The organism is Streptomyces sp. NPDC002825 (assembly GCF_040295385.1).
GTDB lineage: Bacteria > Actinomycetota > Actinomycetes > Streptomycetales > Streptomycetaceae > Streptomyces.
Genome location: NZ_JBEOVH010000014.1, coordinates 110,959 through 160,178 on the forward strand (window position 1 = coordinate 110,959; position 49,220 = coordinate 160,178).

General features: G+C 72.7%; 43 protein-coding genes (1 of these 43 running past the window's edge). 20 read left to right on the forward strand and 23 right to left on the reverse strand.

The features are described from left to right. Positions 1–1,387 carry the end of a bifunctional [glutamine synthetase] adenylyltransferase/[glutamine synthetase]-adenylyl-L-tyrosine phosphorylase gene (locus ABT041_RS19785; RefSeq protein ID WP_351186091.1) on the forward strand. Its footprint begins 1,601 nt before the window's first position, so only the last 1,387 of its 2,988 coding nucleotides appear in the window; its start codon lies off the left edge, out of view; its stop codon occupies positions 1,385–1,387. On the opposite strand, the gene ABT041_RS19790 is transcribed toward ABT041_RS19785, so the two are convergent. Then, positions 1,384–1,824, reverse strand: coding sequence for a MarR family winged helix-turn-helix transcriptional regulator (locus tag ABT041_RS19790; protein ID WP_351186093.1), 441 nt, complete (start codon positions 1,822–1,824; stop codon positions 1,384–1,386). The two genes, ABT041_RS19785 and ABT041_RS19790, sit on opposite strands and share 4 nt — an antisense overlap. Positions 1,825–1,887: 63 nt before the next feature. Between ABT041_RS19790 and ABT041_RS19795 the strand changes: the two genes are divergently transcribed. Then, complete coding sequence (locus ABT041_RS19795; protein ID WP_351186095.1) at positions 1,888–2,301, forward strand: VOC family protein; 414 nt, start codon at positions 1,888–1,890, stop codon at positions 2,299–2,301. Here the strand turns inward: ABT041_RS19795 and ABT041_RS19800 are convergent. After that, positions 2,292–2,906: a TetR/AcrR family transcriptional regulator gene (locus tag ABT041_RS19800; protein WP_351186097.1), complete on the reverse strand. Its 615-nt coding sequence runs from the start codon at positions 2,904–2,906 to the stop codon at positions 2,292–2,294. The genes ABT041_RS19795 and ABT041_RS19800 overlap by 10 nt on opposite strands. Before the next feature lie 116 nt (positions 2,907–3,022). On the opposite strand from ABT041_RS19800, the gene ABT041_RS19805 reads away from it, so the two are divergent. After that, complete coding sequence (locus ABT041_RS19805) at positions 3,023–4,561, forward strand: APC family permease (protein ID WP_351186099.1); 1,539 nt, start codon at positions 3,023–3,025, stop codon at positions 4,559–4,561. Next, on the forward strand, positions 4,471–6,039 hold the full coding sequence (locus ABT041_RS19810) for an amidohydrolase (RefSeq protein ID WP_351186101.1): 1,569 nt from the start codon (positions 4,471–4,473) through the stop codon (positions 6,037–6,039). Before ABT041_RS19805 ends, ABT041_RS19810 begins: the two co-directional genes overlap by 91 nt. A 71-nt stretch (positions 6,040–6,110) precedes the next feature. On the opposite strand, the gene ABT041_RS19815 is transcribed toward ABT041_RS19810, so the two are convergent. After that, positions 6,111–7,025 (reverse strand): phosphatase PAP2 family protein, encoded by a 915-nt coding sequence (locus tag ABT041_RS19815; RefSeq protein WP_351186103.1) that lies wholly within the window; start codon positions 7,023–7,025, stop codon positions 6,111–6,113. A 75-nt stretch (positions 7,026–7,100) separates the two neighbouring features. Further along, positions 7,101–8,135 carry a LacI family DNA-binding transcriptional regulator gene (locus ABT041_RS19820; RefSeq protein ID WP_351186106.1) on the reverse strand — a complete coding sequence of 345 codons (1,035 nt, stop codon included), beginning with the start codon at positions 8,133–8,135 and terminating at the stop codon, positions 7,101–7,103. Positions 8,136–8,471: 336 nt separating this feature from the next. On the opposite strand from ABT041_RS19820, the gene ABT041_RS19825 reads away from it, so the two are divergent. The 7 genes from ABT041_RS19825 to pulA all read left to right on the forward strand — a co-directional run bounded on the left by ABT041_RS19825 (position 8,472) and on the right by pulA (position 21,588). Next, positions 8,472–9,749 (forward strand): extracellular solute-binding protein, encoded by a 1,278-nt coding sequence (locus ABT041_RS19825; RefSeq protein ID WP_351186108.1) that lies wholly within the window; start codon positions 8,472–8,474, stop codon positions 9,747–9,749. Positions 9,750–9,769: 20 nt separating this feature from the next. After that, entirely contained in the window at positions 9,770–10,783 is a 1,014-nt protein-coding gene (locus ABT041_RS19830) for a carbohydrate ABC transporter permease (protein WP_351186110.1), read from the forward strand. Next, positions 10,777–11,649 (forward strand): sugar ABC transporter permease, encoded by an 873-nt coding sequence (locus tag ABT041_RS19835; protein WP_502976540.1) that lies wholly within the window; start codon positions 10,777–10,779, stop codon positions 11,647–11,649. Before ABT041_RS19830 ends, ABT041_RS19835 begins: the two co-directional genes overlap by 7 nt. A 34-nt stretch (positions 11,650–11,683) precedes the next feature. Continuing rightward, positions 11,684–13,351 (forward strand): glycoside hydrolase family 13 protein, encoded by a 1,668-nt coding sequence (locus ABT041_RS19840; protein ID WP_351186112.1) that lies wholly within the window; start codon positions 11,684–11,686, stop codon positions 13,349–13,351. Beyond that, entirely contained in the window at positions 13,339–14,418 is a 1,080-nt protein-coding gene (locus ABT041_RS19845; RefSeq protein ID WP_351186114.1) for a LacI family DNA-binding transcriptional regulator, read from the forward strand. Before ABT041_RS19840 ends, ABT041_RS19845 begins: the two co-directional genes overlap by 13 nt. A 122-nt stretch (positions 14,419–14,540) precedes the next feature. Further along, complete coding sequence (locus ABT041_RS19850; RefSeq protein WP_351186116.1) at positions 14,541–16,226, forward strand: carbohydrate-binding module family 20 domain-containing protein; 1,686 nt, start codon at positions 14,541–14,543, stop codon at positions 16,224–16,226. A gap of 70 nt (positions 16,227–16,296) precedes the next feature. Beyond that, positions 16,297–21,588 carry a pullulanase-type alpha-1,6-glucosidase gene (pulA, locus tag ABT041_RS19855; protein ID WP_351186118.1) on the forward strand — a complete coding sequence of 1,764 codons (5,292 nt, stop codon included), beginning with the start codon at positions 16,297–16,299 and terminating at the stop codon, positions 21,586–21,588. Between the two features lie 350 nt (positions 21,589–21,938). On the opposite strand, the gene ABT041_RS19860 is transcribed toward pulA, so the two are convergent. Then, complete coding sequence (locus ABT041_RS19860; protein ID WP_351186120.1) at positions 21,939–22,451, reverse strand: GNAT family N-acetyltransferase; 513 nt, start codon at positions 22,449–22,451, stop codon at positions 21,939–21,941. A gap of 52 nt (positions 22,452–22,503) precedes the next feature. Here ABT041_RS19860 and ABT041_RS19865 point away from each other — a divergent pair, with 52 nt between their 5' ends. Continuing rightward, the gene (locus tag ABT041_RS19865; RefSeq protein WP_351186122.1) at positions 22,504–22,836 is read left to right on the forward strand and encodes a 5-carboxymethyl-2-hydroxymuconate Delta-isomerase; all 333 of its coding nucleotides are present in this window, start codon (positions 22,504–22,506) and stop codon (positions 22,834–22,836) included. Here the strand turns inward: ABT041_RS19865 and ABT041_RS19870 are convergent. Beyond that, positions 22,821–23,534 (reverse strand): TetR/AcrR family transcriptional regulator, encoded by a 714-nt coding sequence (locus ABT041_RS19870; protein ID WP_351186124.1) that lies wholly within the window; start codon positions 23,532–23,534, stop codon positions 22,821–22,823. The two genes, ABT041_RS19865 and ABT041_RS19870, sit on opposite strands and share 16 nt — an antisense overlap. A gap of 37 nt (positions 23,535–23,571) precedes the next feature. On the opposite strand from ABT041_RS19870, the gene ABT041_RS19875 reads away from it, so the two are divergent. Beyond that, positions 23,572–24,090 (forward strand): hypothetical protein, encoded by a 519-nt coding sequence (locus ABT041_RS19875; RefSeq protein ID WP_351186126.1) that lies wholly within the window; start codon positions 23,572–23,574, stop codon positions 24,088–24,090. 6 nt (positions 24,091–24,096) lie between these two features. Here the strand turns inward: ABT041_RS19875 and ABT041_RS19880 are convergent, their stop codons facing one another. From ABT041_RS19880 to ABT041_RS19900, 5 genes are all read right to left on the reverse strand, one after another. Further along, complete coding sequence (locus ABT041_RS19880) at positions 24,097–25,146, reverse strand: PDR/VanB family oxidoreductase (RefSeq protein WP_351186128.1); 1,050 nt, start codon at positions 25,144–25,146, stop codon at positions 24,097–24,099. After that, positions 25,146–26,030: a metal-dependent hydrolase gene (locus ABT041_RS19885; protein WP_351186130.1), complete on the reverse strand. Its 885-nt coding sequence runs from the start codon at positions 26,028–26,030 to the stop codon at positions 25,146–25,148. Before ABT041_RS19885 ends, ABT041_RS19880 begins: the two co-directional genes overlap by 1 nt. 68 nt (positions 26,031–26,098) lie before the next feature. Then, positions 26,099–28,618, reverse strand: coding sequence for a hypothetical protein (locus ABT041_RS19890; RefSeq protein ID WP_351186132.1), 2,520 nt, complete (start codon positions 28,616–28,618; stop codon positions 26,099–26,101). A gap of 63 nt (positions 28,619–28,681) precedes the next feature. Further along, positions 28,682–29,482: a tyrosine-protein phosphatase gene (locus ABT041_RS19895; protein WP_351186134.1), complete on the reverse strand. Its 801-nt coding sequence runs from the start codon at positions 29,480–29,482 to the stop codon at positions 28,682–28,684. 575 nt (positions 29,483–30,057) lie between these two features. Next, complete coding sequence (locus tag ABT041_RS19900) at positions 30,058–31,056, reverse strand: NAD-dependent epimerase/dehydratase family protein (RefSeq protein ID WP_351186136.1); 999 nt, start codon at positions 31,054–31,056, stop codon at positions 30,058–30,060. A gap of 131 nt (positions 31,057–31,187) precedes the next feature. Between ABT041_RS19900 and ABT041_RS19905 the strand changes: the two genes are divergently transcribed. Beyond that, entirely contained in the window at positions 31,188–31,964 is a 777-nt protein-coding gene (locus tag ABT041_RS19905) for a hypothetical protein (protein ID WP_351186138.1), read from the forward strand. A gap of 50 nt (positions 31,965–32,014) precedes the next feature. Further along, positions 32,015–33,409 (forward strand): PepSY-associated TM helix domain-containing protein, encoded by a 1,395-nt coding sequence (locus ABT041_RS19910; protein ID WP_351186140.1) that lies wholly within the window; start codon positions 32,015–32,017, stop codon positions 33,407–33,409. Here the strand turns inward: ABT041_RS19910 and ABT041_RS19915 are convergent, their stop codons facing one another. The 4 genes from ABT041_RS19915 to ABT041_RS19930 form a co-directional block, all read right to left on the reverse strand. After that, positions 33,410–33,979, reverse strand: a complete 570-nt coding sequence (locus ABT041_RS19915; protein WP_351186142.1) for a winged helix-turn-helix domain-containing protein — start codon at positions 33,977–33,979, stop codon at positions 33,410–33,412. It abuts the gene before it with no gap. A gap of 352 nt (positions 33,980–34,331) precedes the next feature. Next, complete coding sequence (gene glnII / locus ABT041_RS19920) at positions 34,332–35,363, reverse strand: glutamine synthetase (RefSeq protein WP_351186144.1); 1,032 nt, start codon at positions 35,361–35,363, stop codon at positions 34,332–34,334. Between the two features lie 157 nt (positions 35,364–35,520). Continuing rightward, positions 35,521–36,672, reverse strand: coding sequence for an ARPP-2 domain-containing protein (locus ABT041_RS19925; RefSeq protein WP_351186146.1), 1,152 nt, complete (start codon positions 36,670–36,672; stop codon positions 35,521–35,523). Next, positions 36,669–38,144, reverse strand: coding sequence for a hypothetical protein (locus ABT041_RS19930; RefSeq protein ID WP_502976536.1), 1,476 nt, complete (start codon positions 38,142–38,144; stop codon positions 36,669–36,671). Before ABT041_RS19930 ends, ABT041_RS19925 begins: the two co-directional genes overlap by 4 nt. A 132-nt stretch (positions 38,145–38,276) precedes the next feature. On the opposite strand from ABT041_RS19930, the gene ABT041_RS19935 reads away from it, so the two are divergent. Further along, on the forward strand, positions 38,277–39,206 hold the full coding sequence (locus ABT041_RS19935; protein WP_351186148.1) for a Gfo/Idh/MocA family protein: 930 nt from the start codon (positions 38,277–38,279) through the stop codon (positions 39,204–39,206). Further along, positions 39,199–39,684 carry a GNAT family N-acetyltransferase gene (locus tag ABT041_RS19940; protein WP_351186150.1) on the forward strand — a complete coding sequence of 162 codons (486 nt, stop codon included), beginning with the start codon at positions 39,199–39,201 and terminating at the stop codon, positions 39,682–39,684. Before ABT041_RS19935 ends, ABT041_RS19940 begins: the two co-directional genes overlap by 8 nt. Here ABT041_RS19940 and pdxR read toward each other — a convergent pair. Both pdxR and ABT041_RS19950 read right to left on the reverse strand, forming a co-directional pair. Continuing rightward, positions 39,653–41,074: a MocR-like pyridoxine biosynthesis transcription factor PdxR gene (gene pdxR / locus ABT041_RS19945; protein WP_351186152.1), complete on the reverse strand. Its 1,422-nt coding sequence runs from the start codon at positions 41,072–41,074 to the stop codon at positions 39,653–39,655. The two genes, ABT041_RS19940 and pdxR, sit on opposite strands and share 32 nt — an antisense overlap. Beyond that, on the reverse strand, positions 41,071–41,505 hold the full coding sequence (locus ABT041_RS19950) for a MarR family transcriptional regulator (protein ID WP_351186243.1): 435 nt from the start codon (positions 41,503–41,505) through the stop codon (positions 41,071–41,073). Before ABT041_RS19950 ends, pdxR begins: the two co-directional genes overlap by 4 nt. A gap of 75 nt (positions 41,506–41,580) precedes the next feature. Between ABT041_RS19950 and ABT041_RS19955 the strand changes: the two genes are divergently transcribed. Continuing rightward, entirely contained in the window at positions 41,581–42,438 is an 858-nt protein-coding gene (locus ABT041_RS19955; RefSeq protein WP_351186154.1) for an alpha/beta fold hydrolase, read from the forward strand. A gap of 170 nt (positions 42,439–42,608) precedes the next feature. On the opposite strand, the gene ABT041_RS19960 is transcribed toward ABT041_RS19955, so the two are convergent. Next, a complete protein-coding gene (locus ABT041_RS19960) occupies positions 42,609–42,968 on the reverse strand; it encodes an arsenate reductase family protein (protein WP_351186156.1) in 360 nt (119 codons plus the stop codon). 159 nt (positions 42,969–43,127) lie between these two features. On the opposite strand from ABT041_RS19960, the gene ABT041_RS19965 reads away from it, so the two are divergent. After that, the gene (locus tag ABT041_RS19965; protein ID WP_351186158.1) at positions 43,128–43,403 is read left to right on the forward strand and encodes a hypothetical protein; all 276 of its coding nucleotides are present in this window, start codon (positions 43,128–43,130) and stop codon (positions 43,401–43,403) included. A gap of 57 nt (positions 43,404–43,460) precedes the next feature. On the opposite strand, the gene ABT041_RS19970 is transcribed toward ABT041_RS19965, so the two are convergent. The 3 genes from ABT041_RS19970 to glnA form a co-directional block, all read right to left on the reverse strand. Further along, positions 43,461–44,654 (reverse strand): cytochrome P450, encoded by a 1,194-nt coding sequence (locus ABT041_RS19970; RefSeq protein WP_351186160.1) that lies wholly within the window; start codon positions 44,652–44,654, stop codon positions 43,461–43,463. Further along, a complete protein-coding gene (locus ABT041_RS19975) occupies positions 44,651–45,388 on the reverse strand; it encodes a cyclodityrosine synthase (RefSeq protein WP_351186162.1) in 738 nt (245 codons plus the stop codon). The genes ABT041_RS19970 and ABT041_RS19975 overlap by 4 nt, the downstream gene beginning before the upstream one ends. Before the next feature lie 256 nt (positions 45,389–45,644). Then, entirely contained in the window at positions 45,645–47,069 is a 1,425-nt protein-coding gene (glnA, locus tag ABT041_RS19980; RefSeq protein WP_351186164.1) for a type I glutamate--ammonia ligase, read from the reverse strand. A 222-nt stretch (positions 47,070–47,291) separates the two neighbouring features. On the opposite strand from glnA, the gene ABT041_RS19985 reads away from it, so the two are divergent. Further along, on the forward strand, positions 47,292–47,759 hold the full coding sequence (locus ABT041_RS19985) for an RDD family protein (RefSeq protein WP_351186166.1): 468 nt from the start codon (positions 47,292–47,294) through the stop codon (positions 47,757–47,759). 62 nt (positions 47,760–47,821) lie between these two features. Here ABT041_RS19985 and ABT041_RS19990 read toward each other — a convergent pair whose 3' ends face one another. Together ABT041_RS19990 and ABT041_RS19995 are read right to left on the reverse strand one after the other, a co-directional pair. Then, complete coding sequence (locus ABT041_RS19990; RefSeq protein WP_351186168.1) at positions 47,822–48,526, reverse strand: DUF4191 domain-containing protein; 705 nt, start codon at positions 48,524–48,526, stop codon at positions 47,822–47,824. A gap of 10 nt (positions 48,527–48,536) precedes the next feature. Continuing rightward, the gene (locus ABT041_RS19995) at positions 48,537–48,752 is read right to left on the reverse strand and encodes an SCO2195 family GlnR-regulated protein (RefSeq protein ID WP_041128875.1); all 216 of its coding nucleotides are present in this window, start codon (positions 48,750–48,752) and stop codon (positions 48,537–48,539) included. Positions 48,753–49,220: the final 468 nt, after the last annotated feature.

A 49,220-nucleotide genomic window follows, 5' to 3' on the forward strand; every position in this document is an offset into this window, starting at 1 on the left:
CCTGCTCCCCGTGCTGCTCGGCTGGTTCGCCGACTCGGCCGACCCGGACTCCGGACTCCTCGGCTTCCGCAAGGTCTCCGACGCCCTCGGCAAGACCCCCTGGTACCTGCGCCTCCTGCGCGACGAGGGCGCCGCAGCCGAGAACCTCGCGCGGGTCCTCTCCGCCGGCCGCCTCGCCCCCGACCTGCTGCTCCGCGCCCCCGAGGCCGTCGCGATCCTCGGCGACCCGGAGGGTCTGAAGCCGCGCGGCCGGGACCATCTGGAGCAGGAGGTCCTGGCGGCGGTGGGCCGCGCGGACGACGCCGAGCAGGCCGTCGCCGCGGCCCGCGGGGTGCGCCGCCGGGAGCTGTTCCGTACCGCCGCGGCCGACCTCATCGGCTCGTACGGCACCGAGGACAACCCCCGCGAGCAGGACCCGGGCTCCCTCGTCGACCGGGTGGGCGAGGCCGTCACCGACCTCAACGCGGCGACGATCGCCGGCGCCCTGCGGGCCGCCGTGCGCGCCGAGTGGGGCGAGGAGCTGCCGACCCGGTTCGCGGTCATCGGCATGGGCCGCTTCGGCGGCCACGAACTCGGGTACGGCTCCGACGCCGACGTGCTGTTCGTGCACGAGCCGCGCGAGGGCGTCGACGAGCAGGTGGCGGCCAAGGCCGCGAACCGGGTGGTCGCCGAGATGCGACGGCTCCTCCAACTCCCCACCGCCGACCCGCCGTTGCTGATCGACGCGGATCTGCGCCCGGAGGGCAAGAGTGGCCCCCTGGTGCGCACCCTCAAGTCGTACGAGGCCTACTACCGCCGCTGGTCGCTGGTCTGGGAGAGCCAGGCGCTGCTGCGCGCCGAACCCATGGCCGGAGACCGGGACCTGGCCGACCGGTTCGTCGCACTCGTCGACCCGCTGCGGTACCCGGCCGAGGGGCTCGGTGAGGACGCGGTCCGCGAGATCCGCCGCCTCAAGGCCCGGATGGAGTCCGAACGGCTGCCGCGCGGCGCCGACCCGACCCTCCACGCCAAGCTCGGGCGCGGCGGCCTGAGCGACGTCGAGTGGACGGTCCAGCTGCTCCAGATGCGGCACGGCTGGGTCGAGCCGGGCCTGCGCACGACCCGTACCCGCGAGGCCCTGGCCGCCGCCCACGCGGCGGGCCTGATCCCGACGGAGGAGGCGCAGACCCTCGACGAGGCCTGGGTCCTCGCCACCCGGGTGCGCAACGCGGTGATGCTGGTCCGCGGCCGCCCCGGCGACACCTTCCCCTCCGACCCGCGCGAACTCGCTGCGGTGGGGCGGTACTTGGGGTACGAGTCGGGTCACGTCGGCGAGATGGTCGACGACTACCGCCGCATCACCCGCCGGGCCAGGGCCGTCGTGGAGGAGCTTTTCTACGGGGCCTAGAGCCCCTCGTGCACCCGGAGCAACAGGCCCTGGAGCACGGCCCGTTCCTCCGTGCTCAGAGGTGCGAGCAGTGCGTCCTGGACGGCCCGTGCCTCGGCGTCGAGCTCCGCGAGGAGGTCGCGGCCGGCGGGGGCGAGGGTGACGGAGACGCGCCTGCGGTCCTCGGGGTCGCGGGCCCGCTCGACGTATCCGCCGCCGGCCAGCTGCTCGACCACCTTGGCCATGTCGCTGGGGTCGACGCCGAGCCGGACGACGAGGTCGCGCTGGGCGTGCGGACCGAAGTCGGAGAGGGCGGCGAGGACCGCCATGTCCCAGAGGCGCAGGCCGCGTTCGGCCAGCCGGTCCGCCAGTCTGCCCCGGGCCGTCTTGCCGATCCGGGAGAGCAGATAGGTGCTGAGGCCGAGCAAGGCAGGCGGGGTGGATCGCGCGGAGGACATGACCTAATTCTAAGGTCCGCTCCTATAGTGGGTGCGGACCTACTATTTTTCGAGGAGCCCGCCGTGGACGTCCCGTACCCCCGCCTGCTCGTCAGCCGCTTCGCCGACTGCTTCCGGTTCTACGCGGCGGTCCTGCCGCCGCTGACCGGCGCCGGCCTCGACAAGGGCGCTCCGGACGGGCCGTACGCCAACTGGGAGGCCGAGGACGACCGGACCGTCCTGGTGCTGTTCGACCGCGGCGCGATGGCCTCCGTCCTCGGCACCGGGACCCTCCCGGCCGCGCCGGGCCCGGCCCAGGACGCCGCGATGCTCGTGCTGCGGGTGCCCGACGTGGACAAGGCCCTCGCCCTCTGCCTGGAGTCCGGCGGGGTCCTCGTGCTCGGCGCGACCGACCGCCCGGAGTGGGGGCCCGGCCTGCGGACCGCCCATCTCCGCGACCCCGAGGGGTACTTGATCGAGCTCCAGTCCTACAGCTGATCCGATTCCAGCAGCCCCCGGACATGGCTCAGATAGCCGGTGAGGGCCAGCTCGAAGGCCTGGTCGGTGCGGCCCTCCGTGGCCGCGCCGAGGGCGCGGGCCAGCCGGGGGGTGGCCGTCTCGTCGGCCAGCTCCCACATCGCCTCGGGGGCGGCCATGTCGAGGGCCGAGCCGAGCACGATGTTCTCCAGGGCGATGATCACCGGCATGACGTCCGGCAGGGCGAACCCCGCGTCGAGCAGGCGGCCGACGGCCTGCTCGTACTGGCCGAGGACCTTGGGCGCGCGCACCGGTGACGTGGTGAGCAGCGGGATCGCACGCGGGTGCGCGGCGAAGGCCGCCCGGTAGGAGCGGGCCCAGGCGGCCATGGCGGCGTCCCAGGGCTCCTCGTCGAGGGTCGCGCCGTCGATGGCGGCGGCCACCCGCTCGCGCAGCAGCTCGACGATGCCGTCCCTGCCGTCCACGTGGTGGTAGACCGAGGCCGTCTGCACCCCGAGCCGCTTGGCGATCTGCGGGACGCTGAACTCGCCCAGCTCGTCGACGATCTCGAGCGCCGTGGTGGTGATCCGCTCCCGGTCGAGGAGGGGTCTGCGCGGCCGGCCCATGAATCGTCACTCCCTGTTCGGTTGCCCGTCGGGTCTTCCCGAACGGTCGGGGCCGAGGCTACATTGCGCAAACCGAAAGCCTTTAGGTTTCCTGTCGCGGAAGGGCTTCCCCCGCCATGTCCTCACCCACCTCCGACGAGCCCCCAGGCCTGAGAACCGGCACCCTCACCACCGCCGACATCTCCTTCTTCGTCGTCTCCGCCGCCGCCCCGCTCACCGTCATGGCCGGCGTCGCCCCCGTCGCCATCCTGCTCGGCGGCATCGGCGCCCCCGTCGGCTACCTCCTCGCCGGCCTCACCCTCGCCGTCTTCGCCGTCGGCTTCAGCACCATGAGCCGCCACGTCCGCAGCGCCGGGGCCTTCTACGCGTACATCACCCGCGGCCTCGGCAAGCCGGTCGGCATCGCCGCCGCCCTCGTCGCCATGCTCGGCTACAACGGCATGGAGATCGGCGTCTACGGACTCCTCGGCTCCGCCACCTCCGACACCGCCGCCGCCCTCGGCCACCACATCCCCTGGCTGCCCGTCTCCCTCGCCGGGCTCCTGCTCATCTGGTACGGCGGCTACCGCTCGATCGACTTCGGCGCCAAGGTCCTCGGCGTCCTCCTCGTCGCCGAGACCGGCATCCTCGTCCTCCTCGCCGGCGGCGTCCTGCTCGACGGCGGCGCCGACGGCCTCTCCGTCGGCGGCCTCGCCCCCGCCCACGTCCTCACCGGCGGCACCGCCGCCGTCCTGGCCTTCGCCTTCGCCGCCTTCACCGGCTTCGAGTCCACCGTCATCTACCGGCGCGAGGCCAGGAACCCCGACCGCACCATCCCCCGCGCCACCTACATCGCGGTCGCCTTCCTCGGCCTCTTCTACGCCTTCATCGTCTGGACCGTGATCCAGGCCTTCGGCGAGGACAAGGTCGTCCAGGCCGCCGCCGACGACCCCGGCGGCCTCTTCTTCGCCGCCATCACCACCTACGTCGGAGCCTGGGCCGCCGACCTGATGCACCTGCTCATCCTCACCAGCGTCCTCGCCTCCCTCCTCGCCTTCCACAACGCCATCAACCGCTACACCCTCGCCCTCTCCGAAGAGGGCGTCCTCCCGAAGGCGCTCGGCCGGATCCACCCCCGCCACCGCTCCCCGTACCTGGCCGGAGCCGCCCAGACCGTGCTCGGCGCCGTCGTGGTCCTCGCCTTCGCGCTCGCCGGGGCCGACCCGTACCAGCAGCTGCTGCTCTGGGTGAACACCCCCGGCATGATCGGCCTGATGCTCCTCCAGCTGCTCGCCGCGCTGGCCGTGCCCTGCTTCTTCCGGCGGATCGACCACACCGAGGGCGTGCTCCGCACAGTCGTCGCCCCCATCGCCGCGTTCCTGCTGCTCGGCGGGGCGATCGGCCTGGTCACCGCCCACGTCGACCTCTTCACCGGGGCCTCGACCACCGTCAACACCGTGCTCGTCTCCCTCACCCCCGCCGTCTTCCTCCTCGGGCTCCTCCTCGCGTACCGGCTCCGCCGCACGCGCCCCGAGACCTACGCCCGCTTCGCCGCCGAACCCGCCACCGAAGGAGCAGACCCCTCGTGTCCGCACCCGACCTCGTCCTCGTCAACGCCCGCGTCCGCGACCCCGAGCTCACCGGGGCCACAGCCGTCGCCGTCCACGGCGGACTGATCACCGCCCTCGGCAGCGACGCCGAGGCCCGCACCTGGGCGGGACCCGGCACCGAGACGGTCGACCTCGGCGGCGCCACCCTCACCCCCGGCCTCACCGACGCCCACAGCCACCCCGTCTGGGGCCTGGAGATGTTCACCGGGACCGACCTGTCGGCCGTCACCGACCTCGAAGGACTCCGCGCCGCCCTCCGCGCCGCCGAACGCCGCGACGGCTGGATCATCGGCTTCGGTCTCGACCACAACGCCTTCGGCGGCCGCCCCGTCCACCGCGACCTGATCGAGGACGTCCTCGACGGAGCCCCCGCCTTCCTGCGCCTCTACGACGGACACTCCGCCCTCGCGAGCGCCACCGCCCTCAAGGCGGCCGGCATCGAAGGACCCCGCGCCTTCGCCCAGCACTCCGAGATCGTCTGCGAGGCCGGCGACCGCCCCACCGGACACCTCGTCGAGCACGCCGCCATGGACCTGATGACCCCGGTCCTGCCCGCCCTGCCGTACGCCGAGCGCCGCGACCGGCTCGTCGAGCTGCTCGGCTCCATGGCCGCCACCGGCCTCACCGGCGCCCACGTCATGGACCTCGGCGGACACGACGTCCCCGGGCTCCTCGCCGCCATCGAGGAGGACGGCGACCTGCCCGTCCGCCTCCGCCTCGCGCCCTGGTGCATGCCCGGCGCCACCGCCGAGGAGCTCGACGGATTCGTACGGCTCCAGGAGCGGGCCGGACGCCTGTGGGCGATCGGCGGCGTGAAGTTCTTCATGGACGGCACCGTCGAGGGCGGCACCGCCTGGCTGGAGCACGCCGACTGCCACGGCCAGGGCACCGACGCCTTCTGGCCCGACCCGGCCGCGTACACCGCCGCCGTACGCCGCCTCCACCGGGCCGGCGTCGGCACCGCCACCCACGCCATCGGCGACGCGGCGGTACGGCACGTCCTCGACACCGTCGCGTCCCTCGGCACGGATGGGCCCCGCCACCGGATCGAGCACATCGAGACCGTCCCCGACGACCAGCTCGGCCGCTTCGCCGCGCTCGGCGTCGTCGCCTCGATGCAGCCGCCGCACACCGCGTACACCCGCGCCGACCACACCGACGAGTGGTCCAAGCGGCTCGGCGAGGAGCGAGCCGCCCGCGCCTGGCGCTGCCGCGACCTGAGGGACGCCGGCGCGCACCTCGCGCTCGGCTCCGACTGGCCCATCGCCCACTACGACGCCCGGCAGGTCCTCGCCACCGCGCAGGCCCCGCGCGGCGCGGCCTCGGCCCACCGCGGCCTCACGGGTCCGATGGCCCTGGAGGGGATGACCACGCACGCGGCGGTCGCCGCGGGGGAGGAGACGGTCGCGGGCCGGATCGCCCCGGGCTTCCGCGCCGACCTCGCCGCCTTCGCCGTGGACCCGGCCCAGGCCCCGGCGGACGAGACGGCCGAGGCCCCGGTGCGGCTCACGGTGGCGGGAGGCCGGATCACGCACAGGAGCTGACGGGCGGCAGGGTCACCTGCCGGAGCGGACCGGTGGCAGGGTCACGTACCCGGCGCTGACGGGCGGCAGGGTCACCTGCCGGAGCGGACCTGCTCGTCCGCCTCTTCCCCGACGCGGTCCGTCCCCTTCACCGGGGGCGGGCCGCTGCGCTGCGGGGTCGACGCCGCCGGCTCCACCAGTTTGGGCAGCCGGTGCGGGCGGGAGCCGTACCAGAAGTACGAGACCGCGAAACCGAAGGACAGGCAGATGATGCCGCCGACCGCGTCCATCCAGAAGTGGTTGGCCGTGGCGACGATGACGACGAGCGTCGCCGTCGGGTACAGCAGCCCGAGGATCCTCGCCCAGGGCGCCCGGGCGAGCAGGAAGATGGTGAGTCCGCACCAGAGCGACCAGCCGATGTGCATCGACGGCATCGCCGCGTACTGGTTCGACACGTGCTTGAGGTTCCCCGAGGCCATCGAGCCCCAGGTGTGGTGGACGAGCACCGTGTCGACGAAGTTCTGGCCGTTCATCAGCCGCGGCGGCGCGAGCGGGTACAGGTAGTAACCGACCAGGGCCACACCGGTGGTGGCGAACAGAACGGTACGGAACGCCGCGTAACGGCCCGGATGCCAGCGGTACAGCCACACCAGCACACCGATGGTCACGACGAAGTGCAGCGTCGCGTAGTAGTAGTTCATCGAGACGATCAGCCATGTCACCGAGTTCACGGCATGGTTGACGGCGTGCTCGAAGGCGAGGCCGAGGGACTCCTCGGTCTTCCAGATCCAGTCGGCGTTCCGCAGCGCCTCCGCCTTCTGCTCGGGCACGGCGTTGCGGATCAGCGAGTACGTCCAGTAACTGACCGCGATGAGCAGGACCTCGAACCAGATCGTCGGACGCCGGGGCGTGCGCGCGCGCAGCCGCGCGAACCTGCCCTCGTCGGCCACGATGGGTGACGACGGGGTCGTCCGGCTGTCCAAGCTCTTCACGGTCGTTTCACCCATAGCGAGAGAGTCTGCCAGATCCCGTCCCCCCGACCGATCATCCCTCGGTCGGGTTCGGGGTGCACCCGCTCCACCTCAGGAAGGAGTGCGCGCGGGCGCCGGAGCGGACGCGGTCGAGCCGCGAACGACCAGCTCAGGCATGAAGACGAACTCCGAGTGCGGGGCCGGAGTGCCCCCCACTTCTTCGAGCAGCGCGCGGACCGCGGCCTGCCCCATCGCCTGCACGGGCTGCCGGATCGTGGTCAGCGGCGGATCGGTGAAGGCTATGAGCGGAGAGTCGTCGAAACCGACGACCGAGACGTCCCGGGGGACGTCCAGACCCTGCTGCCGGGCCGCCCGGATCGCGCCCAGCGCCATCATGTCGCTCGCACAGACGACCGCCGTGCAGCCGCGGGAGATCAGTGCCCCTGCCGCCGCCTGGCCGCCCTCCAGGGTGTACAGCGAGTGCTGGATCAGCGCCTCGGACTCCTCGGGGGCCAGACCGAGCCGCTCCCGCATGCCCTGCTGGAAGCCCTCTATCTTGCGCAGCACCGGCACGAACCGCTTCGGGCCGACGGCGAGACCGATCCGGGTGTGGCCGAGCGCGGCCAGGTGCGTCACGGCCAGCTTCATCGCCGCCCGGTCGTCGGGCGACACGAAGGGCGCCTGGACCTTGGGGGAGAAGCCGTTGAGCAGGACGTACGGGACGCCCTTGCCGCGCAGCTGGTCGTAGCGCGTCATGTCGGCCGTGGTGTCGGCGTGCAGGCCGGAGACGAAGATGATGCCGGCGACGCCCCGCTCCACCAGCATGTCGGTGAGCTCGTCCTCGGTGGACCCGCCGGGGGTCTGGGTGGCGAGGACCGGCGTGTACCCCTGCCGGGTCAGGGCCTGCCCGATGACCTGGGCGAGGGCGGGGAAGATCGGGTTGTCCAGCTCGGGGGTGATGAGGCCGACGAGCCCCGCGCTGCGCTGGCGCAGTCGTACGGGCCGTTCGTAGCCGAGCACGTCGAGCGCGGCAAGGACGGACTCGCGGGTGGCGGCGGCCACGCCCGGCTTGCCGTTGAGCACGCGGCTGACTGTGGCCTCACTGACCCCCGCCTGGGCTGCGATGTCTGAGAGCCGCGCGGTCATGAACGTGGACTGTACCGGTCACGGCGCGTATTGCCCACCGCCGGACCACAGGCTGTTACGACCCGACCCTTGCGCAAGCTCTTGCAGTCCTTGCGGGCGCCTTGCGGGGGCATTCGTGCGGGAAAGGGTGCCGTCCGCCCCTGTCAAGCGATCCTTCGGCAACCTTCGGGACACGCGAATGTAACGATCGCCGAGTCTTGCAGAAAGTTCTCGCAAGGTCTTTCGGCGCGTTTTCATCCCTGTTACGTTCCTGGCAACCCGGAGCGCCGCGAGGGAGCGGTCGCAATGAGGAAGGTTCCAGCCCCTCGTCCCCCCGGGATCACTGAAGGAGTTCACATGCGGCGTGGCATAGCGGCCACCACGCTGGTCGCGGCCCTGGGCGTGACCCTGGCGGCGTGCGGCGGAAGCGACAGCGGTTCCAACGGCGGCTCGAAGGGCTCGGGCGAGCTCTCGGGCACCGTGACCTGGTGGGACACCTCTACGGTCGGCTCCGAGGACAAGGTCTTCAAGAAGATCGCCGAGGAGTTCACGAAGAAGCACCCCAAGGTCACCGTCAAGTACGTGAACGTGCCGTTCGGTGAGGCGCAGAACAAGTTCAAGAACGCTGCCCAGTCCGGCTCCGGCGCGCCCGACGTCATCCGCTCCGAGGTCGCCTGGACCCCCGACTTCGCCAGCCTCGGCTACCTCGCCCCGCTGGACGGGACCGCCGCCCTCAAGGACTCCGACGACTTCCTGAAGCAGGCCACCGCCTCGACGAAGTTCAACGGCAAGACCTACGCCGTTCCGCAGGTCATCGACTCCATGGGCATCTTCTACAACAAGAAGATCTTCAAGGACGCCGGCGTCGAGGTCCCCAAGAGCATCGACGAGCTCAAGTCCGTCTCCGCCAAGATCAAGCAGAAGACCGGCAAGACCGGCCTGTACCTGCGCGGCGACGACCCGTACTGGTTCCTCTCGTTCCTGTACGGCGAGGGCGGCGACATGGTCGACGCCGAGAAGAAGACCGTCACGATCGACAACGCCCAGGGCGTCAAGGCGCTCGCGACCGTGAAGGACCTGGTCGACTCCAAGGCGGCGATCACCGACGCCACCAACGGCTGGGACAACATGCAGGCGTCCTTCAAGGACGGCAAGGTCGCCATGATGATCAACGGCCCGTGGGCCGTCACCGACACCTACGCCGGCAAGGAGTTCGCCGACAAGGCGAACCTCGGCATCGCGCCGGTCCCGGCCGGCTCGGCCGGCCAGGGCGCCCCGCAGGGCGGCCACAACCTCGCGGTCTACGCGGGCTCCAAGAACCTGGACGCCTCGTACGCCTTCACCGAGTACATGACCTCGGTCGAGACCCAGACGCGGATCGCCAAGGAGCTCAGCCTGCTCCCGACCCGCGAGTCCGTCTACATCAAGCCGGACGTCGCGACCAACGAGATGATCGCCTTCTTCAAGCCGGTCGTCGACAAGGCCGTCGAGCGCCCCTGGATCCCGGAGGGCGGCAGCCTCTTCGAGCCGATCAAGGTCGAGTACACCAAGGTCCTCACCGGCCAGACCACCCCGGACGCCGGCGCCAAGGCGATCGGTGACTCGTACCGCAAGCTCCTGAAGGACTGGAAGTAAGAAAGAAGGCAGGCCGGCTCATGGCTGTGGACAGTCCCAGCCAGTCGGTGGCGAAGGCCGCGGGCGACCACGTCGCCCGCGGCCGGAGCCGCGGAACTGGTAACCCGCGCCGCGCGGCGAAGCGCTCCCTCTCCACCCACTGGTACGCCTGGGCCATGGTCGCCCCGGTGGTGATCGTGATCGGCGTGATCATCGGCTATCCGCTGGTCCGCGGCATCTACCTGTCGTTCACCGACGCCAACGAGCGGAACGTCGCACGGTCGATCGGCGTCAACGAGATCCCGGCCAGCTACGAGTTCGTGGGCCTGGACAACTACACCGACGCGATCACCGGGAGCCAGTTCCTCGGCACCCTCGGCTGGACGATCCTCTGGACCGTGTCCTGCGTCGCCCTGACCTTCGCCCTGGGCCTCGGCCTCGCCAACATCCTCAACCGCAGGATCGCCGGCCGCTCCTTCTACCGGATGCTGCTGATCCTGCCCTGGGCCGTCCCCGGCTTCGTCTCCGTCTTCGCCTGGCGCTTCCTGTACGACGAGCGCCGCGGCATCCTCAACGAGATCCTCGCGGGCGGCGGCATCGACGCCGTCCCGTGGCTCAACGACCCCACCTGGGCCAAGCTCTCGGTCATCGCCACCAACGTCTGGCTCGGCGTGCCGTTCATGATGGTCGCGCTCCTCGGCGGCCTGCAGTCCATCCCCGGCGAGCTGTACGAGGCCGCCGAGATGGACGGCGCCAACCCCTGGCAGCGCTTCCGGCACATCACCATGCCGGGGCTGCGGTCCGTCAGCACCACCGTGATCCTGCTGAGCACGATCTGGACCTTCAACATGTTCCCGGTGATCTTCCTGCTCACCCGGGGCGGGCCCGGCGAGGCCACCCAGATCCTCGTCACCCAGGCCTACAAGTTCTCCTTCGAGGTCAGCCCGCGCGACTTCGCCCAGTCGTCCACGTGGGGCGTGCTCATCCTGGTCCTCCTGATGGTCTTCGCCGCGTTCTACCAGCGCGTCCTCCGCAAGCAGGGAGAAGTCTGGTGACCACCACGACCCCCGCCCCCCAGGCCATGAACACCCCGGTCCGGGGCCGCCGTTCGCCGCTCGCCTCGATCGGCCTGCACGTCACCCTGATCACGGCGTCCGTGATCGCCGTCTTCCCCGTCCTGTGGGTGCTGCTGACCTCGCTGAAGCCCGCGAAGTTCGCCACCACCACGGACTTCTTCAAAGAGACGACCCTCGAGAACTACACGAACCTGCTGAACGACACCCCGTTCCTCACCTGGTTCGGCAACTCGCTGCTCGTCGCCGGCCTCACCACCGTCATCGGCGTCTTCATCGCCGCCACCACGGGCTACGCCGTCAGCCGCTTCCGGTTCCCCGGCAAGCGCGGCCTGATGTGGACGCTGCTCGTCACCCAGATGTTCCCGGTCGCCGTCCTCATCGTGCCGATCTACAACATCATGGCGTCGATGGGCCTGCTCAACCAGCCGGCCGGCCTGGTCATCACGTACCTGACCATCGCCGTCCCGTTCTGCGCCTGGATGATGAAGGGCTTCTTCGACACCATCCCGCGCGAGATCGACGAGTCCGGCTACGTCGACGGCCTCACCCCCTTCGGCACCTTCTGGCGGCTCATCCTGCCGCTCGCCAAGCCGGGCATCGCCGTCACCGCCTTCTACTCCTTCATCACCGCCTGGGGCGAGGTCGCCTACGCCTCCGCCTTCATGGTCGGCGACGAGAACCTCACGCTCGCCGGCGGACTGCAGAAGTTCGTCAACCAGTACGGCGCCCAGTGGGGCCCGATGGCCGCGGCCTCCGTGCTCATCGCCGTCCCCGCCGCCCTGGTGTTCCTCTTCGCCCAGCGCCACCTCGTCACCGGCATGTCCGCCGGCGCCGTCAAGGGCTGACCCCCTCCCCATGTCCTTACGACCCAAGGAAGACATGACCCAGCACCTCGCCACCCCCGCCGCCGCCCCGACCACCGGCACGCACACGGGCTGGTGGAGAGACGCGGTGATCTACCAGGTCTACCCTCGCTCCTTCGCCGACGGCAACGGAGACGGCATGGGCGACCTGGAGGGCATCCGCAGCCGGCTGCCGTACCTCAAGGACCTCGGCGTCGACGCCGTCTGGCTCTCCCCGTTCTACGCCTCGCCGCAGGCCGACGCCGGCTACGACGTCGCCGACTACCGGGCCATCGACCCCATGTTCGGCTCGCTCCTCGACGCCGACGCCGTGATCCGCGAGGCCCACGAACTGGGCCTGCGCATCATCGTCGACCTGGTCCCCAACCACTCCTCCGACCAGCACGAGTGGTTCCAGCGCGCCCTGCGGGAGGGCCCCGGCTCGGTGCTCCGCGAGCGCTACCACTTCCGACCCGGCCAGGGCGAGGACGGCGAACTCCCGCCCAACGACTGGGAGTCCATCTTCGGCGGCCCCGCCTGGACCCGTACCGAGAACCCGGACGGCACGCCCGGCGAGTGGTACCTCCACCTCTTCGCCCCGGAGCAGCCCGACTTCAACTGGGAACACCCGGCCGTACGCGACGAGTTCCGCTCCATCCTTCGCTTCTGGCTCGACATGGGCGTCGACGGCTTCCGCGTCGACGTCGCCCACGGCCTCGTCAAGGCCGCGGGCCTGCCCGACATCGGCGCCCACGACCAGCTGAAGCTGCTCGGCAACGACGTCATGCCCTTCTTCGACCAGGACGGCGTCCACGAGATCTACCGCTCCTGGCGGCAGATCCTCGCCGAGTACGACGGGGAGCGCATCCTCGTCGCCGAGGCCTGGACCCCCACCGTCGACCGCACCGCGAACTACGTGCGCCCCGACGAGATGCACCAGGCCTTCAACTTCCAGTACCTGGGCACCCACTGGGACGCCGCCGAGCTCCGTACCGTCATCGACGCCTCGCTCGACGCGATGCGCCCGGTCGGCGCCCCCACCACCTGGGTGCTGTCCAACCACGACGTCACCCGGCACGCCACCCGCTTCGCCAACCCGGCGGGCCTCGGCACCCAGCTCCGCGAGGCCGGCGACCGCGAGCTCGGCCTGCGCCGCGCCCGCGCCGCGACCCTCCTCATGCTGGCCCTGCCCGGCTCCGCGTACGTGTACCAGGGCGAGGAGCTCGGCCTCCCGGACGTCACCGACCTGCCCGACGAGGTCCGCCAGGACCCGTCGTTCTGGCGGGCCAGCGGTCAGGACGGCTTCCGCGACGGCTGCCGGGTGCCGATCCCGTGGACCGTCGAGGGCTCCTCGTACGGCTTCGGCGACGGCGGCTCCTGGCTGCCGCAGCCCGCGACCTGGGGCGCCCTGAGCGTCGAGGCGCAGACCGGCGACCCCGGCTCCACCCTGGAGCTCTACCGCAGCGCGCTCGCCGTCCGGCGTGAGCGCCCCGAACTCGGTGCGGGCGACGCCGTCGAGTGGCTGGAGGCACCCGAGGGTGTGCTCTCCTTCCGCCGCGACGGCTTCGTCTGCACCGCCAACACCACCGGCCGGGCCATCACCGTCCCGCTGCCCGGCCGGTATCTCCTCTCCAACGAGGACGTCCGCACCGTCGACGACGAAGCGGAGCTGCCCGCCGACACCACCGTCTGGTGGGCGGTGTGACGATCCCCCTGCCGCGGGGCGCCGGGAACGGCGCCCCGCGGCTCGCGGACATCGCGGCCCAGTCCGGGGTCAGCGAGGCCACCGTCAGCCGTGTCCTCAACGGCAAGGCGGGGGTGGCCGGCGCGACCCGGCACAAGGTGCTCGCGGCCCTCGACGTGCTCGGCTACGAGCGTCCCGTACGGCTCAAACGCCGCAGCGCGGGCCTCGTCGGGCTCGTCGTGCCCGAGCTGACCAACCCGATCTTCCCGGCCTTCGCGCAGGTCGTCGAACAGGTCCTCGCCGGGCACGGCTACACCCCGGTGCTCTGCACCCAGATGCCCGGCGGCGCCACCGAGGACGAGCTCGTCGACCAGCTCGTGGAGCGCGGGGTGGCGGGCATCGTCTTCCTCTCCGGACTGCACGCCGACGCCAGCGCCGACCCGTCCCGCTACGCCCGGCTGACCGAGCGCGGCGTCCCGTACGTCCTCATCAACGGCTACAACGAGCACATCGACGCCAACTTCGTCTCCCCGGACGACCGGGCAGCGGCACGGATGGCCGTCCGGCACCTGGTCGAGCTGGGCCACGAACGGATCGGCCTCGCCATCGGCCCCACCCGGTACGTGCCCTCGCGCCGCAAGGCCGAGGGCTTCACCGCCGAGCTGTACGAGCTCCTCGGCGTCGACCGCACCGAGGCCGAACGGTTCATCAGGCCCACGCTCTTCGGCGTCGAGGGCGGCCACGCGGCCGCCGAGATCCTGCTCCGCGAGGGCTGCACGGGCATCGTCTGCGGCTCCGACCTGATGGCGCTCGGCGTGATCCGCGCGGTGCGCGCCCGGGGTCTCGACGTGCCCGGCGACGTCTCCGTCGTCGGCTTCGACGACTCCCCGCTCATCGCCTTCACCAGCCCGCCGCTCTCCACCGTGCGCCAGCCCGTGCAGGCCATGGCGACGGCGGCCGTCGGCGCGCTCCTGGAGGAGATCGAGGGGAACCCGGTGCAGCGCACGGAGTTCGTCTTCCAGCCCGAGCTGGTGGTGCGCGGCTCCACCGCGCAGCCGCCCGGCCGGCTGCCGCAAGTCCTTACGTAACAACTTGCGCCGAGGGGTCCGGAGGGTTGACCGGGCGTCGGGGCACTCGTACGGTCACGGCTGAAAACAGTTGCTGAACCTTTCGGCAACTTCTTGCGACAGTGAAGTCAGCAGGAGGAAGCATGGCCAGAAAGACCGTGGCCGCTGCACTCGCCCTCGTGGCGGGAGCCGCTGTGGCCGTCACGGGCAACGCCCCGGCGCAGGCCGCCCCACCCGGCGAGAAGGACGTCACGGCGGTGATGTTCGAATGGAACTTCGCCTCCGTCGCCCGGGAGTGCACCGACCGCCTCGGCCCCGCCGGATACGGATACGTCCAGGTCTCACCGCCCCAGGAACACCTCCAGGGCAGCCAGTGGTGGACCTCGTACCAGCCGGTCAGCTACAAGATCGCCGGACGTCTCGGCGACCGCACCGCCTTCAAGAACATGATCGACACCTGCCATGCGGCGGGCGTCAAGGTCGTCGCCGACTCCGTCATCAACCACATGGCGAACGGGTCGGGCACGGGAACGGGCGGGACCCCGTTCTCCAAGTACGACTACCCCGGCCTCTACTCGGGCGCCGACATGGACGACTGCCGGTCCGCCATCTCCAACTACCAGGACCGGGCGAACGTCCAGAACTGCGAGCTCGTCCAGCTCCCCGACCTCGACACGGGCGAGGACTACGTCCGCGGGAAGATAGCCGGCTACCTCAACGACCTCGCCTCCCTCGGCGTCGACGGCTTCCGCATCGACGCCGCCAAGCACATGCCGGCCGCGGATCTCGCGAACATCAAGTCGCGGCTGACGAACCCGAACGTCTTCTGGAAGCAGGAGGCCATCTACGGCGCCGGCGAGGCCGTCTCCCCGAGCGAGTACCTCGGCAACGGCGACGTCCAGGAGTTCCGCTACGCCCGCGACCTCAAGCGGGTCCTGCAGAACGAGAAGCTCGCCTACCTCAAGAACTTCGGCGAGGCCTGGGGCTACATGCCCTCCGCCCAGTCCGGCGTCTTCGTCGACAACCACGACACCGAGCGCGGAGGCGACACCCTCAACTACAAGGACGGCGCGAACTACACCCTCGCCTCCGTCTTCATGCTCGCCTGGCCCTACGGCTCCCCGGACGTCCACTCCGGCTACGAGTGGACCGACAAGGACGCGGGCCCGCCCAACAACGGCCAGGTGAACGCCTGCTACAGCGACGGCTGGAAGTGCCAGCACGCCTGGCGCGAGATCTCCTCCATGGTGGCCTTCCGCAACACCGCCCGCGGGCAGGCCGTCACCGACTGGTGGGACAACGGCAACAACGCGATCGCGTTCGGCCGCGGCTCCAAGGCGTACGTGGCGATCAACCACGAGTCCTCGGCCCTGACCCGCACCTTCCAGACCTCGCTGCCCGCCGGCAGCTACTGCGACGTGCAGTCGAACACCGCCGTCACGGTGAACTCCTCCGGCCAGTTCACGGCCACCCTCGCCGCCAACACGGCCGTCGCCCTGCACACCGGTGCCGTGAACTGCGGCAGCCAGACGGTCACCGCCGGAGCCTCGTTCAACGTCAACGCCACCACGGTCACCGGCCAGAACATCTACGTCACCGGCAACCGCGCCGAGCTCGGCAACTGGGCCCCCGCCTCCGCCCTGAAGCTCGACTCCGCCGCGTACCCCGTCTGGAAGCTGACGGTGAACCTGCCCGCCGGAACGGCCATCGAGTACAAGTACATCCGCAAGGACGCGGCGGGGAACGTGACCTGGGAGTCCGGCGCCAACCGCACCGCGACCGTCCCCGCCTCGGGCCAGATCGTCCTGAACGACACCTTCCGCAACTGAGCCTCCCCTTCGCACCAGGGCCGCCCCACCGGGACGGCCCTCTCTTCCCGTACCTCCAGGGAGCACCCCCGTGATACGCAAGAGAACGGCGGTCGCGCTGGCCGCCGCGCTGTGCGCCGCCCTCGTGCCCGCCGTCCCCGCGACGGCGGCACCCCGGCCGCCGGCCCCGCCCTCCGACAAGGCACTCGCCGCCCAGCCCGCCCGTCAGGACCTCACCCGCGAGCAGTTCTACTTCGTCCTGCCCGACCGCTTCGCCAACGGCGACACCGGAAACGACCGCGGCGGCCTCACCGGCAGCCGCACGGAGACCGGCTTCGACCCGAGCGACAAGGGCTTCTACCAGGGCGGCGACCTCAAGGGCCTCACCGAGCGGCTCGACTACATCAAGGGCCTCGGAACCACCGCCATCTGGATGGCGCCGATCTTCAAGAACCGGCCCGTCCAGGGCACCGGCAAGGACGCCTCCGCCGGCTACCACGGCTACTGGATCACCGACTTCACCCAGGTCGACCCGCACTTCGGGACCAACGAGGACCTGGAGAAGCTGATCGCCGCCGCCCACGCCAAGGGCATGAAGGTCTTCTTCGACGTCATCACCAACCACACCGCCGACACCGTCGACTACGCGGAGAAGAAGTACGGCTACCGCCCCAAGGGCGCCTACCCGTACCTCGACGCCTCGGGCCGCCCCTTCGACGACCGGGCGGGCATCCCGGCGAAGGTGGACGCCGACGCGTTCCCGTACACGCCGACGACGACCGGCGGCAAGGTCCCGTCCTGGCTCAACGACCCGACGATGTACCACAACCGGGGCGACTCCACCTGGGCCGGGGAGTCCGCCGAGTACGGCGACTTCGTCGGCCTCGACGACCTGTGGACCGAGCGGCCCGAGGTCGTCGAGGGCATGAAGCAGATCTACGAGAAGTGGGTCCGCGACTTCCGGATAGACGGGTTCCGCATCGACACCGTCAAACACGTCGACCTGGACTTCTGGACCCAGTGGGCCACCGCCCTCGACGCGTACGCGAAGAAGCAGGGCCGCGAGGACTTCTTCATGTTCGGCGAGGTCTACTCCGCCGACACCGCCGTCACCTCCCCGTACGTCACCCGGGGCCGGCTCGACGCCACCCTCGACTTCCCCTTCCAGGACGCGGCCCGCGCCTTCGCCTCCCAGGGCGCCGGAGCCGACCGCCTCGCCAAGGTCTTCGCCGAGGACTACCGGTACACCACCGACAAGGCCAACGCCTACGAGCAGGTGACCTTCCTCGGCAACCACGACATGGGCCGCATCGGCACCTTCCTCAAGCAGGACAACCCCCACGCCTCCGACGAGGAACTCGTCCGCCGCGACCGCCTCGCCAACGAGCTGATGTTCCTCTCCCGGGGCAACCCGGTGATCTACTACGGCGACGAGCAGGGCTTCACCGGACCCGGCGGCGACAAGGACGCCCGCCAGACCCTCTTCGCCTCCCAGACCGCCGACTACCTCGACGACGACCAGCTCGGCACCGACCGCACGCACGCCTCCGACGCGTACGACACCGGCCACCCCGTCTACAGGTCGATCGCCGACCTGTCCCGCCTGACGAGGAACCACCCGGCCCTCCGCGACGGCGTCCAGCAGGAGCGGTACGCCGAGGGCTCCGTCTACGCCTTCACCCGCACGGACGCCAAGACGCGCACCGAGTACCTGGTCGCCACGAACAGCGCCACCACCGACAAGACCGTCACCGTCCCCGTCGACTCCGCCGCCTTCCGTGTCCTGTACGGGGGTCAGGGCGCCGTCGCGGCCTCCCGGGGCAGGGTGACCGTCACCGTCCCGGCCCTCTCCTCCCTGGCCCTCAAGGCCGACGCGCCGCTCCCGGCCCCGGCCACCGCGCCCACCGTCTCCCTGAAGGCCCCGGCCGCCGGCTCCACCGGCACCGTCGAGCTCTCCGCCGACGTCACCGGCGGCGGCCTCAACCGCGTCGTCTTCGCCGCCCAGGTCGGCGACGGCCGCTGGCAGACCCTCGGCACCGCCGACCACGCCCCCTACAAGGTCACCCAGCACCTCACCGCCCCCGCCGGCACCGCCCTGCGCTACAAGGCCGTCGTCGTGGACAGCGCGGGCCGCACCGCGAGCGCCCTCGCCGCCACCACGGCCGGCGCGCCCCCGGCCCCGGAGAAGCCCGTCGCCGTCGAGCGGGCCTACGCCGTCGTGCACTACAAGCGCCAGGACGGCGACTACGACGGCTGGAAGCTCAGGGCCGCCGGCCAGGAGGCCGTCTTCACCGGGCGCGACGCCTTCGGCGCCTTCGCCTGGGTCAAGGTCCCCGAGGGCGCCTCCACCGTCACCTACACCGTCGAGAAGGACGGCGCCGCCGACGGCCCGCAGCGCAGCATCAACCTCGGCCGCACCGGCGAGGTCTGGATCACGCAGGGTGCCGACGGCCAGTCCGACACGAACCCGGCCCCCGGCACCCCGGACAGGACGAAGGCCGTCATCCACTACCAGCGGGAGGACGGGAACTACGACGGCTGGGGCCTGCACCTGTGGACCGGCGCCGCCCAGCCCACCGACTGGTCCCGGCCGCTGATGCCGGCGCGCTTCGACGCCTACGGAGCGGTGTACGAGGTGCCGCTGGCGGAGGGCGCGAGCTCCCTCTCGTACATCCTCCACAAGGGCGACGCGAAGGACCTGCCCACCGACCAGTCCCTCGACCTCGGCACGTACGGGACCGAGGTCTGGCTGCTCGCCGGACAGCCCAAGTACCTCCTCCCCACCACCGGCGGCGCCCCGAACCTCGACCTCGGCAAGGCCGAGGCCCAGTGGATCGACCGGAACACCGTCGTCTGGAAGGCGAAGACCACCGACTCCACCAGCCAGCAGCTGGTGTACGCGAAGGACGGCGGGATCACCGTCACCGACGGCGCCCTGAGCGACGAGGGCCGCTGGCTCCGCCTCACCCCCTCCGCGCTCACCGACGCCCAGAAGGCGAAGTTCCCGCACCTCGCCGCGTACCCCGCCTTCACCGTCGACCCGCGCGACGCCGACCGGGTACGGGACTCCCTGCGCGGCCAGCTGATCGCCACCCAGCGCGCCGCCAACGGCGCCCTGCTCGCCGCCACCGGCGTCCAGACCGCCGGCGTCCTCGACGACCTGTACGCGGCGAAGGCCACGAAGGCCGGCCTCGGCCCGGTCTTCCGGGGCGGCCGTCCCACCCTCTCCCTCTGGGCCCCCACCGCCCAGTCCGTCTCCCTCGAACTCGACGGGAAGACCCTGCCCATGCGGCGCGACTCCGCCTCCGGCGTCTGGTCGGTCACCGGACCCCGGACCTGGACGGGCAAGCCGTACCGGTACGTCGTGAAGGTCTGGGCCCCCACCGTCCAGAAGGTCGTCGAGAACCGGGTCACCGACCCCTACTCCACCGCCCTCACCACCGACTCCGCCCGCAGCCTCGCCGTCGACCTCACCGACCCGAAGCTCGCACCCGCGGGCTGGAAGGAGCTGAAGAAGCCCGCCGCCGTGCCGCTGCGGGACGCCCAGATCCAGGAGCTCCACATCCGGGACTTCTCGATCGCGGACGGATCGGCCGAGGCGGACCACCGGGGCACCTACCTCGCCTTCACCGACAAGAACAGCAAGGGCTCGCAGCACCTGCGCGACCTCGCCGCGTCCGGCACCTCCTACGTCCACCTCCTCCCGGCCTTCGACCTCGGCACCATCCCCGAGAAGAAGTCCGAGCAGACCGCACCCGCCTGCGACCTGAAGGTCTACGCCCCCGACTCCGAGGAGCAGCAGGCCTGCGTGACCGCCGCCGCGGCCAAGGACGCATACAACTGGGGCTACGACCCGCTGCACTACACCGTCCCCGAGGGCTCCTACGCCACCGACCCCGAAGGCACCCGCCGCACGGTCGAGTTCCGGCAGATGGTCCAGGCCCTCAACGGCGACGGACTGCGCACCGTCATGGACGTCGTCTACAACCACACCGTCGCCGCCGGACAGTCCGACAAGTCCGTCCTCGACAAGATCGTCCCCGGCTACTACCAGCGCCTCCAGGCCGACGGCTCCGTCGCCACCTCCACCTGCTGCGCCAACACCGCGCCCGAGAACGCCATGATGGGCAAGCTCGTCGTCGACTCGGTCGTCACCTGGGCGAAGCAGTACAAGGTCGACGGCTTCCGCTTCGACCTCATGGGGCACCACCCCAAGGCCAACATCCTGGCGGTGCGGCATGCCCTGGACGAGCTGACCGTCGCCCGCGACGGCGTCGACGGAAAGTCGATCATCCTCTACGGCGAGGGCTGGAACTTCGGCGAGATCGCCGACGACGCGCGCTTCGTCCAGGCCACCCAGAAGAACATGGCCGGAACGGGGATCGCGACCTTCTCCGACCGGGCCCGTGACGCCGTCCGCGGCGGCGGCCCCTTCGACGAGGACCCGGGGATCCAGGGCTTCGCGAGCGGCCTGTTCACCGACCCGAACGCGTCGGCCGCCAACGGCACCCCGGAGCAGCAGAAGGCGCGCCTGCTCCACTACCAGGACCTGATCAAGGTCGGCCTGTCCGGCAACCTCGCCGGCTACACCTTCACCGACACCTCCGGCCGTACGGTCAAGGGCTCCGAGGTCGACTACAACGGCGCCCCGGCCGGGTACGCCGCCGCCCCCGGCGACGCCCTCGCTTACGCGGACGCCCACGACAACGAGTCGCTGTACGACGCGCTGGCCTTCAAGCTCCCGTCCTCGACGCCGGCCGCCGACCGCGCCCGGATGCAGGTCCTGGCCATGGCGACGGCCACCCTCTCGCAGGGCCCGGCGCTCTCCCAGGCGGGCAGCGACCTGCTCCGTTCGAAGTCCCTGGACCGCAACTCCTTCGACAGCGGCGACTGGTTCAACGCGATCCACTGGGACTGCCGCGACGGCAACGGCTTCGGCCGGGGCCTGCCGCCGGCCGCCGACAACCGCGCGAAGTGGTCCTACGGCAAGCCGCTCCTCGTGAACCCGGCCCTGACGGTCGGATGCACCCAGATCGACGGCGCCTCCGCCGCCTACCGGGACCTGCAGAAGATCCGCACCACCGAGCCGGTGTTCTCCCTGGCCACGACGGACCGGGTCCAGCAGAACCTGTCCTTCCCGCTCTCGGGCCGCGACGAGACGCCGGGCGTGATCACCATGCGCCTGGGCGACCTGGTGATCGTCCTCAACGCGACACCGGCGAGCACGTCACAGACGGTCGCGGAGCTGGCGGGCAGGGACTACGCCCTGCACCCGGTCCAGGCGGGCGGCGCGGACCAGGTGGTGAAGTCGTCCACGTACGACCGGACGTCGGGCACCTTCACGATCCCGGCGAGGACGGTGGCAATCTTCAAGACGAACTGACCGCGTTGTGGGCAGGCGTTCCGCAAGGGGCGATGGGGGTCCCCCCTGCTCGAGCGAAGCCGAGAGCTTGGGGGAGGGTGGGCACAACGGACGGCGCCCTTGCCGGCGCCGGAGGCTACTGAGCCTGGACCCGCACCCCGTGCGCAGTGCACTGGTGGTGCGGGTCCAGGCGCGTAAGGCGGAGGCGCCGCTGGAGGGCGCCGTCCCGTGTGCCCACCCGTCCCGCCCTGCGGGACGATTGCCCACACGGCAGCGGGCGCGGGCCCACACGGCAGCGGGCGCGGGCCCACACGGCAGCGGGCGCGGGCCCACACGGCAGCGGGGCACCGCCCGGCGCGGGCGCGGGGCCCTCAGGCCAGCGCCTTCTCCAGCCGCCGCACCGCGTACCTCCGCCCCTCCGCCCCCACCTTCTCCAGGTCCGCCCCCACACTCACGTACCCCGCCCCCTCGTAATACGCCCCCAGCACCGCGTTCCCCACCTCGCAGTCCAGCCGCGCAAGCCCCCGCCCCGCCCCCGCGATCCGTTCCTCCGCGTGCGTCAGCAGCACCCGCCCCGTACCCGCCGGTGCCGTCTCCCGGTCGGTCATCAGCCGGTGCACGTAGCCGGCCACCGGCGGCTGCGGCCCCCAGACGTCCCGGTCCTCCCACCACAGCTCGTACGCCCCCACGGCCCGCCCCGCCCGCTCGGCGATCCAGACCTCGCCCTCGGCGATCCGCGCGCGGAAGTGCTCGGGCCCGCGGGCCCCCGGCTTCCACTGGTCGATCCCGCTGCGCACCATCCAGCGCGCCACCCCGTCGAACAACCCCACCAGAAGGTCCAGATCCCGCTCGTCCGCCTGCCGGAAGGTCACTTGTGCCGTCATGGCGATCACCGTAAAGGTGTGGCCAGACATTCGTTTCACCGGGAGTGACCCCATGCCGCAGATCACCGTCGACTACTCCGCGCCCCTCGACCGGCGCGGCTTCGCACTCGCCCTGCACCCGATCGTCGTGGAGACGGTCGACGCCTCGCTCGACGCGTGCAAGACCCGGTTCCGGGAGGTCGAGGAGCTGGTCGTCGGCGACGGAGCGGCCGACGACCACATCGTGCACGTCGACATCGCGCTGCTGGCCGGCCGTACGGACGAGGCCAAGGCGCGGCTCGCGGAGGCCGTCCTCGCCCTGCTGCCCGGCTACCTCAAGGCGGACGAGGGGGTCCACCTCTCCGTCGAGGTCCACGACCTCGACGGGTCCTACCGCAAGCGCTGATCGGGCACGCGGGGCGCGAGCGCCGCGAGCCTGGCCACGAGGTCCCCGAAGGGCCCGTCGGCGGGCTCGTCCGCGAGGATCCGGACCAGGATCTCCGCCATGTCCGTGTCGTACGCGGCGCTCACCGCGGCCAGCGCCGCGAAGTCGTGCACGAGCTGGAGCTCCAGCTCCGCGCGCGGGACCCGGCGGCCGTCCAGCCAGAGCAGCGCCGTGGACTCGGCGAGCGACACCCAGGAACGGACGACGAGTTCGAGCCGGGCGGAGGGCTTGTCGACGTCCAGATGGGCCAGGATCTGCTCGTACGCGGCCTGCCGGACCTCGTCGATCATCGCGTTCGTCGTCGACGAGCCGACCGCGGGACCGCCGCGCATCAGCGCCGCGAAGCCGGGCCCGTGCTCGTCCACGAAGTCGAAGAAGCGGCCCATCACCCGCAGCAGCCGCGCCCCGAGCGGCCCGCGCGGCGGCTCCACGAACCGGGCCGCGAGCTCGTCGGCCGCCCGCCGCAGCGCCGCCTCGTAGAGGCTCTGCTTGCCGGGGAAGTAGTGGTAGACCAGCGGCCGCGAGATGCCCGCGGCCGCGGCGATCTCGTCGATGGAGACCTCGTCGGGAGAGCGGTGGCCGAAGAGTTCGAGGGCCACCCCGATCAGCTGCTGCTTGCGCTCCTCGACGCCCATCCTGCGGCGTACCCCGGTCGTCATACGAACAGCCTAACCGCGTCCGTTACGCTCCTGCCCCATGAGCGCTTCCGACCAGGACACCCCGACGGCCGTGGCCCCCGAGGCCGAAGAGCCCCGGGACGCCGAAGAGGCCCGGGAAACCCCCGAGTCCCCCGAAGTCCGCGAGAAGACCGAGGAGTCCGGGGAGGCCGAGGAGTCCGGGGAGGCCAAGGAGTCCGCGGAGTCCAGGAAGTCCGGGGAGCCCGAGGAGTCGGACGCGCCGGACGAGACACATGAGACGGACGACGTCGACGCGTCGGACGATTCCGAGGCCCCTGCCTCCGGGCTCAGCCCCAAGCAGGCGCGGCGACTGCGCGTCGCCGCCGCGTCCGTGCTCCTCGTCGCCCTGGCCGTGGTGCTCGTCATCCGGCTCGCGAGCCGCACGTCCGTCCTGGTCGTCGGCGTGTACGGACTCGCCATGATCCTCTGCGGAATCGTGATCGAGCTCTCCCGCAACGGCCGCACCCGACTCGGCACCTGGCTCCTGGTCGGCGGCCTCCTCACCGCGCTGGCCCTGGACTGGCTGGTCCTGCCGTAGCCGTCGTCAGAGGTCCAGGACGAGCCGCTTCCCCGCGCAGCGCGAGACGCAGATCAGCATCGAGCCGGCCCGCTCGGCATCGGTGAGCAGCTCGTCCCGGTGGTCGACCTCGCCCTCCAAGACCCGCTGTTGGCAGGTCCCGCAGAAGCCCTGCCGGCAGGAGTACGTGATGCCCGGCAGCTCCTTGCGGACCGCCGACAGGAGCGACTGGTCGGCCGCCACGGTCAACGTGCGCCCGGAGCGGCGCAGTTCGACCTCGAAGGCCGTGCCGGTGGTCGCGGCAGCGGTGAAGCGCTCCAGACGCGGCGCCCGGCCCTCGGGCATGGACGCGCTCACGGCGTCCATCAGGCCGTCGGGCCCGCAGCAGTACACGAGGGTCTCGGCGGGCACGTGCGCGAGGAACCCGAGCTCGGGGAAGCCGGATGCGTCCTCGGCGACGACGGTGACGCGGTCGCCGCCGAGCGCCTCGATCTCCTCCAGATAGGGCATGGTGGCCCGGCTCCGCCCGCAGTACACGAGCCGCCAGTCCGCCCCCGCCGCCTCGGCGGCGCGCACCATGGGCAGGACCGGGGTGATGCCGATGCCGCCGGCGACGAAGACGTACGCGGGGGAGTCGACGAGCGGGAAGCGGTTGCGGGGCCCCCGGATCTCGATCTCCACGCCCTCGTGCAGCTGCTCGTGCACCTCGCGCGAGCCGCCCTGCCCGTCCTCGATGAGGCGGGTGGCGACGGTGTACGCGTCCGTGTCGCCCGGGTCGCCGCAGAGCGAGTACTGCCGGACGAGCCCGGAGGGCAGGACGAGGTCGACGTGGGCGCCCGGCTGCCAGGCGGGCAGCCCGTCGCCCTCCAGGCGCAGCTCGACGACGCCCTCGGCGGGTGTGGCCCGGCCGGTGACGAGGACCTTGCGCGGGACGGTGCTGCCGCGGCCGTACCCGGAGACGGGCGTGTCGAGGGCGGGCATCGGCCAGAGCGGGGCGGTGGACATGCGGCTGCGGACCGCGCGGCGGACGAGCAGCGCGGCTCCGGCGACGAGGGCGACGGTGGTGAACCGGGGCATCAGCGGCCTCCGTTGGCGCCGGGGGAGGCGGCCAGGTAGGCCATGGCCTGCGCGGTGTTCCCCTCCTGGGAGGGGTGGTAGGCGCGGCTGAGGTAGCGGGGTATGGAGCGGACCATGGCGGGGGTGGAGGGCAGCAGGCCCTGCCGTCCCTTGCGGACGAAGTCCGCGAACGAGGCCTTGGGGTCGAGCAGGCTCGGGTCGTTCTCCATGAAGAAGCGGATGCCGCGCTGCCAGAGGAAGACGAGCGCGGAGAAGGCGAGCGCCCAGGTGCGGGCGCGGCGCCGGTAGCCGCCGTCGAGGTGCATGAAGAGCTCGAAGGCGACCGCGCGGTGCTCCACCTCCTCGGCGCCGTGCCAGCGCAGCAGGTCCAGCATGGTGGGGTCGGCGCCGACCCGGTCGAGCTCGTCGGCGTTGAGCACCCAGTCGCCGAGGAAGGCGGTGTAGTGCTCGATGGCGGCGATCAGCGCGACCCGTTCCATCAGCCACCAGCGGCGGGGCCGGCCGGGCGGCAGGGTGCGGTCCCCGAGGAGCTTCTCGAAGAACCAGTCGACCTGCGCGGTGTACGGGGTGGGGTCGAGGCCCAGCTTCCGCAGGTGGGGGAGGACGTCGTCGTGGGCCTGGGAGTGAATGGCCTCCTGGCCGATGAAGCCGATGACGTCCTCGCGCAGCCGGTCGTCGGTGATGTACGGCAGCGCCTGCTTGTAGACGTGGACGAACCAGCGTTCGCCGGCCGGGAGCAGCAGGTGCAGCACGTTGATGGTGTGCGTGGTGAAGGGGTCGCCCGGTACCCAGTGGAGCGGTGTCTCCTCCCAGTCGAAGGAGACCTTGCGGGCCTTGAGCTCGACGTGCTCCGACGCCACCGGTGCAGGCTGCGTATTAGACATGACGTCAATGTACTGAGGGGTAGGGCGGTGGCAACAGGCTTGTGCCGGGTCTTTTTGAGCCGCCCCCGTCAGCGGAGGGCGGCCCTCCGCGTCCCGTCCGGCAGGGTGCCGTCCAGATCGGCCCGCGCGCCCGCCCCGGCCCGTACCGCCAGCAGCGGACCGTCCGAACGCCCCTTCACCCCGCCCGAGGTCTCCAGGGACGTGAAGTCCGGACTGCCCGCCGCCAGGACGAACCAGTCGCCGCCCGGCGCCTTCCACAGCACGCCCGCGAGGACCCGGGGATCCCGCACCCCGCAGGCCGGCGAGCCCTCGGAGCGGGCCGCGAGCGCGGCCGGGACCTCGGGCGCGGGGACCAGGAACTGGGCGAGGACCCGGCTTCCCGTGCCCCGCCAGGTCTCCGCGCGCGTGCACACCCAGGTGGCCTGCCCGGCGCCCTCGGGCAGCGGCTGCCGGGCGAACCGCCAGGCGTTCACCGACCGCACGCCGTGCGCCCGTACCGCCGTCAGCTGGCACGCGGTCCGGGCCCAGACCTTCCGGGCCTCCGCCCCCGTCGCGTCCGAGGCCGCGGAGGGCGGTCCCCACAGCAGCCGGGCGGGCGCCAGCTCGCCGAGGTCGGTGAGCAGCCGCACGCCCGAACCGTCGCGGATCTGCAGGGAGTTCCACCGGGTGCAGCCACCGGCCTGCGCGGGACCGGGTACGGGATCGGTCACCCCGGCGGCGTCCCGCACGAGCGGCCGAGGGCCCTCGCCGGGCGCGAGGAGATCCCGTACGGCGGTCTCCCGTACCCAAGGGGCCATCAGATAGCGGACGTTGCCCGACGCGCGGGACACGACGAGCGCGGCCGCGCCGACGGTGTCGGCCGCGTCCGTGCGCGCGAAGTCCAGGGCGGCACCGGCCGTGCCCTCGACGGGCTCGGCGTACCGGACGGCCCGCAGCCCGTCGTGGAAGAGCACGACCCGCATGGCGTCGACCCGGCCGGCGAACAGCAGCTGCGGCGGCCCCATGGGAGGCCCGACGGGAGTCCCGGGCGTGGCCGACGACCGTACGGACCCGCCGGGCCGGGCCCACACGGCGAGCGCCCGCCGCAGCAGCGCGCTGTCGCCGGTCAGCCCACCGCGCGCGGGCCACACGGAGAAGTCCTGCCGAGTGGCCGCCGGCCAGGCGCCGGGGTCCGCCTTCTTGACCGCACCGGGGTCGAGGGCGGCCTCGGCGGCGGGATTACGGGCGTACGAGGGCGCAGCAGCACCGTTTCTGCCCCAGCCGTCGCCGGGCAGCCCGAGCAAGGTCCCGCAGACGACGAGCGCGACGAGCGCGACGAGAGCGGCCCGGGCGTGCTGGCGACGCCGCATGAGATCGGTGGGCCGGGCCTGCAGGGCACACGGGTCGAACTCGTCGGACTCGAGCAGAGCGGCACCACTGAGACGGCGGGGGAGACTCGCGGGCCCGTGGCCTCCGGCCCCGGGGGGAGCCGGGGGGCCGGCGGGCGCGGAGCCTGCGGCGCGGCCGGGGCTTTCGGCGTCGGGGGAGCCGGTGCCCGCGGCACTCGCGGGGCCGTCTGGGCGTCCGGGCCTTTGGGCCCGACCGGGGCCCATGGGTCCTCGGCCGCCGTCGGCCCGGCCGCCGTCTCCCGGGCCCCGGTGCCCGTCGGCCCGTTCGGTGTGGCCGCTTCCGGCGGTGCCGCCGGGAGCGGCAGGACCGCCGGCTTCGCCGGTGCCGTGCGTGCGTCCGCCCGAGCCCGCGAGGGCGTCCCGGCCTGCCGTGCCGCCGCCGGAACGGCCGTCGGCCCTGCCGGGACCGGCCTGTTCGCCGACCCGGTCGGAGCGGCCGTCCTGGTGACGGGCCCCGGGGGCGGCGGAGGCTCCGTCCAAGCCCCCGGCCTTGCCGAAGTCCCCGGCTCCACCCCCGCCCCTCCCCGGGCCGCCCTGCTCGCCGACCCGTGCCGGGCCGTCCTGCCAGGGATCCGCGCCGGGGTTCGGCCCGGCGGCGGTCGGGTCGGCAGGGGTGTCCGGTGCCTCAAGCGCGGGGGACTCCAGGGCGTCCGCCTCCGCCAGGGCCGCCGCCGGGTCCTCCACGCCCGCTGCCGCCAGAACGCGCAGGACCTCCGGGTCGCCCTGGCGTTCCAGCCCGCGGAGGACGTACGCCGCGCGGCCGGCGCCGGAGAGCCGGGACAGCCGCTGGTCCAGGGCGAGTTCGTCGGCGCCGCCCACCCGGGGGAAGAGCCGCAGCCCCCACACGTGCGGCAGCAGCGGCGGGAACTGCGCCCGGCGCGGCAGCGCGAGGCGCCGGAGCGGCAGCCCCGCGATCAGCGCCTGCCGCAGCACCTCGCCCCGCACGTACGCGTAGCCGGGATCCACCGCGTCCTCGGCCCGCCGCGGCCCGGGCACGGCGGGCCCCGGGACCCGGCGGCGCGGCAGCGACCGCTGGACGAGGGCGTGCGCGGTCAGCACCCGGCGGTTGCGGCCGAGCGACGGCGGCAGGACGAGGTAGGCGATGCGGACGAGCCGCGGATACCGCTCGACGAGCGCCGCCTCGGCCTGCTCGACGTCGACGGGGCCCACGGGCGAGGGAACGAGATCCTGGGTGCTCACGTTCAGCAGAACGAGCGATTCTTCCGATGGTCACCCCGGCCCTCGCCCCGGCGCGCGCGGGGCTCAGGCCGCCGTGACCGTGAGCCGCTCGCGGATCAGGTCCGCCACCTCGTCCGGGACGCCGAGCCCTTCCCGTACGTACTTCTCCATCGACCCGTGCCGGATCGACACCTCGTCGAGCGCCGCGTCCAGGTACTCCGGCAGGACCCCGATCAGTTCGAGGGCGAGGTCGGGGTCGCCGCCCTGGGCGGTGAACCCCTCGATCATGGGCGCGAAGGCAAGCCGTACGGCCGGGTTGACCGAGAGGTACTCCGCCCGCACGGTCTCCTCGTCGGCGCCGAGCAGCGACAGGACGACCGTGGCCGCCCAGCCGGTACGGTCCTTGCCCGCCGAGCAGTGGAAGAGCAGCGGCCCGGCACCGGGGGTGCCCAGCTCGCCGAGCAGGGCGCGGTAGGAGGCGCGGGCGGAGTCGCCGGAGACGAAGGTGCGGTAGGTCCGGGCGAAGGCGGCGCGGACCCTGCCGCCGCCGAGGTGCTCCTCGGCGAGCGCGGGGTCGGCGAGGAGCGCCTTGAGGCGGGCGGCGGGCGGCAGTCCGCTGCCGGCGAGGTAGTCGGCGAGGACGTCGGCGACGAGCAGCCGGGCGCCGGCGGGCAGCCGGTCCGGCCGGTCGCCACGCTCGGTCTCGGTCCGGAAGTCGACGACGGTACGGATGCCCAGATCGGCCACGACGGCTTCGGCGGGGTCGAGCCGGTCGAGCTGCGCGGAACGGAGGACGAGACCGTGCCGGACGGAACGCCCGTCACCGAGCGGCAGACCGCCGAGATCACGGAGGTTGGCGACGGAGGTGGCGGGGATGGCGGGCATGACGTCGACTCCTCCGGTTCGTGCGGTTTCGTGACGACGGTAGTGGCAGAAACCACCCCGAGCACGCGCTCCGCGCCGCCGCCCGCCGCGGTCGGCGCCCCGCCCGTTGCGGGCACGCGTTCCGCGGGGCGGGCCCACCCGCAACGGAGCGGTGCCCACCCCGTTGTGGGCAGGCGTTCCGCAAGGGGCGGAACGGGTGGGCACAACGGAACGGCGCCCTTGCCGGCGCCAGAGGCTTTCGTGCCTGGACCTGCACCCCGTGCACCGTCGCTGGTGGTGCGGGCCGGGGCGCGGAACGCGGAGGCGCCGCTGAAGGGCGCCGTCCCGTGTGCCCACCCGTCCCGCCCCAGCGGGACGATTGCCCACACGGCAGCGGGGCGCCGCCCGGGCGGGCGCGGGCCACACACGGCGGCGCGGGTCCCACACGGCAGCGGGGCGCCGCCCAGGCGGGCGCGGGCCACACACGGCGGCGCGGGCCCCACACGAGGGCGGGGCGACGCCCAGCCAAGGTGCCGGCCCACACGGGGGGGGGGGGGCGACGCCCAGCGCAGGTGCCGGCCCGAGAAGGGGCGGCGTCAGCTCTTCGGCAGGGACGCCAAGACCTCCGCCTCCCGCTCCGGGCTGAGCCCCGCGCCCTGCCGGTCGGGACGTTGCGGCGCGGCACCGCCGAGGGACTCCAGCCACGCCCAGGTGTCCGCGACCGTCTCCTCCGCCGGCCGGCAGCGCAGACCCGTCGCGACGGCCCGGGAGACGTCCGCCGTGTGCATCGCGTCGTACATCTCGCCCGGCGGCAGCCACACCGGCAGCTCCGTCCACGGCGCCACCCCCGCCGCGAGGAGCGCCTCCGGCTCCGTCCAGCGCAGTTCGGTCTCGGCTCCCGTCACCCGTACGCACGCGTCGAGCAGCCCGCCCATCGTGGTGTGCCCCGGCGGCGACACCAGGTTGTACGGCCCCGACAGCCCCGCCGCCACCGCGTCGAGCGTCCATGCGGCGAGGTCGCGGACGTCGATGTACTGGACCGGCAGCGTGCGCGGCCCCGGCGCCAGGACCGGACCGCCGCGTGCGATCCGGCCCAGCCACCACGGGAGCCGGCCCACGTTCTCGTACGGGCCGAGGATCAGGCCCGCCCGCACCAGCAGCGTCCGGTCGGGCCCGAAGGCCTCCACGGCGGCCAGCTCGCCGCCCCGCTTGGCCTCCGCGTACGGCACCTCCCCGTCGTCCGGGGAGCCCTCCACCAGCGGTCCGTCCTCCGCGAGCCCGGCGGCCGGCGGCCAGGCGTACACCGAGCGGCTCGACACGTACGCGTACCGCCCGACCCGCTCCGCGAGCAGCCGGGCCGCGTCCCTGACCGCCGAGGGCGCGGCCGACCAGGTGTCCACGACGACGTCCCAGGAACCGGTGGCCAGCGCGCCGAGACCGTCGGGAGCGGTGCGGTCCCCGATCAGCGACGCCGCTCCCGCCGGGACGTCGTGGCGGCCCCGGTGGAAGACCGTCACCTCCCAGCCCCGTTCGAGCGCGCCCTCGGCGATCGCGCGGCCGACGAACTCCGTACCTCCGAGCATCAGAAGCTTCATGGCCCGAGCCTGCCCGGCGTGGACGGCGGCGGCCAGGGAGTTCCGCTCCCGGAGGATTCCGCCAGGGGAGGAACGACGAGGAGCGAGGGGCGGTATGTCCGCCATCCGGCCGGGATGACACCATGGCGGCGATGACGAATGCCCGGTCGCCCCTGCGCGCCCTGCGTGCCGCGCTCTTCGCGGTCGTATGCGTGACTCTGGCCGCTGTGGGGCATTCGTCCATGTCCGCGCACCAACTTCCGCCCGCCCTGCTGCTCGGCGCGTTCGCCGCGACGACGGCGGCCGCCTGGGCCGCGGCCGGACGGCGCCGGGGCACGCCCACGATCGCGGGGGCCCTGCTGGTCCTCCAGGGCGGCCTTCACCTGGTCTTCTCGACGGCGGGCCGGCATCCGGACGGGATGCACCACGCGACGCCGGGGATGGACGCGATCCCCGCGATGGACGCCATGGGCGCCATGCCCGCCATGGACGCGATGGACACCATGCCCGGCATGGATGCCCTGCCCGGCATGGACGCCATGCCCGCCATGCCCGCCATGCCCGCCATGGACGCCATGGACGCCATGGACGCCATGGACGCCATGGCCATGGGCACCACCCCCCTCACCTCCGGTGCCGGCATGCTCGCCGTCCACCTTCTCGCCGCCCTCCTCTGCGGCCTCTGGCTCGCCCACGGCGAAGCCGCGTTCTTCGCGCTCGCCCGCGCCGCCCTCGCCTACGCCTTCACCCCGCTCCGCCTGCTCCGCGCCGCCCTCGTCCCCGTCCAGGAGCCCCCGCGCCGCCCGGGCCGCCGGGCGCGGCGCAACGCCCGCCGCCCGCACGCCGTCGTCCTCGCGCACACCCTCTCCCGGCGCGGCCCGCCCCGGCTGTCCGCACCCCGCGCCACGGCCCTCGGAGCACACGTCTGACCCGGGGGTCGCTTCCCCCTGTCGGCACACGACTCCAAGGACAGTCCGTCATGACGATCGACGATCTCGCACGCCCTGAAACCCACGAAGCGCCACCGTCACCGACCCGCCCCGGCACCTGGAGCGCCCTCCGCCCCCTCGTCCTCCGCCTCCACTTCTACGCCGGCGTCCTCGTCGCCCCCTTCCTCCTCGTGGCCGCCGTCAGCGGTCTGCTCTACGCGCTCTCCTTCCAGGCGGAGAAGGTCGTGTACGCGCACGAGCTGGAGGTCCCCGTCGGCGACGCCGCCCTGCCGCTCTCCCGGCAGGTGGACATCGCCCGCGCGGCCGACCCGGACGGCACCGTCACCGCCGTCTGGCCCGCCGCCGAACCCGGTGCGACCACCCGGGTCCTGATGGCCGACCCCGATGTCCCCGAGGGCACCTCGCTCGCCGTCTTCGTGGACCCGTACACCGGAGAGGTGCGCGGACAGCTGCCCAGCTACGGCAGCTCCGGCGCGCTCCCGCTGCGCACCTGGATCGACGGGCTCCACCGCGATCTGCACCTCGGCGAGTTCGGCCGCAACTACAGCGAACTCGCCGCGAGCTGGCTGTGGGTGATCGCGCTCGGCGGCGTACTGCTCTGGGTCGGCCGGCGCCGGAAGAACCGCCGCGCCCTCGTCCTGCCCGAGCGGGGCCCGAAGTCCCGTCGCCGCACGCTCTCCTGGCACGGCTCGGTCGGCCTCTGGGCGGCGGTCGGCCTGGTCCTGCTCTCCGCGACCGGTCTGACCTGGTCGCGGTACGCGGGTGAGAACATCGGCGCCGTCCAGGACGGTCTCGGCGGCGCCACGCCCACCCTGTCGGCGGGGGCGGCACCGTCCTCGGAGCACGAGGGCCACGGCGGTGGCCACCACGGCGGCACGGCCCCGAAGGGCACGGACATCGGCCTCGACAAGGCGCTGGCGGCGGCCCGCGCGGCCGGCATCGACAGTCCGCGGGTCTCGGTCGTGCTGCCCGCCGAGGGCAAGGGGTACGTCGTCAAGGAGACGGACACGCAGTTCCCGGTCCAGCTGGACTCGGTGGCGCTGGACCCGTCGGACGGCACGGTCCTCGACCGGCTGCGCTTCGACGACCATCCGCTGCTCGCGAAGCTCACCCGCATAGGGATCGACGCGCACACCGGCGTCTTCCTGGGTCTGTTCAACCAGCTGGCGCTCGCGGCCCTCGCGCTCGCCCTGATCCTGCTGATCCTCTGGGGCTACCGCATGTGGTGGCTGCGCCGCCCGGGCCGCCCGGTGGCGCGCGGGACCTGGCGGAAGGTTCCGGTGACACTGCTTCTGCCGCTCGCGGCGGCGACGGCGGCCGTCGCGTGGTTCGTACCGCTGCTGGGGATCAGCCTGCTGCTGTTCCTGACGGCGGACCTCACCCTGGCGCTGATCACCAGGGTGAAGTCCCGTACGACGGCCTGATCAGGGCGTGTACTTGTAGCCGACCCGCCGCACGGTCTGGATCGTGTGGCGGTGCTCGGCGCCCAGCTTGCGGCGCAGCCGGGCCACGTGCACGTCGACCGTCCGGCCGTCGCCGACGTGCCCGTACCCCCACACCGTCGTGACCAACTGGTCGCGGGTGTGCACCCGGTGAGGGTGTGCCACCAGATGGGCGAGCAGCTCGAATTCGAGGTATGTCAGGTCGAGCGCCTCACCGTCGACGAGGGCGATCCGCTGGACGGCGTCGATGGCCACCGGCCCCTGCTCCCCGGTCGCGAGGGGCGCTGCCGGGGCGGGGACGGAGGCCGACGGCAGGTGCGGCTGCTGGTCGGCCGGGACGAGGACGAGGTACCCGACCATCGGCGGGCGCCCCGGCAGCGTCGGCAGCGCGTGCTGCGGCGCGGGCAGCAGGGTGGCGCCGGGCGGCAGGAAGTCGGCGACCTGCGAGAAGTCGACGACCTCGTTGGGATCGACGGCACGCAGCCGGTGCCGGCCGGGACGGACGGCCGTGAGGGAAGCGCTCTGGGGGCGGGCGATCTGGGTGTGGGCCATGGCAGGTCAGCTCTTTCGCGCGGGGAACGGACGGAGAGGTCTCGTACGTCGTGCGCGTGCGGCCGAAGGCCGGGATCGGACCGTGTGCCGATCGGGGCTTTAGGGGGCCGACGCGTTCCTCACGCGTCGACAGCACCGGTCGAAGTCGTGGTGCTGCCGGGAAGGCCAGAACGGCTCGAGGTCGTGGCGACCCGTCGCGGTGTCGTTCTGCATGATGGCCATATCCCTATTGAACCAGAAGGGAATGCCTCCGACGACCCTCCGGGGCCCAGAATCCCTGTCATCCGTCCCACATGACGAGAGGGGCGCCCACCGTGTGAAACGGTGGGCGCCCCTCGTGAAGCGGTGCGGATCAGACCTGGCCGGCCTTCGCCAGGGCCTCGCAGCAGGTGTCCACGATCAGGCGGGTCACCACGTACGGGTCCACGTTCGCGTTCGGGCGGCGGTCCTCGATGTAGCCCTTCTGGTCCTGCTCGACCTGCCACGGGATGCGGACCGAGGCGCCGCGGTCCGAGACGCCGTAGGAGTACTCGTCCCACGGGGCGGTCTCGTGCAGGCCCGTCAGGCGCTCGTCGATGCCGGCGCCGTAGTTCTTGACGTGGTCGAGCGGCTTCGAGCCCTCGCCGAGCGCCTCGCACGCGGTGATGATCGCGGCGTAGCCCTCGCGCATCGCCTTCGTGGAGAAGTTGGTGTGCGCGCCCGCGCCGTTCCAGTCGCCCTTCACCGGCTTCGGGTCGAGCGTCGCGGAGACGTTGAAGTCCTCGGCCGTGCGGTAGAGCAGCCAGCGGGCGACCCACAGCTGGTCCGAGACCTCGAGCGGGGACAGCGGGCCGACCTGGAACTCCCACTGGCCGGGCATGACCTCGGCGTTGATGCCGGAGATGCCGAGACCGGCCTTGAGGCAGTTCTCCAGGTGCGCCTCGACGATCGGACGGCCGTGGATCTCGTCCACGCCGACGCCGCAGTAGTAGCCGCCCTGCGGGGCCGGGAAGCCGTTGACCGGGAAGCCGAGCGGACGGGTGCCGTCGAAGAAGGTGTACTCCTGCTCGATGCCGAAGATCGACTCCTGGGCGGCGTACTTCGCGGCGACCTCGGCCAGCGCGGCGCGGGTGTTCGAGGAGTGCGGGGTCATGTCCGTGTTGAGGACCTCGCACAGCACCAGGACGTCGTTGCCGCCGCGGATCGGGTCCGGGCAGGAGAAGACCGGCTTGAGGACGCGGTCCGACGCGTGACCCTCGGCCTGGTTGGTGCTGGAACCGTCGAAGCCCCAGATCGGCAGCTCCTCGAGGGCGAGACCCTCACCCGCGATGATCTTCGTCTTGGAGCGAAGCTTCGCGGTCGGCTCGGTGCCGTCGATCCAGATGTACTCAGCCTTGAAGGTCACGGGTCTCATCCTTTGGCGTGCTGCTGCGGGGTTCCGCTGCGGCTCGCGGCACTGCGAGAAGCTGCGGTCTGAAGCGCTGGCTGCGCGGTTTGTGTTCGACCGCAGCTTCGCAACACGGGATTTCCCGTCGGTTGCCCGTTTGTGAACCCCGTGTTACTCAGCCTTCCTGTTCTTCCCGCAGCCGCCGTGCGACGACGTGCGCGTCGAGGAGCGGACCGAGGCCCGCGCCCCGCACCCGCCGGACCACCTCGGCGTACGAGGACCCCAGCGCCTCCGCCGTCCGCCCGAGGTGCCAGTCGCAGTCCGCGAGCCGGTTCAGGAGGTAGCCCTTCCGGATCTGGTTCTCGGAGAGCCGGAAGGTCTTCAGATACGCCGCCCGCCCCTTCCGGTCGGTGATCACCTCGCCGATGTGCTGCTCGCGGCCGCCCCGTTCGAACGGCGGCAGGAACCGGTGGAGACCGAAGTCCCCCAGGTGCCGGACCCGCTCGAAGGAGTACGAGGTCTCCAGGAGGTCCCGCGCCATCAGCCCGTCGTGCGCCGCCGCCCAGGCCCGCTCCTGCCCCAGGGCCGCCGCCCGCAGGTCGGCGAGACCCCGGATGCCGCCCGCGCCGTCGCGGATCCGCGCCGTGAACTCGGGCACGGGGGCGCCGTAGTGCGCGTACTGGTGGACCAGCTCCCCGTACAGGTCCTCCACCAGCGTCGGGTGCAGCAGCCGGTAGTCGTCCGGATGCGGTACCACGAAGGCCGCGGCCAGCGCGTCGGCGACGTACAGGAGCAGCCCGCACTGGCCCGGGTGGAGCTCGAAGATCCGCAGCGCCTCCGCGAGCCCCGGCACCGCCCACCCCGCGTACGCCGCCTCCGCGCGCGGGGAGAGACCGCGTCGCAGCGCCTCCCGGGACCAGTCGTCCCAGACCACGGACGGACCGCCGAAGTGCAGCGCGAGGTAGCCCTCCAGGGCGAGGTGCAGGGGCAGGAACCGCAGCCGGTCCTCCCGGCCCCGGCGCTTGGCCATCCGGCGGAGCCGGCGCACGGGCACCGTCGCCGGCTCCCCTTCGGCGCCGAGCCGCGTCCCGTACGCGGCGGCCTCCGCCCCCGTCCGCGTCCAGTCCGCGACGAAGCCGTGCGGGATGTACGAGGTGTACGTCGTCCGGTCACCGAGCTCGACGGAGTCCGCGCCCCACCCCCCGTACACCTCCCGGTGCAGCCGCAGCCCCGGCACCGGCTCGTCCCGCACGAGCGGCACGAGCCGTACCCCGCCCCACACCTGCGCGGGCCGCACGCCGAGACCGGTCAGGTCGATCCGGGTCACCCTTCCGCCCCCTTCGGGTACGCCTGCAGGAATCCCTCCACCCGCCGGTCCAGATAGGCCCGCAGCTCGGCGAAGCCCGTCCGCCCCTCCGCGAACTGCGCGATCTCCACCAGGGCCGCGAGGTCCTCCGCGTCCCGGATCCCCGCGACCGGCACGCTCGGTGCCAGTCGGCGCACGTCGAAGCCCTCCGCGTCGTATACGGGGTTCAGGTGGACGACGCTCGTCCGCCGTTCCGCGTCGAGCCGCGTGCGCCACACCCGCAGCACCTCGCCCGCGAGCCCCGGAGGCGCGTTGTCCCAGCCGTCGGAGACGATGACCAGACGCTCCGGACCGGTCTCCAGGGCGTCCAGGATGCGCAGGCCGAGCGGGGTCGGCCCGTAGGGGTGGACGAGCAGGGGATCGTCGCGGCCCGACGTCCACAGCGGTGTGTACGACCCCGGGGACGCGAGGGCCTCCAGGAGGAAGTGGCAGCCGAGGGCCACGGCCAGCGGACGGCGCCGCTTCACCGCCGAACCCGAGGAGGAGAAGCTGTCGTCGAGGACGGCCGCCACCCGCCCCCAGCTCCCGGCGTACGGCCCCGCCGCGCGCCGGGCCGCCGCGCGCAGCGCACCCGTCAGCTCGGTCCGTCGCTCCGCCCGCTCGGCGAAGGGGAGCGCGAGGACGTAGAGGGCGAGCCGGGTGAGCGGCATGACCGACAGATCGGCGGCCCGGTCCGTACGGAGCCGTTCGAGCCGGGTCATCCGGGGCGCGATCCGCTCCAGGAACACCTCGCGGGGTATCCCGTGCTTCGCGGCGAAGCCCTCCGCGACCGTGAACGGCAGCTCGTACAGCGCGCCCTGCTCGTAGTGGGCCCGGCGGTGCGCGTCGAGCGTGGCGTTCTCGTACCGGACCCGGCGGCCCGGCGCGAAGAGGAAGTCGCCGGTCTCGGGGTCGGACGGCCGACCGTGGACGTGCCGGAGGGCGGTCTTGAGGCCGGTCCGGTACTTCACGGCGTCGAGGGCGGGGTCGGGGCGGGCCGCGAGCCACCCGCGCACGATCGCGCGCGTGCGGCGGTTGTTGACCCCGGCGGAGCGCAGCGCGCCGAAGAGCCGGTAGACGCGCTGCGGCGGCAGCAGCGCGAGGCGCGCGGCGATCAGCCGGCCCTCGCCCGGCTCCGCGTCGCCCGGGGTGCGGAGCAGGTGCTCGATGACGAGCGCGGCGTTGTGGTCGTTGATGTCGAGCGCGAGGGCGGCGGCGTACACGGGCCGGTAGTTGACCCGTACGTACTCGTGGAGGAAGGCGAGCGAGAAGCGCTGCTCGGCGGCCGAGGAGCGGAACTCGCGCTGCCCCGTGGCGGTCACGGCGGCGTTGACGAAGAGGAGTACGTCCTCGGCGGCGACGAGCTCGGACACGGTGTCTTCCCCTCCCGTCCCTTTCCTCACAGAGGTGCCGGCCGGGGAATGGGGGCGCGAACAGCGAAGACGTTGCTTCATAGGCAGGTTCCGGAAGTCGCACCGGAGTCCCGCGGCCGGCCCAGGAACGCTAACACCGGGCCGGGGGAGGGCCGCCAGCGGATTACGGGGCCGCGGAGGCCGGTTGTCGCAGGCGCCCGGCAGACTGGGGGCATGGCGAAGCAGATGGGCGTCAAGCCCCGTATCGGACTCCTCGGCACCGGCCCCTGGGCCGCCCGTACGCACGCGCCTGCCCTCGCCGGGCATCCGGGCGTCGAGTTCGGCGGGGTGTGGGGCAGACGCCCCGAGGCGGCTGCCGAGCTCGCCGCCGCGTCCGGCACGCGCGCGTACGAGGACGTGGACGCCCTCTTCGAGGCGAGCGACGCCGTCGCCCTGGCCCTTCCGCCCGACGTCCAGGCCCCGCTCGCCGTCCGGGCGGCGGCCGCCGGCTGTCACGTCCTGCTCGACAAGCCCGTCGCCACGACCGTCGCGCTCGCCCGTGAGGTGACCGAGGCGGTCGAGGCGGCCGGTGTCGCCTCGGTGGTCTTCTGCACCCTCCGGTTCGCGGAGCCGACGGCCCGCTGGGTCGACGAGCAGGCGGCGGCGGGCGGCTGGTTCCTCGGCGAGGCCCACTGGCTGGGCTCGCTGTACGGCCCCGGCTCCACCAGCGCGTACGCGGCCTCGCCCTGGCGGCGGGAGAAGGGCGGCCTGTGGGACGTCGGCCCGCACGTCCTCTCCGTCTTCCTGCCGGTCCTCGGCGACGTCACCGGCATCACCGCCGCCCCGGGCCCCGGCGACACCCACCACCTGGTGCTGCGCCACGCCTCGGGTGCGAGCAGCACGGCCACGCTCACGCTGAGCGCGCCCCCGGAGGCGGCGGAGGCGGCGCTCACGCTGTACGGCACGGGGGGCCGGGCCGAACTGCCCCGCTGGAACGGCGCGGTGGGCGCCTTCGCCGCCGCCGTCGACGCGCTGGTCACCGCGGCCCGCACCGGCGAACCCCACGCCTGCGACGCCCGCTTCGGCCTGCGCCTCACGGAGATCCTCACGGAGGCGGAGGCGGAGGCGGGGGCGGGGGTGAGGCATCGTGCGGCCCGTGGCTGACGACGCCGGCCGGCCGGACCTCCGCGCCGTCACCCCCGCCGACTGGCCCCTCTGGCGCGCCGCCCGGATCGCCTCGCTCACCACCTCGCCCGAGGCGTTCAAGGCGCGGCTCGCCGACTGGGACCGCGGTGGTGAGGAGCAGTGGCGGGCCCGGTTCGACGACCCGGCCACGTACGGCGTCCTGGCGGTCCGTGACGCCCGGCCCGTCGGGATGGCGGCCGGTCTCCTCGCGCCGGACGCCGTACCGGAGCTGCGGTCGGTCTGGGTCGCGCGGGAGGCCAGGGGCCACGGTCTCGCCGCCCGCCTGATCGCGTCCGTCGAGACCTGGGCGCACGGCACCGGAGCGGGCGTCCTCCGGCTCTCCGTCCTCCCGGCCAACGCCCCGGCCATCGCACTGTACGAACGCCTCGGATACGCGGCGGACGGCGGCACGAGTCACGAACTGGTCATGACGAAGAAGCTGGTCGACGGCTGCTGAGGGCCTCCGCGAGGGCCTCGCACAGGGCGTCGAGGGCGGCCCCGTACAGCCGCTCGGGCGGCGTCGCGTAGCCGACGACCAGGCCGTCCGGGCGGGCGGGGCCGTGGGCGTCGGGGTGGCGGTAGGAGGAGAGCCCCTCCGTGGCGACCCCGTGCCGGGCGGCCGCGGCGAGCGCCGCCCGCTCCGTGCCCGGGGGGAGCTCGACGACGGCGTGCAGCCCGGCGGCGATGCCCGTCACCCGTACGTCCGGCACCCGTTCGGCGAGCACGGCGGCCAGCCGGTCGCGCCGCTCCCGGTGGCGGCGGCGCATGGCCCGGACGTGCCGGTCGTACGCGCCGGAGCCGAGGAAGTCGGCGAGGGTGAGCTGGTCCAGGGCGGAGGCGTACGGCTCGCGTTCGCCCTTCGCGGCGACGACGGCGTCCACGAGCGCCGCCGGCAGGCACATCCAGCCGAGCCGCAGCGCGGGGGAGAGGCTCTTGCTGACGGAGCCGAGGAGCACGGTCCGTTCGGGATCGAGGCCCTGGACGGCGCCGACGGGCCGCCGGTCGTAGCGGAACTCCCCGTCGTAGTCGTCCTCCACCACGAGCCCGCCGGAGCGCCGTGCCCACTCCAGGACGGCGGCGCGCCGCTCGGGGTGCAGCGGTCCGCCGGTGGGGAACTGGTGGGCGGGGGTGAGCAGTACGGCTCCGGCCCCGGGCGGGATCTCCCCGGTGCGGGCCCCGTCCCCGTCGACCGCGACGGGCACGGTACGGACGCCGGCCTCGCCGAGCAGGCCCCGGTGGAAGGGGAGGCCGTACGCCTCGACGGCCCAGGGGCGTTCCGTCCCGAGCACGCGGGCGAGCAGCCGCAGGGCGTGCGCGGCGCCGGAGCAGACGACGATCCGCTCGGGGCTCGTGCGTACGCCCCTGACCCGGGCGAGGTACTCGGTGAGCGCCCGGCGCAGTTCGGTCCGGCCGTGCGGGTCGCGGGTCCCGAAGGCCTCGTGCGGGGCGTCGGTCAGGGCCCGCCGGGCCGCCGCGAGCCAGGGGCCGCGCGGGAAGGCGCCGGGGTCGGGCTTGCCCTGGACGAGGTCGTACGGGAGCGGTGGCGGCGCCGCCGCGCGTACGGGGCCGGGGGCGGGCGCGGCGACCCGGTCGGCGACGCGGGTGCCGGAGCCCTGGCGGGAGGTGAGCCAGCCTTCGGCCACCAGCTCGGCGTACGCGTCGGCGACGGTGTTGCGGGCGATCCCGAGGTCGGCGGCGAGCGAGCGGTAGGGCGGCAGCAGGGTGCCGGGGGCGAGCCGTCCCTCGCGCACGGCCTCGCGCAGGGCCCGGATGAGCGCGGCCCTGCGGCTCCCGCCGGCGCCGAGGTCCAGATGCAGATCGTTCCCGAGCGGGCCGGTCCGGCTCACCGTCCCTCGCCGCCGTCCATGAGGTCCCGCACCCCGGTCAGGAACCGGCGCACGGCCCCGGTCTCGTCCTTCGTGAAGCCGCCGAGGAGCGCGACCGTTCCGTCGATGAGCGGTCCGAAGTGCGCGCGGCCCAGCTCCTTGGCCCGGTCCTCCACGGTCAGCAGGACGCGGCGCCGGTCACGGGCGTCGCGCGTCCGGGCCACGTGGCCGAGCCGTTCGAGCCGGTCGACGACGGCGGTCGTGCCGGCCGAGTTGAGTCCGAGGCGCTCGCCGAGCCATCCGGCGGTGGCGTCCGTGCCGGCGCGCTCGGCGTCGAGCAGGCAGATCAGGGCCCGTACGTCCGTGGGGTGCATGCCGTTGCGGGCGGCGAACTCGTTCTGGCGCAGGCCGTATTCGACGGTGACCTCGCGCAGCAGATGAAAGATCTGCATCTCCGGTGACTCGGCCACGACACCCTCCTATTATCTCGCTGAGCGAGATTATCGCCGAACGAGAGGACGGGTGTCATGTCCCGCGCCGCGCAGACCCCGGCCGACGCCTACGGCACGGCCTACGAAGCACTCCTCGCCGGGTGGCCCGACCCCACCACCACCTCGGAACTCCGCACGCCCCACGGCACCACCCACGTCCTCCACCACGGCCCCGAGGACGGTCCGCCGGTCCTCCTGCTGCCCGGCGGCGGGGGCACCGCCTGCTCCTGGCGGACGACGGCCGCCGCGCTCGGCGCGACGCACCGGGTCCACGCCGTGGACCTCGTCGGCGGGCCGGGCCGCAGCCGGGCGGACGGCCGCCCGATCCGTACCGCCGCCGACCTCACGGCCTCGCTCGACGCGGTGCTCGACGGCCTGGGGCTGGTGTCGGCGTCGTTCTGCGGCCACTCGTACGGCGGGTGGATCGCGCTCCGGTACGCCCTGGCGGCACCCGACCGGACCCGCCGTCTCGCCCTCCTGGACCCGACCGGCTGCTTCGCCGTCTTCCGGCCCGGCTACCTCCTGCGCGCGCTGCCGATGCTGCTGCGCCCGACGGCCGCGCGGACGGACGCCTTCCTGGCCTGGGAGACCGGCGGGGCGGAGCGGGACCCGGCGGTGCGGCGCCTGGACGCCCTGGCGGCGGAGCTGCCCCGGCTGCGGCCGGTCACCGGGCCCCGCCCAAACCGCGCCGAACTGGCCGCCCTGCGGCCGCCGACGCTGCTGCTCGTCGCCGGGGGGAGCCGCGTCCACGACGCGGCCCTGGTCGCGGAGCGGGCCCGTGCGACCGTCCCCGGGATCGAGACGGAGATCCTGCCGGCGGCGACGCACCACACCCTCCCGGCGGATCTGCCGCCGTCCGCACTGTCGGCGCTCAAGGTCTTCCTGTCGGCCTGAACTCGGCGAGCCGGGGACGGCGGCTCGGCGGATCAGCGGGCCGGCGGATCAGCGGGCCGGTGGCGTCCGTGCCGGCAGCTCAGCGGGACAGGGCGCCGGCTCTCAGGGGGGCAGGCGTCCGCTCTCGGCGGGACAGGGCGCCGGCTCTCAGCGGGACAAGGCGCCCGCTCTCATCGGGACAAGGCGTCCCGCACGGCCTCCTCGCTCCGGCCGACGACCGCCGTGCCGTCCTCGGCAGTGATGATGGGCCGCTGGATGAGCTTGGGGTGGGCGGAGAGCGCCTCGATCCACCGCTCGCGGTTCGCCTCGTCCCGGGGCCACTCCTTCACCCCGAGCTCCTTGGCGATGTCCTCACCGGTCCGCGTGATGTCCCAGGGCTCGAGGCCGAGCCGCTTGAGGACACCGCGGATCTCCTCGGGCGTGGGCACGTCCTCCAGGTACCGCCGCACGGTGTAGTCGGCGCCCTCGGCGTCGAGGAGGGTGAGGGCGCTGCGGCACTTGGAACAGGCGGGATTGATCCAGATCTCCATGCCCCCACGGTACCCGTACCGGCACCCCCCAAGCCCCTCTCCACCACCCCCCAAACCCCATCTGGCCAGGGGCGATTGTCAGTGGGGGCCTCTAAAATAGGGGGTGAAGGTGAGGGTCCCGGGGAGGGCCCGCACCCACCGTTCGCCAGGAGGTAGCCCATGGCTCTCGCCGTGATCCGGACGCCGTCCCTCGAACCCTGGAAGCCGCTCCAGAGGAAGCCGCTCCCCGCGGGCCGCCCCCGCGAGTGGTACGTGTCGCACAACCGCCGACTGAAGGCCATGCGCCTCGCGATCGCCCTGCTCGACGCCGGGGTCTACGTCCCGTCCAAGGCGACGAACGCGACGATACGGAACACGGCCCAGAGCATCGGCATCCACCCGCCCTCCGACACCACCTGCCGCATGGTCCGGGCCCTGATCCGCTACGGGCGCTGACACCGCGGGGGCGCTGCCCGGCCGGGGCCGGGCAGCGCCGTCGTCGGATCCCGTCCGCTACCAGGCCACCGGCAGGCGTTCGGGGAGCCGCTTCATGAAGTTGGTGCGCCACACCAGCTGTTCGACCGGCACCGCGAGCCGCAGCCCCGGCAGCCGGTCGAGGAGCGTCTCCAGGGCGATCTCGGCGTGCCGCTTGCCGAGCGCCGTCGCCGGGCAGTAGTGCCGCCCGCCGCCGAAGGAGAGGTGCTCCGCGGCGTTCTCCCGGTCCGGCCGGAAGGCCAGCGGGTCCGGGAAGCGCTCCGGGTCGTGGTTCGCGGCCTCCACGAGCACCAGGACGAGCTCGCCGGCCCTCACCTCGATTTCGCCGAGCCGCACGTCCTCCAGGGCGAGCCGCGGCAGCCCGTCGCCGATCGACAGGTTCACCCGCAGCAGCTCGTCCATGGCCCCGGCGACCCCGCCGGGGCCGCCGGCCGTCAGCGCCTCGCGCACGTCCGGCCGGGTCAGCACCGACACCAGCGCCATCGTCAGGAACCCGGCGGTGGAGATCACGCCCGCGCCGAACAGCGTCACGCCCACCGTCGCCAGCATCTCGTCCGTCAGATGGGCGTACTCGGGGTCCTCGCGCAGCGCCGCGAGCTCCGCCATCAGCCCGCCCGTCGCCGGATCGTCCAGGCGCTCCGTCATGTAGGCGATGTCCCGGTCCCAGTTGAGCCGGGCCGCCTCGATCTCGCGCGGCGCGTTCATGAAGGCGACGTCCAGACTGCGCAGCAGCCGCGGCCCGTCCTCCTCCGGGATGCCCAGCATCCGGCAGTGCAGCCCCGCCGAGTACGGATCGGCGTAGGCGCTCCGCAGCTCCCCGGGCGCCCCTTCGGCGACCAGGGCGTCCACCAGGGAACCGGCCCGTGCCCGCAGCCACTCCTCCAGGCCTGGGGCCTTCGGGTTGATGGCCTTCATGACGGCCTTGCGCAGCCCGGCCCCGGTGATGTTGCCCATGTTGTTCACCACGTGCGGCGGGATCGTCAGCGCGTACTGGCGTGGCGCCCCCGGCGCGGAGGTGTCCTTCAGGCTGAACCTCGGGTCCTCCAGGACCTGCTTGCACAGCGCGTACGAGGAGACGAGCCAGGCCTCGGCCCCGGCGATCGTGCGGACCTTGCGGACCGGTTCGGCGCGCAGGCCGGCGATCTCGGCCGGCAGCCGGGTCCCGTCCCAGTCGAAGGGGAAGTCCTGCAGGGTCTCGACGGCGACGCTCATCGCGCGGCTCCTTCGACAGGGGTTGCGTGGGTGGTCTCGGCGGGGGTGAGGATGCCGTGGCCCTGGTTGCGCGAGGCCCGGAGCCCGGACCCCCGCCCGTACAGCAGATCGGCCAACGGCAGCGCCTGGTGGTAGCAGTTGAGCGAGGACGGCACCCCGAGGATCGCGGGCGTGTCCAGGAACAGCGGCACCTCGGCGCAGATGTACGCCCGGCACACCTCCCGCTGCCGCTCGTCGGTCTCCTGCCCCGGCGCCAGCTTCCCGGCCAGGAAGATCCCGGTCAGCGCATCGCAGGTCTCCCGTACCACCGGGTCCGCGGCGACCGCGTCGAGCACCGTGCGGTGCAGCTCGCGGTAGGCCGGGACGTCCCCGAACTCCGACATGCCGCGGGCCCGTACCCGTACCCCGGCGGGATCGGCCTCGGCCACGGCCGCCCCGACCTTCGCCCGCACCCCCCGCAGGTTCTTCACGGCCTTCCGCCGCGCCTCGTCGGCCCCGTACCCCAGCGCCTCGTACATGTCGGCGACATGCAGATCGGTGTAGACGAGATCGACCTGATCGAAGTGGTCCAAGCCCCAGCGCGTCAGCTCGCGCAGCCGCTGGGCGGTGAAATAACTGTTCCCCGGGGAGACGCCGATGACCACGTGCGCGCCCTCGTCGGCGATGACGCGGCAGTGATCGGTGTACGGCTGGAGTCGGAGCGTCTCGGCAGGGGCGAAAGCCGCCTGAGTCACGTAGGCAGTCCTCATCGCGCCAGCTAGTCCCAGCGGAGCCCTGTGCTCCGGGTGTGGCGGCAGCGACGACGACAAGCTATCGATCAGTCGCGGAGCGTGAACCCCCTACTCGTAGGTATGGCCGATAGTTCGTCAGCTGTTCGCATTGCCGTGATCTTGGCGAGAGGACGGCGAAGCCCGCCGCCGCTCGGAAAACGGCGAGGCCCGCCGCCCCCTCGGAAGGGAACGGCGGGCCTCGTCAGGCAGCGGCCGCGATTTAGAGGTCGAAGTAGAGCTCGAACTCGTGCGGGTGCGGGCGGAGCTGGATCGGGGCGATCTCGTTGGTGCGCTTGTAGTCGATCCAGGTCTCGATCAGGTCGGAGGTGAAGACGCCGCCGGCCTGGAGGTACTCGTTGTCCTCCTCGAGGGCGTTGAGCACGGCCTCCAGGTTGGTCGGGACCTGCTGGACGTTCGCGTGCTCCTCGGGAGCCAGCTCGTACAGGTCCTTGTCGATCGGCTCCGCCGGCTCGATCTTGTTCTTGATGCCGTCGAGGCCCGCGAGGAGCAGCGCCGAGAAGGCGAGGTACGGGTTCGAGGACGGGTCCGGCGCGCGGAACTCGACGCGCTTGGCCTTCGGGTTCGAGCCCGTGATCGGGATGCGCATGGCGGCGGAGCGGTTGCGCTGCGAGTACACCATGTTGACCGGGGCCTCGAAGCCCGGGACCAGGCGGTGGTACGAGTTCACCGTCGGGTTGGTGAAGGCGAGCAGCGACGGGGCGTGCTTGAGGATGCCGCCGATGTAGTAGCGGGCGGTGTCCGAGAGGCCCGCGTAGCCCGTCTCGTCGTAGAACAGCGGGTCGCCGTTCGCCCACAGCGACTGGTGGACGTGCATGCCCGAGCCGTTGTCGCCGAAGATCGGCTTCGGCATGAAGGTCGCGGTCTTGCCGTTGCGCCAGGCGACGTTCTTCACGATGTACTTGAAGAGCATCAGGTCGTCGGCCGCGGCGAGCAGCGTGTTGAACTTGTAGTTGATCTCGGCCTGGCCGGCGGTGCCGACCTCGTGGTGCTGGCGCTCGACCTGCAGGCCGACGTTCTCCAGCTCCAGGGAGATCTCGGAGCGCAGGTCGGCGAAGTGGTCGACCGGCGGGGCCGGGAAGTAGCCGCCCTTGTAGCGGACCTTGTAGCCGCGGTTGTTCTCCTCCGCACCGGTGTTCCAGGCGCCGGCCTCGGAGTCGATGTGGTAGAAGCCCTGGTTCGCGGACGTCTCGAACCGCACCGAGTCGAAGACGTAGAACTCGGCCTCGGGGCCGAAGTAGGCGGTGTCGGCGATGCCGGTGGACGCGAGGTACGCCTCGGCCTTCTTCGCGATGTTCCGCGGGTCACGGCTGTACTGCTCGCCCGTGATCGGGTCGTGGATGAAGAAGTTGATGTTCAGCGTCTTGTCGCGGCGGAAGGGGTCCACGCGGGCCGTCGACAGGTCGGCGCGGAGCGCCATGTCGGACTCGTGGATGGCCTGGAAGCCGCGGATCGACGAGCCGTCGAAGGCGAGCTCCTCCGACGGGTCGAAGGCCGTCGCCGGGATCGTGAAGTGCTGCATCACACCCGGAAGGTCGCAGAACCGGACGTCGACCATCTTGACGTCGTTGTCCTTGATGAACTTCTGGACCTCGTCGGCGTTCTGGAACCCGTTGTTCTGGGACATCCAACTCCTCCTACTCCCGGCCCGGGGAGGGGCGGGGTTGCAGCTCGGTCGTGCGGCCAGTGCGGTGGCACACGGTGGACCCGACCATAGGCAGACGGGATTTCTCAAGCATGACCCATTTGTTTCGTCGAAGTTAACCGGGGCGGGTGGCGTCCGCCCGCGCCGGAGCCGTACTCCCACCCGGGCCGAAGTGATCAAAAACGGGCACAGTACCGTGGTCGGGTGGACAACAGGCAAGCACTCGGATCTTGGCTCTCCGGCCCCCGCGCGGCGGCCGAGGACGCAGGCGTCGACTTCGGCTACCGCGGTCAGCAGCTCGGGCTGCCCGAGGAAGGCCCCGGCTCGATCGCCCGCCCCGGGCGGCGCCTCGGCGCCCTCGCCGTCGACTGGGCCCTCTGCATCCTGATCGCATACGGCTTGATCACCGACGGCTACAACCAGGCGACCGGCAACTGGGCCCTCGTCATCCTCTTCGTCCTGAGCGTCCTGACGGTCGGCACCGTCGGCTCGACCCCGGGCAAGCGGCTCTTCGGCCTGCGCGTCGTCTCCGCGAACGGCGGACGCCTCGGCCTGTTCCGCGTGACGCTGCGCTCCCTGCTCGTCTGCCTCGCCATCCCGGCCCTCATCTGGGACCGTGACGGCCGCGGCCTGCACGACCGCCTCTCCGGCGCCGTCCAGGTCCGCATCTGAACCGGTGATACGAGAAAGGCCCCGGACCATGCGGTCCGGGGCCTTTCTCGTCAGGTCGGGTGTCAGCGCATCTTTCCGCCGCGCGGCATCCGCATGCCCTTCGGCATCGGGCCCTTCGGCAGCGGCATGTTGCTCATCAGGTCGCCCATCGCGCGCAGCCGGTCGTTGGCCGCGGTGACCTGCGGGCCGGTGAGCACGCGGGGCATCTTGAGCATGGTCGTACGGATCTTCTTCAGGGGCACCTGGCCCTCGCCGTCGCCGACGATGATGTCGTGCACCGGCACGTCCACCACGACGCGGCTCATCCGCTTCTTCTCGGCCGCGAGCAGGGTCTTCACCCGGTTCGGGTTGCCCTCGGCCACCAGGACGATGCCCGCCCGGCCGACCGCGCGGTGCACGACGTCCTGGCTGCGGTTCATCGCGACCGCGGGGGTCGTCGTCCAGCCGCGCCCGACGTTCTGCAGCACCGCCGCGGCCGCGCCCGGCTGGCCCTCCATCTGCCCGAAGGCCGCGCGCTCGGCACGCCGTCCGAAGACGATGGCCGCCGCCAGGAGCGCCAGGACGAAGCCCAGGATGCCCAGATAGACCGGATGTCCGATGAGGAAGCCGATCCCGAGGAGGACACCGAGTACGACGATGCCCACGCCCGCGACGACCAGACCGACCTTCGGGTCCGCCTTCCGGGTCATCTGGTACGTGAGGGCGATCTGCTTCAGTCGCCCGGGGTTCGCAGCGTCAGCGCTGCCCGTGTTTGCCTTCCTCGCCATGTCCTGAAGTTTACGTGGCCCGGGAAGCCCGGCCCGACGCGACCTCCATCACGTGCTGGGCCTCCACCCGGTCCTTGGCACGGCGGCGGTCCTCCAGGACGGAGTTCCAGGCGTTGCGCCGTGCGGTGCGCTGGCCGGCGCCCAGGAGCAGGGCCTCCACGGCCTTCAGGGCGTCGGTGACGGACGGGATCGCGGTGACGCGCACGTGCGTCGATGCGGCCGGCATGCGGGGTCCTCCCTCGATTGCGGGTGAGACGAGGTGGGGGGTGTGAGCGGCGGTGGCGGTGAGTGAAACCAGGCTCACAGATCGGTGTTACCAGGGCGTGACCCGGCGGTCAAACACTGATGAAACGTTGATGCGGCCGGTCGGACGAGCGGAAGAACGCCGATGCGGCCCGTACGCCCCGCTGAGCTGCGGGGTCGTACGGACCGCACCGAATCCAGCCATTACTGGCCGGTAACTACTTGTGCGCCGTTTCACACGGCGACGTCACCTCGCACGGACCCGCAACCTACGCTCCAGCTCGGCTGCGCTGCCGCCTTCTGGTCGCGCTCCGCCTCGCTACCGCTCCGGCCGCGTGCCCGCCCTCGTTCCTCGGACGGACCCGCAACCTACGCTCCAGCTCGGCTGCGCTGCCGCCTTCTGGTCGCGCTCCGCCTCGCTACCGCTCCGGCCGCGTGCCCGCCCTCGTTC

Bases quoted from the DNA above. Each gene is read 5' to 3' on its own strand.
- ABT041_RS19950 (WP_351186243.1), bottom strand. From the start codon at position 41,505: ATGCAGATCTTTCATCTGCTGCGCGAGGTCACCGTCGAATACGGCCTG.
- ABT041_RS19815 (WP_351186103.1), bottom strand. From the start codon at position 7,025: ATGGGTGAAACGACCGTGAAGAGCTTGGACAGCCGGACGACCCCGTCG.
- ABT041_RS19965 (WP_351186158.1), top strand. From the start codon at position 43,128: ATGGCTCTCGCCGTGATCCGGACGCCGTCCCTCGAACCCTGGAAGCCG.
- ABT041_RS19865 (WP_351186122.1), top strand. From the start codon at position 22,504: ATGCCGCAGATCACCGTCGACTACTCCGCGCCCCTCGACCGGCGCGGC.
- ABT041_RS19850 (WP_351186116.1), top strand. From the start codon at position 14,541: ATGGCCAGAAAGACCGTGGCCGCTGCACTCGCCCTCGTGGCGGGAGCC.
- ABT041_RS19860 (WP_351186120.1), bottom strand. From the start codon at position 22,451: ATGACGGCACAAGTGACCTTCCGGCAGGCGGACGAGCGGGATCTGGAC.
- ABT041_RS19935 (WP_351186148.1), top strand. From the start codon at position 38,277: ATGGCGAAGCAGATGGGCGTCAAGCCCCGTATCGGACTCCTCGGCACC.
- ABT041_RS19960 (WP_351186156.1), bottom strand. From the start codon at position 42,968: ATGGAGATCTGGATCAATCCCGCCTGTTCCAAGTGCCGCAGCGCCCTC.
- ABT041_RS19875 (WP_351186126.1), top strand. From the start codon at position 23,572: ATGAGCGCTTCCGACCAGGACACCCCGACGGCCGTGGCCCCCGAGGCC.
- ABT041_RS19820 (WP_351186106.1), bottom strand. From the start codon at position 8,135: ATGACCGCGCGGCTCTCAGACATCGCAGCCCAGGCGGGGGTCAGTGAG.
- ABT041_RS19805 (WP_351186099.1), top strand. From the start codon at position 3,023: ATGTCCTCACCCACCTCCGACGAGCCCCCAGGCCTGAGAACCGGCACC.
- ABT041_RS19830 (WP_351186110.1), top strand. From the start codon at position 9,770: ATGGCTGTGGACAGTCCCAGCCAGTCGGTGGCGAAGGCCGCGGGCGAC.
- ABT041_RS19905 (WP_351186138.1), top strand. From the start codon at position 31,188: ATGACGAATGCCCGGTCGCCCCTGCGCGCCCTGCGTGCCGCGCTCTTC.
- ABT041_RS19870 (WP_351186124.1), bottom strand. From the start codon at position 23,534: ATGACGACCGGGGTACGCCGCAGGATGGGCGTCGAGGAGCGCAAGCAG.
- glnA (WP_351186164.1), bottom strand. From the start codon at position 47,069: ATGTCCCAGAACAACGGGTTCCAGAACGCCGACGAGGTCCAGAAGTTC.
- ABT041_RS19995 (WP_041128875.1), bottom strand. From the start codon at position 48,752: ATGCCGGCCGCATCGACGCACGTGCGCGTCACCGCGATCCCGTCCGTC.
- ABT041_RS19910 (WP_351186140.1), top strand. From the start codon at position 32,015: ATGACGATCGACGATCTCGCACGCCCTGAAACCCACGAAGCGCCACCG.
- ABT041_RS19825 (WP_351186108.1), top strand. From the start codon at position 8,472: ATGCGGCGTGGCATAGCGGCCACCACGCTGGTCGCGGCCCTGGGCGTG.
- ABT041_RS19915 (WP_351186142.1), bottom strand. From the start codon at position 33,979: ATGGCCCACACCCAGATCGCCCGCCCCCAGAGCGCTTCCCTCACGGCC.
- ABT041_RS19900 (WP_351186136.1), bottom strand. From the start codon at position 31,056: ATGAAGCTTCTGATGCTCGGAGGTACGGAGTTCGTCGGCCGCGCGATC.
- ABT041_RS19880 (WP_351186128.1), bottom strand. From the start codon at position 25,146: ATGCCCCGGTTCACCACCGTCGCCCTCGTCGCCGGAGCCGCGCTGCTC.
- ABT041_RS19970 (WP_351186160.1), bottom strand. From the start codon at position 44,654: ATGAGCGTCGCCGTCGAGACCCTGCAGGACTTCCCCTTCGACTGGGAC.
- ABT041_RS19885 (WP_351186130.1), bottom strand. From the start codon at position 26,030: ATGTCTAATACGCAGCCTGCACCGGTGGCGTCGGAGCACGTCGAGCTC.
- ABT041_RS19930 (WP_502976536.1), bottom strand. From the start codon at position 38,144: ATGAAGCAACGTCTTCGCTGTTCGCGCCCCCATTCCCCGGCCGGCACC.
- ABT041_RS19955 (WP_351186154.1), top strand. From the start codon at position 41,581: ATGTCCCGCGCCGCGCAGACCCCGGCCGACGCCTACGGCACGGCCTAC.
- ABT041_RS19790 (WP_351186093.1), bottom strand. From the start codon at position 1,824: ATGTCCTCCGCGCGATCCACCCCGCCTGCCTTGCTCGGCCTCAGCACC.
- ABT041_RS19840 (WP_351186112.1), top strand. From the start codon at position 11,684: ATGACCCAGCACCTCGCCACCCCCGCCGCCGCCCCGACCACCGGCACG.
- ABT041_RS19800 (WP_351186097.1), bottom strand. From the start codon at position 2,906: ATGGGCCGGCCGCGCAGACCCCTCCTCGACCGGGAGCGGATCACCACC.
- ABT041_RS19990 (WP_351186168.1), bottom strand. From the start codon at position 48,526: ATGGCGAGGAAGGCAAACACGGGCAGCGCTGACGCTGCGAACCCCGGG.
- ABT041_RS19895 (WP_351186134.1), bottom strand. From the start codon at position 29,482: ATGCCCGCCATCCCCGCCACCTCCGTCGCCAACCTCCGTGATCTCGGC.